The following is a 56823-nucleotide window of genomic DNA, read 5'->3' as shown; positions in this document are numbered from 1 at the left end:
CGGCATGACCAAGCGGGGCGGCCACTGGACCCTGCCGGACGGCAGCCCGTGGAAGGTCCGCATCCACGTGCCCGCGTCGTTCTCCGACTGGGTCGCCGCGGGCAAGTCGATCAGCAGCCAGCTCAGCGACCACGGCATCGACGCCAGCGTCGTCACCGCCGCCGACTACACGCTCTATCTGGGCGAGCTGGCCGACGGCAAGTACGACCTCGGGTTCTGGCTGATCGGCCTCGGCCCCTCGCCGTACAACATCTTCCAGCGGCTGTTCGGGCAGGCCAACGGCTGGCAGATGTTCGGCGGCCGGCTGCGGCACGTGGCGCCGGGCACCGAGGGCAACTGGATGGGCGGCCCGGAGAAGGTCGACGCCGGCGCCGCCGGCACGGTCGACCCGGGCGAGCTGACCAGCAGGCTGAACTACGCGTCCCACGACGAGCAGCAGCGCATCGTCGGCGTCCTGGCCAAGGTCGCCAACGAGCAGCTTCCGGTCGTCCAGCTCTGGGACTACGTGAACACGCAGTTCGTGAACACGTCCCGCTACACCGCGTTCCCACCCGACGACGACGAGTCCCTGCGGCTGTCGTCCGGGGTGTGGATGCAGCTCGGGATGATCAGGAAAGCGGAGAAGGGGCAGGCATGACGCACGCCGTTCCGGGGCGTCCCCGGCTGGGCGCCATCGCCAGGAAGATCGGCGGCCACCTGGTCCGCGGCCTGGCGATGGTCTGGGTCGTCGCCACGATCAGCTTCGTCATCATCAGGGAGATCCCCGGCAACCCCGTGCTCGGGCAGTACGAGAGCCTGATCCAGAAGGGCATGTCGCCCGAGCAGGCCGAACGGGCCACCGCCGTCCTGTACGGCTTCCTGCCCACCGGCAACCTGTGGCAGCAGTACGTCGGCTACATGGGCTCGCTGCTCCACCTCGACCTCGGGCGTTCACTCAGCACGCCCGGCGTGGAGGTGACCACGCTCATCGGGCACGCGGCCCGGTGGACCGTGCTGCCGGTCCTCGCCGGCACGCTGCTGAGCTTCCTGCTCGGCGTCACCATGGGCGTCTACGCCGCGATCAAGCGGTCGGGCAAGCTGGGCGACGCGCTCGCGCTGTCCGGCTCGCTGCTGCACGGCGTGCCGGTCTACGTCATCGGCCTGCTGCTCACCGCGATCTTCGCCACGCTGTGGCCGATCATGCCGTCGGGCGGGCCGGTGGACGTCGAGTTCGTCCCCGGCTTCAACGCCGGCTACATCGGCTCGCTGGTGCACCACGCCGTGCTGCCTGTCGTCACGTACACGCTGGCCAGCTACGGCGGGTGGATCCTGGCGATGAAGTCGAACGTCGTCGCCGTGCTCGGCGACGACTTCATCCTCGCGGCCGAGCTGCGCGGCCTGCGGCGCGGCTTCGTGTTCCGGTATCTCGCGCGCAACGCGATCCTGCCGCTGTTCACGATCCTCGCCCTGTCGATCGGCATGCTGTTCGGCGGCTCGATCTTCATCGAGCAGATCTTCAACTACCCGGGCCTCGGCCTGCTGCTCGTCAACAGCATCAGCAGCCGCGACTACGCGCTGATGGGCGGCACGTTCCTCGTGATCACGGTGGGCATCGTCGTCGCCAACATCGTCGCCGACCTGCTGTACACGGTGATCGACCCGCGGGTCAGGAGCGGAGGCGCGGCATGACCGTCATCGTCAACCCGGAGGGGGCGATCAGCCCCGAGGCCGCGCCGGCCGGGACCACCCGGGCGACGCTGCGGCGCAACTTCTGGCGCGGGGTGTGGCGGGTGCTGCGGCGCAAGCCCAGCCGCATGGCCGGGGTGGTCATCGTCGCCCTGTTCGCGGTCATGGGAGTGGCCGGGCCGCTGCTCTACCCCGCGCAGTTGCCGCGCGACGACAACGCGCTGTACGCGCCGCCGAGCCTGGCCCACCCCTTCGGCACCGACTTCGAGGGCACCGACGTGCTCGCGCTGGTCGTCACCGGCGCGCGCTACGTGCTGCTCACCGGCCTGGCCACGGCCGTCATCACGGTCGCGCTCGGCACGCTCATCGGGCTGGTCGCGGGCTTCCACCGCGGCCGGTGGGACACGCTGCTGATGCGGCTGACCGACATGAACCTCGCGATCCCCGGCCTGCCGCTGCTGCTCGTGCTGTCCACGGTGTGGAAGTTCGAGAGCCCGCTGGAGATGGGGCTGGTGCTCGGGGTGCTCGGCTGGGGCGGCATCGCCCGCGCCGTGCGGTCGCAGACGCTGTCGCTGCGCGAGCGCGGCTTCATCGAGGCCGCCCGCGGCCTCGGCCTGCCCACCCGGCACATCATCGGCCGCGAACTGCTGCCGGGCATGGCACCGTACATCGCGATGAACATGCTCATCGCCGTCACCGGCGCGGTGTACGCCCAGGTGGGCCTGTTCTTCCTCGGCGTGCTGCCGTTCGAGTCGAACAACTGGGGCGTGATGCTGAACCTCGCCGTGTTCAACGGCGGGGCGCTCACCACTCCCGCCGCGCTGCCGTACCTGCTGGCCCCGCTGATCGCGATCCTGTTGCTCACCCTGGGCATCGTGCTGATCGTCGACGCGATGGACGAGATCTTCAATCCCCGCCTGCGGGAGGAGTAGCCCCTTATGACGGCTCACACGGCCGCACGTGACATGGCAGCACCGGGGGTCCGGATCCGGGACCTCACGGTCGTCTACAAGACGCCCGCGGGCGAGCTGCCCGCCGTACGCGGCGTCGACCTCACCCTCGCCCCCGGCACGATCACCGGCGTCGTCGGCGAGTCGGGCTCGGGCAAGTCGACGCTCGCGTTCTCCCTGCTCAACGCCGTGCAGCCGCCCGGCAGGATCGCGGCGGGCAGCGTCGAGATCGACGGCCTCGGCGACGTGCTGACGCTGCGGGGCGAGGACCTGCGCCGCACCCGCGGCCGCCAGGTCGGGTACGTCTTCCAGGCCGCGCAGAACTCGCTGAACCCGCTGAAGACCATCGGCAAGCAGCTGCTCGACCTCGGCCGCTCCCACGACGTGGAGGACCTGCGGGGGCTGGTGCGCGACGCCAAGGACCTGCTGGCCCGCATGGGCATGGACGGCGCCCGGGTGCTCGACTCCTACCAGCACGAGCTGTCCGGCGGCATGCGCCAGCGGGTCGGCATCATGCTCGCGCTCGTCCTGAACGCCAAGGTCGTCGTTCTGGACGAGCCGACCACCGCCCTCGACATGATCACGCAGGCGACGATCCTGCGGATCATCCGCGAGGTCCACGAGGAGCGGGCGCTCACCACGCTCGTCATCACCCACGACGTCGGCGCGGTCGCCGAGGTCGCCGACAGCCTGGCCGTCATGTACGGCGGCCGGGTGGTCGAGCACGGCCCGGTGGCCGAGGTGCTCGGGGACGCCCGGCATCCGTACACCCAGGGCCTGATCAGAGCGATCCCGCGCCTGTCCGGCGACCTGTCGCTGGCCCGGGCGCTGCCCGGCCGCCCGCCGACGCTCGGGACGCTGCCCAAGCAGGGTTGCGTGTTCCGCGAGCGCTGCGAGCGGCGCATGGAGGTGTGCGAGACCGACGAGCCCATGTCCGTCAATCGCGACGGCCGTACGGTCGCCTGCCACGCCACCGACCGCCACCTCACCCTGGTCAAGCGGAAGGAGTTCGTGTGATCACGGGGACCGGCATCACCAAGATCTTCAAGCAGCGCGGCGGCGTGCTCGGCGCCCGCGAGGTGCCCGCGCTGCGGGGAGTGGACTTCGCCGTCGCCAAGGGCGGCGCCGTCTCGTTCATCGGCGAGTCGGGCAGCGGCAAGACCACCCTCGGCCGGATCATCGCCGGGCTGGAGACCCACGACGCCGGCGAGATCGTCATCGACGGCGTGCCGATGTCGTCGCTGAGCCACCGGAAGCGGCAGCCGTACTTCCGCCGCGTCCAGCTCATCCACCAGGACCCCTACTCGGCGCTCAACCCCACCCGGACGATCCACCAGACGCTGGAGGCGCCGCTGCGGCTGCGCGCCCGGCAGACGGGCCGCCCGAGGTCGTGGGTCGACGGGCGGGCCGCGGAGCTGCTGGCGATGGTCGGCATCGACCCCGGCTACGTGCTCCCGCGCTACCCCCACCAGCTGTCGGGCGGCATGCGCCAACGCGTGGTGATCGCCCGCGCGCTCACGATGGACCCCGAGGTGCTCGTCGCCGACGAGGCCGTCTCGATGATCGACGTGTCGCTGCGCCTGGGCATCCTCGCCCTGCTGAAGGACCTGCGTGAGCGGCTCGGCGTGGGCGTGCTGTTCATCACCCACGACATCGCCACCGCCCGCTACATCGGCGACGACGGCGAGCTGTACGTGCTCTACCGCGGCCAGGTCGTCGAGCGGGGCGCCACCGAGAAGATCATCGCCGACCCGGTCCACCCGTACACCCAGTCGCTGCTGTCGGCGATCCCGGTGCTGCACGGCCTGGAACGGCCGGGCGCCGAGCGGGTCGTGCCGAGGGAGATGCAGCGGGAGGGAGAGCCCGACGGCGGCTGCCTGTTCGCCCGGCGCTGCCCTTTCAGCACCGAGCGCTGCGAGAGCGAGATGCCCGTGCTGGGCCGCGACGGCGGTACGGAGCAGGAGCACGCCTGCTTCCACCCCAGGCGGCGCAGCGTGATCCCGGTGGGGGTGGGCGAGTGACGGACATCCTTCCCGCCGAGGTGGACGAGCGGCTGGAGCGCCTGGCCGCAGCCGCGTTGTGGGCCGACGCCGAGGACGCCCCCTTGGTCGTACGGCGCCTCGCCGACCCGCCGCCGGAGCGTACGTGGACGGTCCTGGCCACGCCGGGCCGCGAGGGCGTGGTGTTCACCTCGATCGGCGCGGACGGCTCGGGCCACGTCGACCTGATCGCCGTCGACCCCGCCGCGCGGGGCCGGGGGATCGGGCGGGCGCTGGTCGGCGCGGCCGAGGAGTGGATGCGGGCGCACGGCGCCACCGAGGCGAGGTTCGCCGGCAACCCGCCCTGCTACGCCTGGCCCGGCATCGACGTGCGCTACACCCCGGCCGCCTGCCTGGCCGAGAGCCTGGGGTACGAGCGCTACCGGGTCGCCTGGAACATGACGGCCGACCTGCCGGCCCGCTACGACGAGGCCGAGCACGAGGCCGACCTGGCGAAGCTCGCCGCGGCCGGCGTGACGGTCGCGGCGGCGCGGCCGGAGAGCGGGAAGCGGTCGCGGCCTTCGTCCGCGAGCAGTGGAACGACAAGTGGGCCTGGGAGGCCGAGCAGGCGGCCGGCCTGCACTATGCCTATCGCGACGGGGAGATCCTCGGCTTCGCCGCCTGGGGCGCCCGGCCGCTGTGGTTCGGGCCGATGGGCACGGCCGAGGCCGCCCGCGGCCTCGGCGTGGGCCGGGTGCTGCTGCGCCGCTGCCTCGCCGACCAGGCCGCCGCGGGGCAGACGTCCGCGCAGATCGGCTGGGTGGGCCCGCTCCGCTTCTACTCCCGGACGGTGGGCGCCCGCACCGAGCGGGTGTTCTGGCTCTACCGCCGCGCGCTGGACTGATGTCAGCCGTACAGCAGTTCGCCCTGGGGCGGGCCCGGCGGGGAGCACAGCCCGCGGGGGTCGCGGCCGGCCTCCAGGTGCTCGCGCAGCGACGCCGAGCCCCACAGCAGGTCGAGGAACGGCTCGCAGGCGAAGTCGTCCGGATAGAGGGTGCGCAGCACGTGCAGGACGGACACGCCCGTCAGCACCGGCCGGAAGGCCGCCGGGTCGGTCACGTGCAACTGCACGCCGCGCACCACGACGCCCGCGTGCCTGCCGAACGTCGGGGTGAACCACGTGTCGCGGAAGCGCGCGCCGGGCAGGCCGAGGTCGTTCAGCGCGGCGGCGAACCGGCCGTCCGCGTACGGCGCGCCGACCAGCTCGAACGGCCGGGTCGTGCCGCGGCCCTCGGCGGCGTTCACGCCCTCGAGCAGCCCGGTGCCGGGGTAGACCAGGGCGGTGTCGAGGGTCGGCATGTTGGCCGACGGCATCACCCAGGGCAGCCCGGTGCGGTCGAAGTGCCACTGTCTGTGCCAGCCCTCCATCGGCACGACCTCCAGCTCCGCGCCGATCGCGCGGTTGACGGACAGCGCGATCTCGCCCGGCGTGAGGCCGTGCCGTACGGGCAGGGCGGCGCGGCCGACGAAGCTCGCGTAGGCCGGGTCGAGCACCGGGCCCTCGGCCACCGCCCCGCCGATCGGGTTGGGCCGGTCGAGCACGACGAACCGCAGCCCGAGCCGGGCCGCCGAGCCCATCAGGTCGTACATCGTCCAGACGTAGGTGTAGAAGCGGGCGCCCACGTCGCACACGTCGAAGACGAGCGCGTCCACCCCGGACGACGCGACCAGCGCGTCCAGGTCGCCGCCGGTCCTCTGGTAGGTGTCGAGCACGGGCAGGCCGGTGACCGGGTCGACGGTGTCGCCCTCGCCGCCGCCCGCCTGGGCCGTGCCGCGCAGGCCGTGCTCGGGGCTGAACACCGTGGTCACGGGCACCCCGGCCGCCAGCAGGGCCGGTGCGGCGGCGGTCAGATCGGGCAGGACTCCGGTGGGGTTGGTGACGAGGCCCACCCGCCCCCACCTGGCTTCCGGCGCGCTCACCAGCAGCTCCAGCCCCGTACGCACGCGATCCATGAAGACTCCGAAGCCGAGGAACCATGACCATGACGCAATCACTCGCCGCTCTCGCCACCGAACAGAGCGATCCCCGCTACAGCGGGATCGACACGCTCCCGACGGAGGAGATCGCGCGGCTCATGAACGCGGGCGACGCCGCCGTCCCGGCCGCGGTGGGCCGGGCCGTCCCGGCGATCTCCACGGCCATCGACGCGATCGCGGCGCGGATGGCCGACGGAGGCAGGCTCCTCTACGTGGGCGCGGGCACCTCCGGGCGGCTCGCGGTGCTCGACGCCTCCGAGTGCCCGCCGACCTTCGGCACCCATCCCGACCTGGTCCAGGGCATCATCGCGGGCGGCGAGGCCGCGCTGGTGCGCTCCGTCGAGGGCGCCGAGGACGACGCCGAGGCGGGCGCCGCCGTGATCCGGGACAAGCACGCCGGCCCGCTCGACTCCGTCGTGGGCATCTCCGCCAGCGGGCGCGCGCCGTACGTCGTCGCGGCGGTCGAGCAGGCCCGGCGGCTCGGCGCGCTGACCGTGGGCCTGGCCTGCAACGCCGGCACCCCGCTCGCGCGGGCCGCCGACCACGCGATCGAGGTCATCGTGGGGCCGGAGGTGGTCACCGGCTCGACCCGCCTGAAGGCCGGCACGGCCCAGAAGCTGGTCCTCAACATGATCTCCACGATCACGATGATCAGGTCGGGCCGGACGTACGGGAACTTCATGGTCGACGTCGTGGCCAGCAACTCCAAGCTGGTCGACCGGGCGGCCCGCATCGTCTCCGACATCACCGGCACGCAGGTGCCGCAGGCCAGAGAGGTCCTGGAGAGCGCGGGACGGGACGTGAAGACGGCCGTCGTGATGATCGAGCGCGGCGTGGGCGCCGACGACGCGCGGGCGCTGCTCGCGGCGCACGGCAACCGGCTCGGCCCGGCGCTAAGGAGCGCTTGACCCATGCTGGAGGAGGTCCTGCGGGCCGCGGTGCCCGAGGTCGCCTCGGCGGCGGTCGCCGTGATCGCCGTGGACGGGCGCACGGTCGCCACGGCCGCCGTGGGGGAGGTCGTGCGGTACGCCGACCCGTCCGGGGACCTGCTGGCGGAACGGCCGCCCGTGGCGATGGACGCGCTCTTCGACATCGCCTCCCTGACCAAGATGTTCACGGCCGTGGTGCTGGTCTCGCTGGCCCAGGAGGGCGCGCTCGACCTCGACGAGCCGGTGGCCGTCCGGCTGCCCCGGTTCTACGGGCACCGGCCCGAGATCACCGTACGGCACCTGCTGACGCACGCCTCGGGCCTGCCCGCGAGCCGCCGGGTGGAGAACGAACCGGAGGAGGCCCGCTGGGACCTGGTGCTGTCCACTCCGGTGCAGGGGCCGGCGGGGACGCACGTGTACTCCGACGTCGGCATGATCACGGCCGGGCGGGTGGCGGAGGCCGCCGGCGGGGCGCCGCTGGACGTGCTCGTGCGTGAGCGGGTCACCGGGCCGCTCGGGCTCGGCGCCACGACGTACGGGCCGGTCGAGCCGGGCCGGGCCGTCGCCACCGAGTTCAAGCGCGGCACCTGCGTGCGGGGTGAGGTGCACGACGAGACGGCCCACGCGCTGGGCGGCGTGGCCGGCCACGCCGGGCTGTTCTCCACCGCCGCCGACCTCGTGCGTTTCGGTGAGGCGCTGCGCACCGGCGGCGGCCCGGTCCTGTCTCCCGCCTGGACCGCCGAGATGCTGCGCGACCAGGGCGTGCCGGGCGCCGCCTTCCGGCAGGGGCTCGGCGTGCGGATCGACGATCCGGCCATCGTGGGGCCGCTCGCGGGCGCGTTCGGCCACTCGGGCTTCACCGGCACGTCGCTGGTCGTCGATCCCGCTCGCCGGCTGACCGTCGTGCTGCTCACCAACAACGTCCATCCGTTGCGGGGCCGGCCCGGCATCCGCGACCTCCGGCACGCCGTCGCCGCCGAGGCCCTGCGCCTGGCCGGCTGAACCCGGCGGTTCCGGCTTCGTCCGTTCCGGCCGCGTGGAAAGCGCTACCTGGTCTCGCGTCAGGCCGCCGCCGAGCGGTTCATCATGGCGCCGATCATCATGGTGGCCTGGCGGCGGGTGAGGAGCCGGCCGAGAGCGGCGGCGGTGCGGTTGACCCGGCCGGCGATCACGCTGGGCGGCGGGTTGCGGCGGTCGAGGGCGGCGAGAGCGGTCTTCACGACGTCCGCGGCGGCCATGCGCCGGGTGCCGCCGTCCGCGCCGCTTCCGGCGACGTCGAAGAATTCCGTCTCGGTGGCGCCGGGGGACAGGGCGAGCACGCGCAGCCCGGTGCCGCGCGACTCGTACCACAGGGCCTCGGTGAAGCTGAGGACGAACGCCTTGGTCGCGCCGTAGACGGCCATCGTGGGGTTGGCCTGGTAGGCCGCCATGCTCGCGACGTTGACGAGGAACCCGTCACCGCGGCGGCGCAGCCGCTCGATGAACGTCCGGCTGATCTCCACGACGCTGGTGACGTCGAGGGCGATCTCGGCGGCCAGCCGTTCCGGGTCCTCCTCGTGGAACAGGCCATGGGTGGCGAAGCCGGCGTTGTTGACGATGCCGGTGATCTCGATGCCGCGGCGGGCGAGCTCGCGGTCGAGGACGGAGCCGATCTTCGGCGTGGTCAGGTCCGCGGCGATGGGGGTCGCCTCGACGCGGTGCCGCTGGGCGAGCTCGGCGGCGAGAGCCTCAAGCCGGTCCTGCCTGCGGGCGACGAGCACGACGTTCGCGCCCCGGGCACTGATCTGGCGGGCGAACTCGGCGCCGATGCCGGAGCTGGCGCCGGTGATGAGGACGTTCTGACCGCGGTATTCGACGGTGGACATGGCGACTCCTTCTCAACGGGCTGCTGCGTCACCGTACGACCGGCTGGCACTGAGTGTCAATTAGACATCGAGGGCAGGCCTGGATAGGCTCACGGCCGGAGGAGGCAGCATGAGCAGCGAGAGCCTGTGGAGTCGCACCCGCCGGGCCGCGTTCGCGGAGATCGCCGAAGTCGCGATGGAACTGTTCCTGGAGAAGGGCTTCGAGGCGACGACGATCGACGACATCGCGGCCGCCGCGGGCATCTCCCGGCGCTCGTTCTTCCGCTACTTCGGCACGAAGGAGGACGTCGTCCTCGGCAACCTGGCCGGCGAGGGCGCCCGCGCCGCGGCCGCGCTGGCCGAGCGTCCCGACGACGAGCCCCTCTGGACGGCGCTGCTGAACGTGGTCGCGCTCATCGAGGAGGCGCCCGGCGAGCGGGAGCGGCTGCTCAAGATCTCCGAGATGATGTACGGCACGCCTTCCCTGCGCGCCCGCAGCCTGGAGAAACACCTGCAGTGGCAGGCCGACCTGCTCCCCGAGGTCAAGCGGCGGCTCCCGGCCGATCCCGGCGACGGCCTGGCCGACCTGCGGGCAGCCGCCGTCGTCGCCGGCGCGATCGCCTGTCTCGACGCCGCTGGCGAGACCTGGACCCGGCAGAAGGGCGCCGTTCCCCTCCGTGAGCTACTGAAGGTCGCGTTCGACTCGATCGGCCACGCCGTGGGATGAAGAGGGGATCGCCGGGCGCGGCCTGTCGTCAGGCGTCCGCGCCGGGTGCTCTCCGGCGCAGGCCGTCCATCAGCAGGTCGAGCAGGCGCCCGGCCTGTTCGCGCTGCTCGGGCCCTCCCGTGGCGAGGCAGATGCCGTTCATGCCGGTGAGCACGTCCTCGGCCGCCACGTCCCGCCGCAGCGTCCCGGCGGCGCCGCCCGCGTCGAGCAGCGTGCCGATCGCGCCGAGCAGCCGGTCGCGGCTGTGCGCGTACGGGTTCGCCCCGGAGGCGATCACGGCGCGCAGCGCGTCGGCCATGCCCCGCTTGGTCGCCAGGTAGTCGACGAAACGGTCCATCCAGGTGCGCATCGCCACGTCGGGCGGCATCTCGCCGGCAAGCTCGGCCGCCGCGTCGCACAGCTTCGCCAGCTCGTTGCGGTAGACCGCCTCGATCAGCGCCTCTCTCGTGGGGAAATGGCGGTAGAGCGTGCCGATGCCGACGCCCGCCTCCTTCGCGATCGCGTCGAGTGTGACGTCCGGCCCGTCCTGGGAGAACGCCCGCAGGGCGACGTCCAGCAACCGCTCACGGTTGCGCCGGGCGTCGGCGCGCAACGGCTTGGCTCCGGACGGTCGAGCGGGGGTGGACACGGCTCCTCCATGTGGACGCGGCTTGCTAACCGGAGGATTCTCCGGTTAGAGTTCCAGACGTACCGGAGGTTCCTCCGGTTTCCTGATTGTAGCGGCCGGGCTCTCCAGGGGCCCTGCCGCCGTACGGGACGGGGACGAACATGACTCACACCAACCGCATCACGACGCCGTTCACCGGGCAGTCCACCGCGGCCGAGGTCCTGGAGGGGGTCGACCTGCGCGGGCGGCGGGCGGTCGTGACCGGCGGGGCGTCGGGGATCGGCGTCGAGACCGCCCGGGCGCTGGCCGCGGCGGGGGCGGAGGTGACGCTCGCGGTCCGCGACCTCGACGCGGGCAAGCGGACCGCGGAGGACATCGCCGCCACCACCGAAGGCGCGGCCGTCCTCGTCGCGCCGCTGGACCTCGCCGACCGGGCCTCCGTCGCCGCGTTCGCCGCCGCGTGGGAGGGCCCGCTGCACATCCTCGTCAACAACGCCGGGGTGATGGCGTGCCCGGAGACCCGGACGCCGGAGGGCTGGGAACTGCAGTTCGCCACCAACCACCTCGGTCACTTCGCTCTGGCCGTCGGCCTGCACCCGGCGCTCGCGGCGGCCGGTGGCGCCCGCGTCGTGTCGGTCAGCTCCAGCGCCCACCTGCGCTCGCCGGTCGTCTTCGACGACATCCACTTCCGGGAGCGCCCGTACGACCCGTGGCTGGCGTACGGGCAGTCGAAGACGGCCAACGTGCTGTTCGCGGTCGAGGCCGCCAGGCGGTGGGCCGGTGATGGCATCGCGGTCAACGCGCTCATGCCCGGCGGCATCCGCACCGCACTGCAGCGGCACGTCACCGAGGAGGAGCTCGAGCGCCTGCGCGCCCAGGCGGGCGGTGGCGGCATCACGTGGAAGACGGTCGAGCAGGGCGCGGCCACGTCCGTGCTGGTCGCGGCCTCGCCGCTGCTGGAGGACGTCAGCGGGCGGTACTTCGAGGACTGTCAGGAGGCGGAGCCGAATCGGGAGGGCACCCGCCGGGGGGTGGCGGCGTACGCGCTCGACCCGGAGGCGGCCACCCTGCTCTGGCAGGTGTCGGCGGACCTGCTCGACCTGTGATCCGCGCATCGTGATCCGTGCCTCATGATCTGCGCCTCATGATCTGCGGCACGGTCCGCCCGCGCCGAGGCCCGGCCTTCCCAGGCCGGGCCTTCGCATTTTCCCTCGGGGTCGTGCCGGCCTGATCGCCCGCGTCCTCGCTCACAGCACGGTCGCGTTTGGCGCGGCACATCGCGACGGCGCCCTCGACCGCTTCGGCCGTTCCCGATCGGCCACGAGTGCGTCGCCGAAGTCGTCGCCGTCGGGTCCGGCGTGCGGCGGATTTAAATGTGCCGCCGTCGGCGGCACCCTCGCAGCCTACGGCTGGATTCCGGGCTCGCCCTCTGCGTGTGAACCCGGTCACTCGAACCACTTTCACTGGCCGATCGGTCAAATTCTGGCCGATCGGTCAGCTAGGGTGTCCGCATGGCACGTTCCGCAACCACCATGCGCGCGGACATCCTGGACTCGGCCCTGCGGCTGTTCGCCGCCCACGGCTTCCGCGGCACCTCCCTGCAGGACATCGCCACGGACGCGGGCTGCTCCAAGGCGTCCTTGCTCTACCACTTCACGAACAAGGACGCGATCTTGACCGAGCTGCTGGCGCCCGTCGGGCCGGAGTTCGCCGAGCTGGAAGGGCGGCTCGCCGGGCTCGACGGCGAGGAGGCCGCTCGTGCCGCCGTCGCCGGGCTCGTCGACCTGTCCCTGCGCTTCCGACTGCAGGTGAAGATCCTCCTGCAGGACGTCGACGCGCTGATCTGCCGGCCGGAGCTGCCCGACGTGGACGGCATCACCGGGCGGCTGACGGACGCCCTGTCCGGCCGCTCGGCCGCCCCCCAGGCCCGGGTCTGGGCCTGGATGGCGATGCTGGGGATCATCCTGACCAGCGCCGGCGAGCTCGCGCTCCCCGAGGAGACGCTGCGCGCGGAGCTGACCCGCGGTGCGTTGCGCACGCTCGGTCTGCAGACCGACTGACCTCCCGAAGAAAGAGATCTGCTTTGGCAACCCTGCTGTACCGGCTGGGCCGGTTCTCCTTCCGCAGACGCGGGCGCGTGGTCGCCGTGTGGCTGCTGCTGCTCGTGGTCCTGGGCCTGGCCGCCGCGGCCTTCCACGGCCCGACCGGCGACAAGTTCGCCATGCCCGGCACCGAGTCGCAGCGGGCGCTGGACGCTCTGGCCAAGGAGTTCCCGCAGGCCAGCGGTGCCACCGGCACCATCGTCGTCGCCGCTCCGCAGGGCCGGAAGCTGGACGCCGCCGCGGTCGCGCCCGTGGTGAAGGAGGCCGCCGCCGTCCCCGGCGTCGTCGCCGCCATGGATCCGTTCCGGGTCGGCTCGGTCTCCGCCGACGGCCGCTACGCCCTGGTCCAGGTGCAGTTCGACCGCGGGCTCAAGGACGTGACCGAGGCCCAGCGCGAGGCGTACCTGAAGGCCGGCTCCTCGGTGGCGGGGCTGCGGGTCGAGCACGGCGGCGAGATCCTGAACGCCGCGCCGGAAGTGGGCGGGTCGGAAGGCATCGGCGTCGTGATCGCCGCGGTGGTGCTGATCGTCACCTTCGGCTCGCTGGTGGCCGCCGGCATGACCCTGCTGAACGCCCTGATCGGCGTGGGGGCCGGCATGGGCGGGCTGTTCGCGCTCAGCGGCCTCGTCGAACTGACCTCCGTCACGCCGGTGCTCGCGCTGATGCTGGGCCTGGCCGTGGGCATCGACTACTCGCTGTTCATCACCTCCCGCTACCGCCAGTTCCTGGCCGAGGGCGTGGCGCCGGAGGAGGCCGCGGGCCGGGCGGTCGGCACCGCCGGATCCGCGGTCGTGTTCGCCGGGGCCACCGTGGTCATCGCGCTCGCCGGTCTGTCGGTGGTCGGCATCCCGTTCCTGAGCGTGATGGGCCTGGCCGCCGCCGGCACCGTGGCCGTCGCCGTGCTGGTCGCCCTCACGCTGCTGCCCGCCTTCCTGTCGTACGCCGGGGCCCGGGTGCTGCCCCGCAAGCAGCGCACCGGTGAGAACGGGAGCGCGGGCGGCCGGGGGTTTCGGCTACACGTGGGGGCGGGTGGTCACCCGGCTGCGCGTGCCGATCCTGCTGGCCGGGGTCCTCGCCCTCGGCGCGCTCACGCTGCCGGCCCAGGACCTGCGGCTGGCTCTGCCCGACGCCGGCACCGCGGCCCCCGGCACTCCGGCCCGCGAGGCCTACGACCTGACCAGCGAGGGATTCGGCGAGGGCTTCAACGCCCGCCTGATCGCCGTGGTCACCGCCGCCGACCGCGCGGCGACGACCGCCGCCGCCGGTGAGGCCGCCCGCTTGATCCAGCAGACCCCCGGCGTGCTGGCCGTGGCACCGCCGCAGCCCAACGCAGCGGGCACCACCGCGCTGCTGACCATCATCCCCAAGGCCGGGCCCACCGCCGCGGCCACCGAGGACGCCGTCCACGCCATCCGCGCCAAGGTCGCCGCGATCGGCGGCGCCGAGATCGCCGTCACCGGCGCCACGGCCGTGGGCATCGACGTCTCCGACAAGCTCGCCGACGCCATGCCGGTGTACCTGCTGCTGGTGGTCGGTCTGTCGGTGCTGCTGCTCATGCTCGTCTTCCGCTCGATCCTGGTCCCGGTCAAGGCGGCGCTGGGCTTCCTGCTCACCGTCGGCTCGACCTTCGGCATCACCGTGGCGATCTTCCAGGAGGGTCACCTGGCCGGCCTGCTGGGCGTGGACGTGCCGGGCCCGCTGGTGAGCTTCCTGCCGATCCTGCTCATCGGCATCCTGTTCGGCCTGGCCATGGACTACGAGGTGTTCCTGGTCTCGCGGATGCGCGAGGACTACGTGCACGGCGACACTCCCCGCCAGGCGACGATCAACGGCATGGGGCACAACGCGCGGGTCGTCACCGCCGCCGCGCTGATCATGACGGCCGTGTTCGGCGGATTCGTGTTCATGAACGACCCGATCATCAAGTCGATGGGCTTCGCGCTGGCCGTCGGAGTGCTCGTCGACGCCTTCGTGGTCCGCATGACCCTCGTCCCCGCCGTGATGTCCATGCTCGGCCGCGCCGCCTGGTGGCTGCCCCGCGCCCTGGACCGGGCGCTGCCCGACCTCGACGTCGAGGGCGAGCGCCTGCGCCACCACCTCACGGCCCGCGCCGCCTCCCCGGAGCACGCCCTGTTGTAGGAGCGGGGGTGTCGTAGAGGGCGTGGGGGCCGGAGGTCCCGTCCCGGCGGGACCTTCGGCGGCGCTCGCACGCCCCGCCGGGGGAACGGTCTGATGGGAGGACCGGCCGAGGGGAGGGCGTCATGATCGTGGTGGGTGTCGACGGCTCGCACGCCGGCATGGAGGCCGCCTGCTGGGCGGCCCGGGAGGCCGACCTGCGCGGCGTCCCCCTGCGGATCGCCAACGCCATCCCGGCCTGGGCGTGCTCGACCGCGCCCCAGGGGCCGTACACCAGCGTCGCCGCGTGGATGCGCGACGGCGCCGCCGCCGTGCTCGGCGCCGCCACCGAGCGGGTTCGCGCGGAGGCGCCCCGGGTGCCGGTCGACACCGCGATCCTCGCAGGCGACCCGCGACCGGCGCTCATCGAGGCGGCAGTGGACGCCGATCTCCTGGTGCTCGGCAACCACGGGATCGGCGGCTTCCGCGGCCTGCTGCTCGGCTCGGTCGCGTACGGCGTGGCGGGTCACGCCCCGTGCGACGTGGTCGTCGTGCGTGAGGTGCCCTCGGCGCCGCGCCCGGAGATCGTGGTGGCCATCGACGGATCGTCCGCCTGCGCCAAGGTGCTCGACTTCGCCTTCGCCGAGGCGGCGCTGCGCGGGGAGGGCCTGCGGGCGGTGCACGCCTACAGCACGCTGGAGGCGGGCGGCGGCTTCGCCCCGCTCCCCGACGACTTCGACGACGAGAAGGTCGAGGTGCGCATGGTCAGGGAGGTTCTCGCCGGGCGCCGTGAGCTCTACCCCGACGTCAAGGTCGTCGAGGAGGTCGTCCGCGGCCACCCGGTGGACGTGGTGCGGCAGGCGTCGGCGGGCGCCGACCTGCTCGTCATCGGCTCCCAGGGCCACGGCGAGTTCGGCGGCCTGGTCCTCGGATCGGTCTGCCAGGCGATGCTCCACCACGCGACGTGCCCCATGGCCGTCGTCCGCACGCCCGCGCCGACCGGCTGAGCGGTCCGAATCGAACGACCCGCTCGCCGGGCCGGACACGCGAACCGCCCCGGCGGCCTGGAGGGATTCCAGCGCCGGGGGCGTGATCGGCGTCCTACGCGCTCTTGCGCCGCTGCTCGCGCAGAATGGCGAGACGCTCGTTCAGCACCTCTTCGAGGTCCTCGATCGAGCGACGCTCCAGCAGCATGTCCCAGTGGGTCCGCGGGGGCTTCGCCTTCTTCTGCTGGGGCTGCTCCGCGTCCACCCGCAGCGCCGGGCTGCCGCAGTGACGGCACTCCCAGGTCGTGGGAATCTCGGCCTCGACGGCGAGCGGGACGGTGGTGAGATGGCCCTTGGGGCACGTGTAGGTCACCTCCTGGCGCGGGGCCAGATCGGTGTTGCGGTCGTTCTCGTAGCTGGTCGCGCCGAGCCGGGTACCGCGAAGTGCACGCTCGCCCATGTCTTTAAGCCTCCTGAGGTCCCCGCCTTCGAGGGGTTCGTTCGCCACCGCGTACAACGCCTGATACCGTGTGTGGATTCCCAGCCGAGACCTGATCCAATCGCGCTTTTTCCGTCCCACTGGTCTCAGATGTGGCCGGCGGACATGCGGCGCTCAGATGTGTTCGGGCACCTCGTTCCCCGCCTCACGGATGGCCCGGGGCAGGTTGACGACGGTGAGCAGCACGAACCCGATCACGAAGAACACGATCAGCGAGACGATCGCGGTGCGATAGCTGTCGGTGAGCTGGAGCGCCAGTGTGAGCACCAACGACCCGAGGAACGCCGAGCCCTTGTCGCTGATCTGGTAAAGGCTGAAGTACTCCGCCTCCCGGCCGGGCGGGATCACCAGGGAGTACAGCGAACGCGACAGCGCCTGCGTGCCGCCCATGACGATCGCGATGGCGAAGGCGATCGCGTAGAACTGGACCGCCGCGCCCTTCTGCAGGAAGTAGGCCACGCCCACCACCGCGGTCCACACGACCAGGCTGGCCAGGACCGTGCGCTTGGTGCCGATCCTGGCCGCGATCCGCGCGAGGCCGAGTGCGCCGCCGACGGCGATGAACTGCACCATGAGGATCGCCCCGATCTGGTGCGTCTGGCTCAGCCCCAGCTCCTGGTCGGCGTACGTCGCGGAGAACCCGATCACCGTCTGCACGCCGTCGTTGTAGATCAGGTAGGCCGCGAGGAACAGCAGCGTACGGGGGTAACGCCGTAGGTCGGCGAGGGTGCGGCCGAGCTGGCGTACGCTGCCGGCCGCGGCCCGGACCGCGGTCGCCTCGTGGACCGGCACCCGCCGGTTGCGCAGGCGCAGCATCGGGATCAGGGCGAACGCGCCCCACCACAGGCCCGCCGAGGCGAGGCTCACCCGGACCGCCAGGCCCTCCTCGACCGCGCCGGACAGGTAGAGCACCAGGTTGAGCGCGAGCAGCAGGCCACCGCCGAGGTAACCGAAGCCCCAGCCCCTGCTGGAGATCGCGTCGCGTTCCTCGGCGCCGGAGATCTGCGGCAGGAAGGAGTCGTAGACCACGCGCGCCGCGCCGAAGGTCACGTTGGCGACCAGGAACAGCACGCCGCCGAGCAGGTAGCCGCCGCCGGAGACGAGGTAGAAGCCGAGTGTGGCCGCCGCGCCCAGGTAGGCGAAGACCCCCAGGATCTGCTTCTTGCGCCCGGTGTGGTCGGCCAGGGCGCCGACGATCGGCATGATCACGATCTGCAGCAGCACCGAGATCGTCACCAGGGCCGTGAAGTACGCCTTCGGCCGCAGGTCCAGGCCGAGGAACGACACGAAGCCGTCCTCGCCGCCCGCCGCCGTCGTGGCGATCGACGTCAGGTACGGCCCGAGGAAGACGGTCAGGACCGTCGTCTGGAACGCCGAGTCCGCCCAGTCGTACCAGTACCAGCCGCGTTGCTCGCGCCGCCGCGCGCCGGGGATCTCCTCGTGGACGACCTGGGGGAGCGGTCATGGTCTCTCCTCACGGGGGGTGGAGCGTCGCCGGGGGCTTCAACGGGGGGCGGGGTTCGGCAGAGGCTCAGTGGGTCCGGCGGGGCGGTCCGGGCCGGGCGGGATGGCGCGAGGTCACGGCTCGGCCGGGCGGGGGTGCCACTGCCCGCGTGACTTGAGCACGTCACGCAGGCCGCTGATGTTGTCCGTCATGATCCCGTCGACGCCGAGATCGAGCAGGTGGGCCATCGTCACCGGGTCGTTCACCGTCCACACGTGCACCTGCATGCCGATCGCGTGCGCGGTGCGTACGAGGGCGCGGGTGGTCACCCGCAGGCCGCGGAACCCGATGGGCGCCTGCGCGCACGGCACCCCCGCCCTGGCCAGCCCGGACAGCAGCCGGCCGTACCCGCCGCCCATCGCGGCCGTACGCAGGGCGGCCAGGCCGCGCGGGCCGAGCGAGAAGCAGACCTCCCGGTCGATGGCGCGCCGGGCGCGGGCCAGCCGCGCGTCGGAGAACGAGGTCAGGCACACCCGGTCGTAGGCGCGGGTGCGGCGGATCGCCCGCGCCAGCGGCACGATCGCGGCGCTCTCCTTGACGTCGATGTTGAACCGCACGTCCGGCCAGGCGCCGAGCAGATCCTCCATCAGCGGGATCTCGTGCCGCCCGCCGATCCTGGCGCTGCGCACCTCGCGGTAGGGCAGCCGCGAGATGCGGCCGGTGCGGTCGGTGACCCGGTCGAGGGTGTGGTCGTGGAACGCGAGCAGGACGCCGTCGGCGGTCGCGTGCGCGTCGGTCTCCAGGTAGGTGTAGCCGAGCTCGACCGCCCGGGAGAAAGCGGCCATGGTGTTCTCGCGGGCCTCCGCCGCCCCGCCTCGGTGCGCGAAGGCGAGTGGCCCGGGGTGGTCGAGGAACGCGAAACGGCGATGCACGAAAGGAGTATGCCGGGTTCCGGCCATACAGTCAGCGCAGCAAGGTGAACATTTGCGTCACAAGAGTCCCTTGTCATCTTCGGGATGGATGTTCCGCTTCGGCGTGTCGCGGTCCGCCCCGTGTCCGCCGGGCCGCCGGGCTGTTTCCAGGGGGCGGCTACCCGGCGGGCGACGCCCATTCCTGCCGCCTGGCCTCCGCCATGGCGATCGCCGCGGCGACCGCCACGTTGACCGATCCGACCCTGCCGACCTGGGGGATGTAGGCCACCGAGTCGGCCGCCTCCAGACAGGCGGGGGAGCAGCCGTGGTCCTCGCTGCCGAGCACCAGGCAGACGTCGCCGTCGAGCTTGGCCTCGTGCAGGGGAACGGCGTCGCCGGTCAGTTCGACGGCGACCACCCGGAAGCCCTCCTCCCTGGCGGCGCGTACGGCCTCGGCGACCGGGACCGGCTCGTGCCACTCGACCAGCCGGTCGTGCCGAGCGCGGTCTTCTGCGCCTTGAGGTTGGTGGGGGGGGGTGGCGTTGCCGGCCAGCCAGACCGTCTCCGCACCGAAGGCGGCGGCCGTACGGAAGATCGATCCGATGTTGAAGGGGCCGGTCACCGATTCGAGGATCAGCGCGAGACGGCCCTCGGTGTTGCGGCGCCAGGTGCGGTTGAGCCGCTTGACGTCGGTCGGCTTGAGCTGCCTGCGCGGGTTGGAGCCGCTCTTCGGCCGCTCGTCGGTCATCGCTCGCTCGCAGTTCCGGGCTCCTGGGGAGGCCCATCGGGTGGCATGGTGGGTTCTCGCCTCGGCGGCTCGTGGGAAGGTGCGTCCGGCGCGGGCGGCATGGTGAACCGCCGTCCGGGCGGGGGCTCGCCGGGAGGACCGTCCGCCGGTCCTCCCCGATTCCCGAGGAAGTCCGGGTGGCCGTTCCCGGGCCTGGCAGGCCGTGTCACCCGCCCGACGAGAATGCCGACGGTGAACACGACGATGATAACCAGGATCAGCACGGGGACCACCAGGGTGGTGCTGAGGCCCTTCCCGGGCTTCTCCGCGCGCACCGGGGCCTGAGAGATGTGCTCCGCGCTCTCCGTGTGTGTGGTCCGAGGGTGCTTCTATCAGATCTAGCGAGGGGACTGCCGGATTCATCCGGCAGGGGAATCGCTTCCCTGATATCGTTTTTGCTGCCCAGAAGGGCATCGGTCAGGGCTTGGCCGTCGCCTACTCCGGCTACCTCAGCCGGGGAAAGCGAGAAGCCGTCCTCTTCAGGGGACGGAGGAGTCACTGGTCGAACCGCTCATAAGGCGGATTCGGCGAGCCGGGCGGCACTGGGTAGGCGTCCGGGTGCATGGCCCGGTTGATCCGGACGATGCCGTACCCGGTCAGGTCGTCCTTGCCGGGTGTGTCCACGTCCAGGGCCGTGCCGATGAGACGGCGGACGACCTCCCGCGCTGACATGGCCGGATTCGCCGCCCGTACGAGCGCGGCCGCCCCGGACACGAGCGCCGTCGCGTCGCTCGTCCCGCTGGAGTGGGGGTAGGAGTACTTCTCGCTCTTGCTCGCCACCGGGATGTCGACGCCGGGTGCCGCCACCGACACGTACTCGTTCGACTCCGTGCTCTTCCACGGCCGTGAATGGTCGTCCGTGGCCCCCACGGCCAGGACGCCCGGACACGACGCCGGAAACATGATCGGATGCCGTGGTCGCCGTCGTTCGCCGTCCGTGCCGTGTCCCGTCGTGTCGCCCCCCGGTAACAGTGCGCGGGCGATCTCGGGCAGGGGCCTGACACCGGTGTCCACCACGGCGACGGTCACTCCCCGTCCCCGGGTGGTCGGCCACACCTTCGTCTGGATGGACCACGGCGGGAACCACCACTCGTCCGATCGAGGAGCCGGCGTCGCCGGACGAGGCAAGGGCATGAAGGGGAGACTGGAACACGGCCAGCGCTCCGACGGCCGCGAGTCCGGCCATCAGCCGCCTCACCGCTCGCGCCCGTCCACCCGCAGTACGCGATAGGCGGACCGGGAGGCCAGCCGTGAGGTGGGCCGGCCCTGCTCGCTCAGCCAGCGCTGCAGGGAGTCGGAGCCAAGGTGCTTCTGCACGACCAGGTACGCGCTGCCGTCGGGGGTGAGCCGGTCGAGCCACCGGGTGAGCATCTCGTGGAGCGCGGCCTTGCCGATCCGGATGGCCGGGTTCGACCAGATTGCCCGGAATCTGACGTCCTCGGGCATGTCGTCGACATGAACGGACCTTACTTTGTCAAGGCCGGCGCTCTTGGCGTTCCGCTCGCACAGCTCCACCGAGCGGCGGTTGACGTCGACGGCCCACACCGTGGCCCTCGGCGCCCGCGACGCCATCGTCAGCGCGATGGGGCCGTAACCGCATCCGAGATCGAGGAGGTCGCCCTCGGCCGGGGGCGGAGGCACGGTCTCCAGCAGCACCCGCGTCCCCGGATCGATCCGTTCTGGGGAGAACACCCCGCGGTCGGTCTCCAGCCGCAGGTGCAGATCCGGGAGGACCAGGGTGACCGAGCCGGGCCGGCTGGCCGCCTGCGGGCTCTCCTCGAAGTAATGGGCCACGTGCCCAAACGTACCAACGCCCCGGACCGCCGATCTCCACGGCTGAAGGAATCCGGGACGCCTGAAACACCTCGGTTCTTCCGGACACGTACGAGATGACGGGCGGCCCGCTTGGACCTGAGGCGCGCGGCGGTGGCAGGGGAGTGACAGCCGAGCATCCGTTGTCCGACGCCTGGTTCACGTGCCGGGGCGGAGCCGCTCACGGTCGGCCTCGATCGTCTCGTCGTGGACGGCGCCGGACAGGATCGCGTCGAGCAGCCCGGGGTAGCGGGCGTCCAGATCCTCCCGCCGCAGGGTGAGCAGGTTCTCCCGGCCCGAGGGTCGTTGCCAGATGACGCCGCTGTCCCGTAGCACCCGCCAGTGATGGGTCATGGTGGACTTCGCGGTGATCCCCAGCGTGTTCAGGACGCTGGTGCAGTTGTGCTCGCCGCCGGCGTCGAGCAGGCGTACCGCGGCCAGGCGCACGCCGTTTCCCAAAGCCGACAGCACGTCTTCGATCCGGATCTGGTCACGGTCGGGATGACGATAGGCCATGGTCCCACTGTACTGCGATTGTCGAACAGCAGTCCCTCGATGTGGCACACTACGACCGTACGTAGACATACGTACGGTTCGCGGCGGGCTTCGCATGCCCGTCATCCGGCTCCCTTCGAAGGGCGATCCATGTCCACAACATCCGCGCCACCCGGGCGATCCACAGGCGAGGTCAAGCCGCGGCTCGGCTGGACCCTGGCGCTGCTGGCCCTGGCTCAGCTCATCTACGCGCTCGACCTCAACATCGTGTTCGTCGCGCTCCCCCAGATCGGCACCGGCCTGGGCTTCCCCGGCCAGACTCAGCAGCTCGTGGTCAGCGCCTACGTCGTCTTCGCCGGCGGCTTCCTGCTGTTCGGCGGCCGGGCGGCCGACCTGCTCGGCCGCCGCCGCGTCTTCGTGCTCGCCCTGGCCCTGTACGCCGTCTCCTCGCTGGCGGGCGGGCTGGCCACCACTCCCGCCGTCATCATCGTCGCCCGCGCCGTCCAGGGCATCGGTGGTGCGCTTCTGCTGCCCTCCACGCTGGCGCTGCTCAACAACCTGTTCGCCGAAGGCCCGCAACGCAACCGCGCGCTGGCGGTCTGGGGCGGCGCCGGCGCGAGCGGGCTCACCATCGGCGCACTGCTCGGCGGCCTGCTCACCCAGAACTTCGGCTGGCCCGCCGTCTTCTTCGTCAACGTCCCCCTGGCCGGGCTCGTCGCACTGGCCGCCCTGGCCTTCATCCCGCGCGACCCGGCCAGAGGGGAACGACGTAGGTTCGACGTACCCGGGGCGCTGAGCGTCACGGGCGGATCGACCCTGCTGGTCTTCGCCCTGGTCGAGGGACCCGAACTGGGCTGGGGCAGCCTCCCGGTGATCGCCGCCTTCCTGCTGGCCGTCGCGTTTCTGGTGATCTTCACGCTGGTCGAGGCGCGCAGCGCGGACCCGCTCATGCCCTTCCGGCTCTTCCGCAACCGCAGCCTGACCGTCGGCATGCTGGTGACCTTCATCTACATGGCCACCTTCGGCGTCCTGCCGTACTTCCTCACCGTGCTGCTGCAGAGCGTCCACGGCTACAGCGCCCTGCAGACCGGGCTGGCCTTCCTCATCCCCTCACTGGCCATCGCCTTCGGCACCCAGGGCGGCGAACGCCTCGCCACACGGATCGGCACCCGCACCACGCTGCTGATCGGCTTCGCCATCGGTGTGGTGGGCACCGCCGTCCTCGCCCTCGGCTTCGACGCCGGGGCCGGCTACGGCCTGCTGGTGCCCGGCCTGATCGTCTCCGGCCTCGGCCAGGGCATCGTCTGGACGGCCATGTGGATCGCCGCCGCCACCGGCACCGCCAGTCACGAACAGGGCGTGGCGAACGGTATCGCCTCCACCGCGCTCAACATCGGCAACGCCATCGGCCTGGCCGTCTTCACCGTCATCGCCGACATCGGCGTCGAGGGCAAGGCCGGCGAGGCCCTGCGTGCCGCCACGGCCGACGGCGAGTTCCTCGTCGTCCTGCTCACCGCGGCCGTGATGATCGCCGGCATCCTGACCACGCTCACCCTGCCACGCCTCATCCGTCAGATCCCGGCCACCCCGCAACGGGACGAGTCCCACGTGACCGGCTGACCGCACAAGCGCGGCGAACGACCGCAACTCTCAGGATGACGCTGCGTAGCGGGCGGCGATCGCGGCGGCGCGGTTGCGCAGCGAGTCGCGCAACCACTGCGGAGACAGGGCTTCCGCGTCGGTGGTGAGCTGCCACAGCGCCCATTCGGCGTGTCTCGGGTCTTGGAAGGTCACCTCCAGTCGCAGCCGGCCGTCCGAGTCGGATTCCTCGGCGCGGACGGCCAGCGCGGTGCTCACCAGGTCCTCCCGCCGCGCCGGGTCCACCCGTACCAGCACGGTGACTTGATCGCCTCCGGTCCGGAACCGCCTGCTCCGTTCCTGCCAGGCCCGGTCCAGATCCACCCGGTCCGGTCGCTGTGCGGGCTCGGCGAGTTCCTCGGCGGCCAAGATCCGGGACAGCCGGTAGGTGCGGTCCGCGCCAGACCTCGTGGCCAGCAGATAACCCCGGTCGCGTACGGTGACCAGGCCGATCGGGTCCACCGTGCGCCACTTCGGGGCCTGGTCCACGGCCGCGTAGTGGATCCGCAGCTTGTGTCCGGCGAACACGGCGCGCAGGACCTCGGCCACTATGGCGTCGGGGACCTCCTCGGTGACCTGCCGGCGCGAGAGGAGGTCGATCTCCGGGTCGATGAGCAATCGCTCGGCCGCGCCGGCCGCGGTGTCCCGATAGCTTTCGGGCAGCGCGTCGACCACCTTGAGCATCGCCGATGCGAGCGCCGAGCCGAGGCCGAGTGCCTGCGCGCCGCGCCGAGATCCGGCGACCAGCAGGGCAAGGGCCTCGTCGTGGTTCAGTCCGGTGAGCTCGGTCCGGAAACCGGGCAACAACGCGAAACCGCCGTGCCGCCCGCGTTCGGCGTAGACCGGGACGCCGGCTGCGGACAGCGCCTCGATGTCGCGCAGCACGGTGCGGGTGGACACCTCCAGCTCGCGGGCCAGCGCGGCCGCGGACAGCCGGCCGTGCTGCCGCAGCAGCAGCACCAGCGAGACCAACCGGTCGGCGCGCATACGGGGAACTTTAACGAAATATACGACACAGGATGTCGTGATTAGTTGGGAGGCTCGTCAGCGCGACCGAAAGAGGCGGCTACCGAGCCGGTCGACGTACCTGATGTCGACGAATCGAATGGAGCTGATGTGGCAGTGGAACGAACGGCGGTCAACCCGTGGGCGTGGTCGGTGGAGCTGGGGTACAACCAGGGTGAGCTCGTCTCCGGGCACACCCGGACCCTCTACTGCGCCGGGCAGACCGCGATGGACGGCGACGGCAGGCCCCGGCATGCCGGTGACATGGCGGCGCAGCTGGCGCTGAGTCTCGACAACCTGGAGGCCGTGCTCGGCGAGGCCGGCATGTCCCTCGCGAACCTCGTCCGGCTCAACGTCTACACCACCGACGTCGATCGGCTCTTCGAGCACTACGGCGTGCTGGCGTCGCGGTTGGGCGCCGCCGGGGTGGCGCCGTCCACCACGATGCTCGGGGTGAGACGGCTGGCGATCCCCGACCTGATGGTCGAGCTCGAGGGGACCGCCCTCGCGTGATGCCACCTCGCCGCCTCCGGCGGGGCTGCCGGAGTTTCGACAGCGCCGGGTGACGGGTCAGGGGAGGCGGGCACCCAGCAGCATCGCCGCGGCGGCGGCCAGCAGGGCCGCGACGATCGCCGCCACGAGGAACCGCTGGGTGATCTCCTGGTGCACGACCTTGTAGCCGAGCGAGGTGCCGATCTGCGCGTACACGTCGCGCAGTTCGCTGCCCGACTCCGCGGTGTACGCCCGGCCTCCGGTGCCGTCCGACAGCGACTTCAGCGTGGTCTTGTTGACCGGCACCTGCACCGCCCGGTTGTCGATCGTCACCGTGCCCTCGGGCGTGCCGTACGCGATCGTGGACACCGGCACCTTGGCGCTGACCGACGCCTCGATGGCCTCGTTGACCGACCGTCCGGAGGTGTTGTCGCCGTCCGACAGCAGCACGATGGCGGACGGAGGCGGATCGGTGACCGCCCGCTGATCGAACGACCTGATCGAGTCGAGCGAGTTGAACACGGCCTCACCGATCGCCGTGCCGGGCCGGGTGGTCAGGCTGGAGATCGCGGTGTTCACCGCGGCGTGGTCGGTGGTGGGGGAGATCACGACGGCGGCCGATCTGGCGAAGGCCACCACTCCGACGTTGAACCGCTCGGGCAGGTCCCTCACGAACTGCTGGGCGGCCTGCTTGGCCGCGACGAGCCGGGTGGGCGGGACGTCGGCCGACTCCATCGACAGCGACACGTCCACGGCGACCATGATGGTGGCGCGGTCGCGGGGCACCCGCACCTCGCCCGCCGGCCGCGCCGCGCCGAGGACCAGCAGGCTCATCATGACGAGGAACAGCACGGCCGGCACGTGCCGCCGCCAGGTGGGCCGCTCGGGCGCCACCAGCGACAGCAGCGCGAGGTTCGTGAAGCGCACCGTGTAGCGGCGGCGCGCGAACTGCGCCGCGACGTACGCCGCGACCAGCGCGGCGACCAGGACGAACAGCCAGAGCCAGCCGGGGGCGAGGAAGGTCATGCGCCCGCCCTTCTGCTCGCGGCCCGGCGCAGCAGGTGGGAGGCCCGCCGCTGGCGCAGCACGAATTCGGCGATGTCGAACACCCAGTCGCGGTCGGTGCGCAGCACCAGGTGGGCCGCCCCGGCCCGGCGCAGCGCCGCCCGGGTCGCCCACCGCTGCTCGGCCGCCGCCTCGGCGTACCGCTCCCTGAGCGTGCGCGACAGGTGGACGCCGCGCGAGCGCCCGGTCTCGGGGTCGGCGAGGGTGACGAACCCGACGTCGGGCAGCTCCAGCTCGCGGGGATCGATGATCTCCACGGCGAGCACCTGGTGCCGCGCGGCCAGGCGGCGCAGCGGCGGCTCCCAGGAGTCGGGCGAGTCGAGGAAGTCGGAGACGACCACCCGCAGCCCGCGCTTGCGGTGCGCCGTCGCCATCATCTCCAGAGCCTCCCCGAGGTCCACCGCGCCTTGCGCGGGCGGCGCGCTGAGCAGCGAGTGCAGCAGAGCGTACAGCCGGGGCCGGCCGGGCTTGGCCGGATAGCGGTGCACGTCGTCGCCGTACAGGATGTAGGCGCCGAACCGGTCGCCCACCCGGCTGGCCAGGATCCCGATCGCCCCGACGGCGCTGACGACCAGATCGCGTTTCGACATGTCGGCCGTGCCGAACTCCATGCTGGCCGACAGGTCGGCCACCGCCCAGGTCTCCAGCTCCCGGTCGGCGATCAGGTCGCGCACGTGCGGGACCGTCGTGCGCGCCGTCACCGCCCAGTCCATGCGGCGCACGTCGTCCTCGCCGGGCACGTACACGCGGGTGTCGCCGTGGTTGCTGCCGGGCCCGGGGATCAGCCCCTGATGGCGGCCCTGCAGCAGCCCGTCCAGCCGCCGCACCACCGTCAGCTCCAGCCGCCGCAGCGCCTGGTCGGGGTTCGCCCCGCTCACCGCATGCCCTGGTTCCACACGACGAGCGGCGGAGGCACCGCCTGCACGACCCGGCGTACGACGTCGTCGGGGTCCACCTCGTCGGCCAGCGCGTCGAAGGTGAGCATCAGCCGGTGCGACATGACGTCGACCGCCACGTCGCGGACGTCGTCGGGCAGCAGGTAGTCGCGCCCGCGCAGCAGGGCCAGGGCCCGCCCGGCGGCGATCAGGCCCAGCGTGGCCCGGGGGCTCACCCCGATCTCGATCGTGTCCTGCAGGTCGGCCAGGCCGTAGTCGGCCGGGGCGCGCGTGGCCATGACCAGCCGTACGACGTAGTCGGCCACGAGCTGGTGGACCGAGACCTCCTCGGCCATGTCCTGCAGCCGCACCAGCGTGGCCGGGTCGAGCACCGGCCGGGGCACGGGCGGGCGCACGCTCATCCGCTGCAGGATCTCCAGCTCCTCGTGGGCGCTCGGGTGGGACACGCGCACCTTGAACAGGAACCGGTCGCGCTGCACCTCGGGCAGCGGGTAGACGCCCTCCGACTCGATCGGGTTCTGCGTGGCCAGCACGACGAACGGCCGGGGCAGCGGGTGGGTGCGCCCCGCGAGCGTCACCTGCCGCTCGGCCATCACCTCCAGCAGGGCCGACTGCACCTTCGCCGGTGCGCGGTTGATCTCGTCGGCGAGCAGGAAGTTGACGAACACCGGCCCGAGCTCGACGTCGAACCGCTCGGAGCTCGGGTGGTAGACGCGGGTGCCGACGATGTCGCTGGGCACCAGGTCGGGGGTGAACTGGATGCGGGCGAACGTGCCGCCCACGACGGTGGCTAGCGTCGAGGCGGCCAGCGTCTTGGCGACCCCCGGGACGCCTTCGAGCAGGCAGTGCCCCCGGGCGAGCAGCGCCACCAGCAGCCGCTCGACCATGTGCTCCTGTCCGACGATCACGCGCCGGACCTCGGCCAGCGCCTCCCGCAGGGCGTCCAGCCGGGCCTCGTCCTCCTCCTGCTCCGTCACGCCCTCGCCGGGCTCCGGGTCACTGCGTTCATCGGCAACGGTCATGCTCGTTATTCAATCGTGACTCGGCTGGAGAATCCATTTCTCTCCCATTTGCCCGTCCCGGCGCGTGCCACACCCCCTGACGCGCCCGTGTGTTTTGATGTGGAGGATGGTCACTCCGCTGCAGTACGGCGACCCGCCCCACGTGGGGCGTTCGCGCTGCAGGCGCGTCTGCAGACGGCCCCGGCCGGGCTCGTCTATCTGGGCCAGGCACCCGACGGCCGGGTGGTGTCGGTGGCCGTCCTGTCCAGCGGCGCCGCCCTCGACGCCGCCGCCAGGGACCGGTTCGTCACCGCGATCAAGGATGCGCAAAGCAGCGCGATCAGGGAAACACAGGGCCGGACGGGCGTACGCGGGTGGGGCGCCTCGCTGGTGGACCGGGTGCGCGGCAGGGTCTCTCCCGACACGCCTCCCGTCCTGGCGATGCAGGACGGCCCGCGCCCTGGGTGGCCGTGCCGTACCTGCCGAACGGCCCGGGGGCCGAGCGGTTCCTCGACCCGGTCACGGTGTCCGGCACGTTGATCGGGCGGCGGCACGGGCCCGACTTCGCGCATTACTGGCTGGGCGACCGCACCCCCGCGCTGCCCGCTCCGCCCGGGCCGCCCCCGCCGCCGGTGGCCACCCGGCGCTCGGTCGTGCTCGCCTCGACGCTGCTGGCCACGCTCGTGCTCGCGCTGCTGCTGGTCACCTGGATGCTGCTGTTCCGCGGCGAGGACGAGCCGGAACCGCCCCGGCCGCTGCCGAACACGCAGTTCGTGCCCACCCCGCCGCCCGAGCCCGCCTCGCCCGAGCCGCAGCAGCCCACCCCGGGGCCGTCCGGCAGCGGCGACGGCAGCCAGAGCCCCTGGCCGGACGACCTCTTCGACGGGCGCGGCCCGATCTGACGCGCGGCTCAGGCGGTGGTGAACACCAGGGACGCGTTGTGGCCGCCGAAGCCGAAGGAGTTCACCAGCCCGGCCGCCCAGCGGCCGCTGCGCGGGGCTCCGGCCACCAGGTCGAGCTTCACCTCCGGGTCCGGGTCGTCGAGGTTGCGGATCGCCGGGATCACCCCGTCGCGCAGGGCGAGGACGGTGGCGATCGCGCCCAGCGACCCGGCCGCCCCGCACAGGTGGCCGGTCATCGACTTGATCGCGGTGACCGCGGGATGCGTCCCGATCGCCTCGGCGATCGACGCGTTCTCGGTCAGGTCGCCCGTGGGGGTCGAGGTGGCGTGGGCGTTCACGTGCCCCACGTCGAGAGCGTCCAAGCCGGCGTCGGCCAGGGCGAGCCGCATCGCCCGCGCCTGTCCGGCCGCGTCGGCGGCGGTGATGTGGAAGGCGTCGGAGGTGACCCCGGCGCGGCGAGGGTGGCGTGCACCCGGGCGCCGCGGGCGGCGGCGAACTCCTCGCGTTCCAGCACGACCAGCGCGGACCCCTCGCCCAGCACGAAGCCGTCGCGCCCCACGTCGAACGGCCGTGACGCCTCCCGCGGCGCGTCGTTGCGCGTGGAGACGGACTTGGCCTGGGCGAACCCGGCCAGGGTCAGCGCGTGCACGCACGCCTCCGCCCCGCCGGCGACGACCACGTCGGCGCGCCCGAGCCTGATGAGGTCCAGGCCCATCGCGATCGCCTCGGCGCCGGTGGCGCACGCGCTCACCGGCGTGTGGGCGCCTCCGCGCGCGCCGAGTTCGATGCTGACCACTGCCGCCGGTCCGTTGGGCATCAGCATGGGCACCGTGTAGGGCGAGACCCTGCGCGGGCCGGACCTTTCGAGGATCTCGTTCTGGCTGAGCGTGGTCAGGACTCCGCCGACGCCCGTGCCGATCACCACGGCGAGGCGCTCGGGCTCGACGCCGGGCGCCCCCGCGTCCGCCCACGCCTCCCGCGCGGCGACCAGCGCCGCCTGCTGGCAGCGGTCGAGCCGCCGCGCCGTCACCCGGCCCAGCACCTCGGCGGGGTCCACCGGCAGCCGGCCGGCGATCCGTACGGGCAGGCTCTCGGCCCAGTCCTCCTCGATCAGGCGGATGCCGGACCGTCCTTCCAGCAGGCCCGCCCAGGTGGTGGCCACGTCCGCGCCCAGCGGCGTGATGGCGCCCAGCCCGGTGACCGACACCCGCGCCCTGATCCCGTCCCCCATCGAGGACCCCCTTTTCCGTGATGGCCGCACCGATTCGTCCCCTACGGCGGTGTGCGAATCGCGCCGGCCGCTTCCGGTCCTCACGCTGCCAAAGCGCCCCCACCTCGGGCAGGCGTGACGATCAACCAAAAAGCCGCGGAAGATTTGTCGGCGCCGCGCAGCCCGCCGCTCCGCACCCGGTCCGTGTTTGCCTGTCCCAGCGCGTTGTGCCAACCTCGTGTGCGTCTTTCTGAAAGGGCCGATCGTGACGCTCGGAATGGTTCTCGGCGACGCCTCCTCTCGCGCTTCGACGCGGGAGCGGTAACCCTACCTGCCCTGTCACCCACGCCCGTGCCGTAGCACGGGCGAGCCCGCCGTGCTCCTCGTCGAAGTGCTCTTCGTGCCCATGCACACGTCGATCACGAGGAGTACGTCGTGTCCACCATCCACTGGACCGAAGCCCGCATCACCCGATCCGCCCGCTGGCATTCCGAGAGCGCCGCCCCGCCGCCCGGGCGGATCGTCGTCGCGGACGACCGCATGAAGGCCGGCACCGCCTACCGGCTCGCCTGCGAAGACACGGCGTTGCTGTGGAGAGGCGACTACCACAACGCACGTCAGCTCCTGCGGGCGATGAGCCGCCGCATCGACCGCAAGCCCCTCGCTTCCGGGAACGACCTCTGTGAGGCCTTCCGCGTTCACCGCCGGGCCCGCGGCGAGCGAGCCCGCATCCTGGGCAGGCTCGTCGTGGTGCTGGACGACACCTACGCCCTGGACCTGCGCAGGGCTCCGGACGTACGGGACGCGTGCACCGAGGCGTACGGCACGCCCCACGAGCCGATGGCGGTCGCCCTCACCGAGCTGCTGGGGGTGATCAGGGCGCACCAGTGGCGTCTCAAGGGCGTGGAGATACCTTTCCTCGGCGCTCGCGTCCATCCCCACTACGGTGTCTTCTCCCCGGTCAGGAGGGAGTACGTCGACCTGGTCGCCCGGGCGCCGCTCGGCCGCGCCCGCCACACCGCGTTCGACCTCGGCACGGGGACCGGGGTGCTGGCCGCCGTGCTGGCTCGCCAGGGGTTCGATCACGTCGTCGCCACCGACATCAACCCACGTGCGCCGCCCGAGCAGCGGAGATCACCTCGCTGTGGCGCCTGACCGGCAGGTGACCGGGGTTCGCCCCGGAAAGGTTCAGCGGGGGGAGACGAAGCCCGACTCGTAGGCGGCGACGACCGCCTGCGTGCGGTCGCGGGCGCCCAGTTTGGCCAGGACGTTCCCCACGTGGGTCTTGACGGTCTCCGTGCCGACGACGAGCTCGGCGGCGATCTCCGCGTTCGACAGGCCGCGTGCCATCAACCGCAGCACATCCCCCTCACGCGTGGTCAGCCGGCCGATGCCGGGGACAGCGCGGGCGGCGCCGCGGGCCGCGACCAGCGACCGGATGGCGGCGGGGAACAGCAGCGACTCGCCCGCCGCCACCACCCGGATCGCCTGGACGAGCTCGTCCGCCCTCGCCCGCTTGAGCAGGAAGCCGCTCGCGCCGGCCCGCAGCGCCTCGTAGACGTAGTCGTCGTTCTCGAACGTCGTCACCACCAGCACTTTGGGCGCGCCCTCGGCAGCGGTGAGGGCCCGCGTCGCCTGGATGCCGTCCACCGCAGAGCGGACAAAAGCACCATCAGGAGCTGAAGGTGATGGATTGTGACCGGGGATAGCGAGCCGGGGCCTCGCGGGCGACATCCGCACATCCATGAGCACAACGTCGGGCCTCGTCGCGCGGACGACGGACACCGCCTCGGCGCCGTCCGACGCCTCGCCCACGACGCTGAGGTCCGGCTCGGACTCAATGATGATCCGCAGTCCGGTGCGGATCAGGTCCTCATCGTCGACGATCACCACACGCAGCGTCATGGCTCAACCCTAGAAGGCTGCTCACGGTTAGTTTGCGCGTCGTCCGGGCTAGATGCGTCGGCGACCAGGCCAAACGCCTGAACGGCTCCAGCGGTGTTGCAACACCTGCTCATGGCCTTGATCCCCACCCCGCGACTCACGGATCGGAGCTACGCGATGGCCGACGGCAGCACTCACGACAGCAGGTTCACCACGGGCCTGATCTACGACGTCACCAAGGTCCTGGAGAAGCACGGATACCGGCTCCCCGACGGCGAGGAGCAGACGGGAGCGCTCGGCCGGTCCGTCGGCCTGCTCCTGCACCTCGTCGAGACCTACGAGGGACGTCGCGACGTCCTCGGCGACAAGGTCGCCTGATCCCAAATCGGCCCCAAGCAACGTTCCCGCGCTGCTCGGGGCCTTGACCCCCACCTGCTCAACCAGGAGAGGACCCATGCACGACGTTACAGGAACCCCCGAGCCGGAAGATGTCTCCGCGCTGATCAGCGAGACCGAGGCATTTCTGGCGAGCCAGCAGCCCGCGACCGCCCCCGCCGCGTCGGCGGCCGTCGACGGCGAGACCAAGCGGGTGCGCCAGCTCCGGGCCGAGGTCGGCGAGGCCGCCCTGCTCGCCGAGCTGCAGAACGACGAAACCCCGCTCCGGCTCGACACGGACCGCGTACGCAAGCGGCGCAAGAAGGCACACGAGGCCGCGCGGCTTCACCAGCTCGCCCAGGACCCGGTCATGCGGGCCTGGCAGGCCGCGCGCATGCGGCGCCTGCTCGTGGGCGCGTCCATGGTGTCGCTTGCCCTGGCGCTGACCTGGTCGACGGCCGGAGTGCAGGTGTTCGCGGCCGAGGGCGCCGCGATGTGGTCCCCCGCCTGGATCTTCGCGTGGTTCGTTGAGCCGTTCATGTCCCTGGCCCTGCTCGTGGTCGTCGGCGCGAAGGCCTACCTCGGCACCCGTGGCCAGCCGATTCAGTCCAAGACCCTGACCCGGATCGAGTGGCTGTTCCTCACGCTGACGCTCGGCATGAACGCCTGGCGCCACCTGCCCGGCGTGGCCGACGAGTTCAGCCTGTCGGCCCTGGTGCTGCACATCCTCGGCCCCGTGGTCGCCGTCGCCGTGGTGACCGCCCTGCCGATCATCCTGGCCGCCTTCACCGACCTGGACCACGGCACCCGGGCGACCCGTCCCGAGCCGGTGCGGGCCCCCGTCCCCTCCCCTCGTCGGCGTCCTCGTCCAAGCCCTCTGAGCAGCAGCGGATGGGGGCGGGCGGGCCCTCGTCCACCACCCCGCCGCGCGGCCGTTCTCTGGACCAGCACCGGGTCGAACTGCGGCGCCTGATCGCTTCGGGCGACCTGGACACGGCCCCGTCCGCCGCCGCCATCCAGCGGGCGCTCAAGTGCCGTCAGGAGTGGGCGCGGCTGCTGCGGGACGAGCTCAAGACCCCCTGACACAACGCCCGGCCCGCGAGGGCCAGCCCCCGAAACAGAGCGACCCCGGTCGGTGCAGCAACACCGGCCCGGGGTCTGGGTCCCCACCTGCGCGAACAGGAGCGAACCTTGTCCCACCGTACCGGTATGGGCCGGGCAGAACTGCCTACCTGCAAGAGCCTGTCCCCGTTGTCGGGGGTGACGGCATGAGCGTCGAGGCCATCTCATGGGCGCTCAACCACGCCCCCGTGGACGAGCCGTCCGCCGCGTTCGTTCTCGTCGGCCTGGCCAACCACGCCAGCCCTGACGGCCGTGGAGCGTTCCCCTCGGTGGCGCGTCTCGTGACCTACACGAGGCTCAGTGAGCGGACCGTACGCGAGCAGCTCGACATCCTGGAGGCTGCGGGAATCATCACCCCCTGCGACCCGGCGATCGTGGCGGCATACGTAAAGCGTGCCGATCACAGGCCCCAGGGCTGGGATTTGAACCTGAACCTTGACCGCGATAACCCGGCCCATCTCGGGCGGTTCCAGGCCGCCGTGAAGGCCGTCAAGGACAGGCGCAGGCAGCGCCGGGAACGCAAGGCGGCCGAGAGTAAGACCGTGGTCACCGAGCCCATCAATGACCCCAACGGGGTGCAGCCGTCGCACCTCGTTGAGCGGGGTGCAACGGTCGCACCTCGTAGCCCACGGGGTGCAACCGTCGCCGACAACGGGGTGCGACCGTCGCAGGAACGGGGTGCGACCGTTGCACCCGAACCGTACGTAGAACCATCCAATGAACCGTCCGAAGATCAAAAGCAGTCTTCTCTTCTCGCCGTAGGCGAGCGTACGGTCCGTACCGCGCGAGGCGCCGCGCAGACGCCTTCGGCGAACCAGGGAGATCATTCCCGGATGGCTGGGGACGTGCTCGGCCAGATGCCGGACCACTACCGGAAGGCCCCGGCCTGGCTGCGCTCCCGGATGCTCAAGCGCATCGAGGCCGTCCTGGCTGATCACGAGCCCCTGGCTCTTGTCGAGTACGCCCACAAGTTCGCCGCCGACCCGAACTTCGGCGACTACGAGCACCTGCGCCGGTTCGATGACGTGGTCCGGAAGCTGGACGCCGACGTAGCCGACGGCACCGCCTGTCCGCGCTGTGGCCGCGACCAGATGCACACCTTCTGCTCCGCTGACGTCGAGGGAGGCACCGATGAGCGCTGACGCCGTCGAGATCGGCCTGAGCGGCCCTGAGCGCGCTCCTGCGGCCGTTTCCGTGACTCGCGCGATCACGGATGCCCCCTTGGCCACAGGAGCCACTCCGGCCCCTCTGGATGCCGTTCGTGCCCCTGCTGGTCGGCCCCTGTCGCCGAGCGATAGCGGGGCCCTGCGGTACGCCGTGAGCGTGGCCGGGCGCGGGGCCCTGCGGACGCCCCTCAACCTCTGGGAGCGGGGCTGGAATTGGGCCCTGCTTGGGCATCTCCGGGACGGAGGGACCCACCGCGGACCCGTCGCCGAGAAGCACGCCGCGACGTACGCGAAGCTTCAGGAGAACAGGGCCCGCCGTGCCTGTGCCGTGTTGAAGGTGGCCGCCTGGCCGTGGCTCACCGGGGCGAAGGTCGGCAAGTTCCCCGTGGCTGCTGGCGCGTGGACGGTGACCGTGGGCGAGGTGGTCCACATGGCGAGGCCGGCGGATCCCCTGCTCTCCCCGATCTTCAGTGCGCTTAACGGCCTGCTCGGCGACGCGGTCGCGGCCGTCGTCCACCTGGCCAGCCCTGCCGCCCTCCCTGCCGCTGGCCTGCTCGGCCTGGCGGCCGTGGGCGGGAGCATCCGGCGGGAACATGACCGGCGCCGCGCGCTGCTGGTCGTCCGCGACGGGGCCGACGTGCGGGAGGACGGCGAGCTGTCGGCCATCCCGATCGCGGACTGCTCGACCCCGCAGGCGGCGATGGAGGCCGTACGCCGTGCGCTGGCCCTGGAGAAGATCAGCGTGCGCCCGCTGTCGCCGAGGCGACGAGTTGGGGTTGGTCCGTGCTCGTGCAGCTGCGCCAGGGGAAGCCCTCTGACATCGTCCGTGCCTCGGCCGACCTCGAAACCCTGCTCGACGTCCGGGAAGCTGGCGTTTTGGTAACGCCGCACCGGGACCGTCGCGCTCGCGCCACGCTGCGGATCGTTGAGAGCGACCCGTGGGCGGTCATGCCGTCGGTGCCGGACTACGCGCGACAGGCCTGGACGGTGCGGGACCGGATCTGGCTCGGCCAGCGGCTCGACGGTGCCCAGGTCGCGAGCGCCTTCGCAAGCAAGCACAGCTTGATCCTGGCCGCGTCGGGCGGCGGTAAGTCGATCCTGCTGCGGCTGATCGCGGACGGGCTCGGCGCGGCGGCCGACACGCACGTCTGGGACTTGGACCCGAGCGGGGTCGGGCAGGCACCCCAGGCGGCCGTGATGGGCAGGGTGGCGCTGTCCCCCGAGGACTGCGAAGCCGCGCTCACGGACGCCGTGGCGCTCGCTGTCGGTCGTACCAAGCTGTTGCGGCGGCTCGGCATGGGCGACGCGTGGCAGGCCTCTCCGGAGCGGCCGGCGCTCGTGGTCATCGTGGACGAGTACCCGCGCCTCACTCCGGCCGGGAAGGCGGCGGCCGTGAACCTGCTGCGGATCGCCGCAAGGCGGCCGTGAGCTTGGTGTTCGCTTCACAAGATGCCAAGCGGGATGTGCTGGGCGAGTCCATCGCGGGCCAGGTGGCGTTCCGCGCGGCCGGGCCGGGTTTGCAGGACTGGCAGGCCGATCTCCTGTTCGGCAGCGGCGCGAAGGCCAGGGGATGGGACCCCGGGCGCTATGCCCCTGCGACCAGCCAGGACAATCCGCAGGACGCCGGCACCTTCTACGTGGCCGGTGCGGGCGGCGAGGAGGTGGCCCTGCCGATGCGCGTCGGCTACATGGCGGGCGCCGTGGCGCAGGCTCGCGCTGATCGGTATCGGGAGCTGGGCCGCGTGCCCCTGCTCGACGTCGAGACGCTGACGGCCGCCGGGCTCTCCCCCGCCGAGGTCTACGTGCGAACGGACGAGGACGAGGCCGAGCATGCGCAGGTGGCCGCCACGCTGGCCCTGGAGGCCGAACCGCAGCCGATTCCGGCCGAGGCCCTGGCCCTCCTGGAAGCCCTGGCCGACGATGTGGTCGCCTACGGCGCCGAGTTCGTGCCCGCTGCGCAGCTCGCCGAGCTGGCCGCCCGGAGGATGGGCTGGGAGGCCGGCAAGCGCACGGAGATGAGGACGGCCGCGCTGCTCGACGCGGCGGGCATCCCCTCGCGGCGCCGGTCCACGGGCGTCGTACGGCCGCGAGCGGCGCTGCTGACGGCCGCCGGGCGGGGCCTGCTGGCCACGGCGTAGTTGCACGCAGCGTGACGCGAGAGGGCCTACATCCCGCGTCTGCATGTGGTCTGCACTCTGCGGGCCCGTGTAGACGTGAGCTGTAGGCCCTCTGACGTGCCGAAATGACCGGCCGCGGAGTGTCGTGCAGACCAGGACGCGGGGAGGGGGAGAGGCGGCCGACCTGCGGAGACGAGGCGCGACCCCCTCCCCCTCGTCGGCAGTCGCCGGCACCCGTGATGATCACCCTTCGCAGTCGCTGGCTATTTGTCGTTGTCGGATTCCTTGGGCGCGTCCCTGTACCGTACGAACTCGTCGTACGCCGCTTCCTCTTCGGCGTCGAGAGCGCCGGACTCGCGGAGCCGTTGCATGGACGCGCGCAGGCGCTCCTTGCGCGCCTCGCGGCGCTCCTCCTCCAGCGCCTGCTCGACGGCCAGCTCGCTCTCGGCGATCTCCTCATGAGACAGGCCGGCGTATCCGTCCTCATGGAGCTGCTGCATCGTGTCCCGAAGGAGCCGCTCCCGGATGGCCAGGCAGGCGTAGACCTCCAGGGACTTCCCCTTGCTCTCGGCCATGGCCTTGAGGTGAGGCATCTCCAGCGCGTCGACCTGCACGGTGATCTGCTCAGTAGCCATGCCCGGCACGTTACGACACATCTACGGCGGTTCAAGGACCTTCTGTCTGACCCCAACCGTCGGGCCATCATGTGACAGGGCCGTTCTAGGCGAGTGGTGGTCGACACAGTAAGTACGTGCTCGGCCGGGTCGGGGATGAGTCGACAACGGTCGCGCAGGTCAGAGCGGGTAATGAGCGGCGCAGCGAAGGATCGGCGGCGGCCGCCAGTTGGGAGGCCGTTCCGCGTTCTACCCGGGCCAATCCCAACTCCGTCCGGGGTGGTTTCCGCGAAACGGCCAGGAGTCGCTCGGGCGAGATAGTAAGTACATGCCCCGAGTGGCAACGGCTTCAACGCCTTGACGCCTCAGGCGTGGCTTTGGGGATGCGGGCAACGTAGTTCGATCAGCGCGTTCCTTAGCTCGCGCACAAACGAGTCGGGGTCTGCCAACCGGAGCGAGGCCTCATGCGTCTCAAACCCGCCGACTGATCATCTGGGGGTCCACTTTGTCCGCCCGCCTGATAGCCCTCACCGTGTCGCTCGTCGCCGCCGCCATCATCGCCATCTGCCTCGTCGCGCTCGTCGTCGTGTTGAAGCCGCCGACGGCCGAAGCGCCCGGGTCGTCTGGCAGCGGTGACCTAAACCCTGTCGTCGAGCAAGCCGACCAAGGCCAGGAGCCGCAGCAGGAGCGCACCGAGGTCGCCGCCCGGCAGGCCGCGCAGGCCTTGATGGACACCTACTCAGCGGGCGGCTATGGCGAGTTCTGGGACGCCTGGGTGCCAGAGGCCCAGGCGCTCATCAGCCGTGACGACTACGTCCGCCTGTTCCAGCTGTGCAAGCCGATCGCCGAGGGTCTGCGGTTCGAGATCACCGGCGTCACCCTGCGGGGCGACATAGCGGACGTGCGGGTCAACCGGCTGATCGTGTCGTTCACCTACCAGTTCCGCTACGAGGGCGGTCGCTGGCGGTACATCCCGGACCAGCAGGCCCAGGCGGACTACAAGACCAAGAACGTCGATCAGATGGTCGCCGAGAAACGGGCCGCCCGCACCTGCGCTGCCTGACGCTCTACAGCAGGTGTGGCATCTGGCTGACCTGCTCGATGAGACCGTCGAAATGTCGGTCGGTGCCGCTACAGTGCCCAGCCTCGACGAGCTTCAGGTTTGAGACGTTAACGCGTCGCGAGGGAGCCCCATATGAATGATGGCCCGCACGTGGGTGAGTTCAGCGAGTTCGTGGCCCGTGCAGTAGGTGAGGCGAGGCCTCCTTACCCCTATCAGGTGCGACTTGCCGAGGAAGGGCTGCCGGATCTGTTGAGGGTTCCGACGGGAGCGGGGAAGACGCTGGCGGCCGTGTTGCCCTGGCTGTGGCGCACGACGGCGTTCCCCGAGGACACTCCCCGTCGGCTGGTCTATGTGCTGCCGCTGCGGACGCTGGTGGAGCAGACGGCCGGGGAAGTGGCCCGGTGGCTGTTCAACCTCGGTGAACGATCCTCACCCGATCCCCAGCAGGTGTCCGGTGACGACTCCGTGATCCTCCAGATGCTCATGGGCGGGACGGATCGGGAGGACGACGCCTGGCAGCTCGTGCCCGACAAGCGGGCCGTCCTCATCGGCACGCAGGACATGGTGCTGAGTCGGGCGCTCATGCGTGGGTATGCGGAGTCCCGGCCGAGATGGCCGATCTCCTATGCTCTGCTGCACTCCGACACTCAGTGGGTCTTCGACGAGACGCAGTTGCTCGGTCCCGCGGTGCCGACGAGCGCCCAGCTCCAGGGACTGCGCGACAGCCTGGGTACGGCGGCGCCGACCGCGACGATGTGGATGTCGGCGACCCTCGCGGAGGAGGGGTTGTCGACTGTCGACCACGACGTGACCGCGCTGCGCACCGTCGAGCTGACGGCGGAGGACCGTGGCGGCGCACTGGCGAAGCGTCTCGACGCAGCCAGGACGGTCGAACGGCTCGATTTGCCGACGGATCCCAAGACTTTTGCCGTGGCCCTGGCCCGGGCTCTGCTGGCTCGCCACCGCCCGGGCACGCGCACTATCGCGGTGCTCAACACCGTGGAGCGTGCCACTGCGGTGCGCGAGGCGTTCCGTAAGGAGGCGCCCGAGGCCGATGTGGTGCTGATCCACTCCCGTTTCCGACCGGTCGAACGCAGGGAGCTGATGGACCTCGTCACGGACGACCCCCCGCCCGGCGGCCGGATTGTGATCTCCACTCAGGTTCTCGAGGCTGGGGTCGACATAACGTCGATGACGTTGTTCACCGAGGCGGCGCCGTGGAGTTCGATCGTGCAGCGCGCGGGGCGGTGCAACCGCGGAGGGGAATACGCTGCGGCCTCGCTGCTGTGGGGCCTTCCACCGGGCGGGCGGGCATCCGCCGTTCCATATGTGCAGGAGGACATGGACGCTGCGGTGGCCGCGCTCGGCGAGTTGGAGGGGATCGCGGTGACCTCCACCGGGCTCCAGCGGCGTCCGGTCAAGCAGATGCCAGAACTACACGCCGTCCTGCGCCGCCGTGATCTGCTTCAGTTGTTCGACACCATGCCCGATCTCACGGGCGCGGACATCGACGTCAGCCCGTGGATCCGCGACGGTGATGACACCGGGGTCTTCGTGGCCTGGCGCGACTGGACCGCGAGCGACGGCAAGCCTGCGGAGGACGAGCCGCTGGCCAGACGCGATGAGCTGTGCCCGGCCCCGATCGCGGACGTCCGGAAACTGGCTGCGCTCGATGGCGGGCGGCGGCTGTGGGTGCGTGACCGGGTGGGAGGGCACTGGCGGTGGGCTTCGCGGGCCGACGTCGTGCCCGGCGCCGTGCTGCTGGCCGACGTGCGGGCCGGGTGGTACGACCCCGAGCTCGGATGGGCTCCGGCCGTGGGAACGCCGGTCGAGCCCGTCGCGCCGGTCGAGTCGGCCGCTCCGCCCGCAGAGGACGAAGAGTCGGTCGGTCCCTTGGCGGATGGGGACGCCATCGGAGATGACCTGCTGTCTCAGGGCCGAAAGTGGGTGGGGCTCGCCCGGCACCTCTCCGACGTGGAGGAGGAGGTCGCCGCGGTAGCCGAGGGCCTCCGCCTTCCGGGCCTGGCCGTCGGACTGGTCGAGGCGGCGGTACTGGCCGGGCGTTACCACGACCTGGGCAAGTGCCATGAGGTGTTCCAGGCGACGCTTAGAAGAGCCAGCCCGAACCCGCCCGACGGGCTGCTCGCGAAGTCGCCGGGCGGCGGTGGGCGGCACTCCCGGAGGTATCTGCGGCACGAGCTGGTCAGCGCGCTGTTGCTGACCAGCCCCGAGTGTTGCCTGCTGGAGAATCGGCGGGAGCGCGGCCTGATCGTCTACCTGGTCGCCGCACACCACGGACGGGTGCGGATCAGCGTGCGCTCGGTCGCGGATGAGGCGCTGCAGCAACCGCCGCTACTGCTCGGCGTCGCGGACGGCGACCGCACCCCGGCGTTCGAGCTGACGACCGGGGAGCACATGGCCGCAGTCACGCTCTCGACGTCATCGCTGCGGATCGGCGCTGCCGACGCGTCCGGCTCCACGTCGGCCGGTTCGTGGACGCCTGGTTCATGGACGGAACGCGCGGTGACGTTACGGGACCGTCCGGACCTGGGACCGTTCCGGCTGGCCTATCTGGAGGCGCTCGTGCGCATCGCCGACATGCGGGTCAGCAAGCGCTATCGAGAGGAGGGATAACGCCGGTGAACAGGATCGCGCTGCTCGGCTGCCGCGCCGACGTCCTGGCCGGCTACCTTCAGGCACTCGGCCTGCTCCGGGTCGTCGCGACTCAGGTCGACCCTCGCGCCCGGCTGCACTGGCGCGGCGACGTTGCCGTGCTCGACACGGTCCTCACCGAGGACGACCTCTTCACCTGGCTGGTGCGCCGCTACGTCCCCGCGCCGATCGTCTCGCCGTGGAACTCCGGCTCGGGATTCGCCGGGAACGGCAAGAGTCGTACCGCCGAGGAGTCGCTGGCCGCCGTACGTGACCTCGACGACGACCGTTTCCGTCCCCTGCGCGAGGCGATCCTGGGGAGTGAGCGCGTTGTCGCGGAGGGACGGCGGCGCGGGTGGGGCGGTGCCAAGGACGAGTTGTGGGCCAAGGATCGCAAAATCGATGTGATCCGGCTCTGCCGGTCCGTCCTGTCCGACGACGCGTTGCCCTGGCTGGACGTCGCGGTCACGCTGACCCTCGACGACCTCGCCTTCAACGCTCTGGCCGGGACCGGCGGCAACTTCGGTCGGCAGGACCTGTCGGCGACCTACTACGACCGGCTGCTGCGGCTCATGGGTCCGAAGGCCAAGGTGTCCGAGAGCCGCGCGTGGGCCGAGGCCGCGTTGCTGGGCCGGGAGGATGTCGCCTACCTGCGTGACACGGTCGGACAGTACGACCCCGGACGCGCGGGCGGTATCCATTCGGCGGCCGACGAGCGGGGTGAGGGGTTTGCCAACCCCTGGTCGTTCGTTCTCGTCATGGAGGGCACGCTCCTGTTCGCGAGCGCGGCGGTGCGGCGCAACGGCGCGGCCAGAGCCGGGGAGGCCAAGCCGTTCTTCACCCGGTCGACGCCGCTTGGGCACGGCAGTGCGGCGGAGGCCGAGTCGGTCAAGGGCGAGCAGTGGGTGCCGTTGTGGGACCAGCCCGCCGGTGCCGGGGAGGTGGCTCACCTCATCGGAGAGGGCCGGGCCCAGTGGCGGCGCCGCCAGGCTACCTCCGGGCTGGAGTTCGCCCTGGCTCTGGCCTCGCTCGGGGTGGACCGCGGGCTGACGGGCTTCCACCGCTTCGTGATCGCCGAACGTCTGGGCCAGAACCCGCTCGCGATCCATGCCGGCCGGATCGCCGTCGCCGTCCGCCCCGAAGAGGGGCTGCTGCGCCGACCGTACACCTGGCTGGAGCAGGTGCGCAGGGCAGGACCGACCAGCGCCGTTGCCGCAGCGCTGCGCCGGGTCGAGCGCGAGGCGTTCGCTGTCGCGGCCGGTGATGGGCCGAACGCGCTGGCCCGCTTTGTGATCGAGTTCGGTCGGTTACACGAGCTGGTCGGTCGCTCCGGACAGACGCGCTCGCGCGTTTCACCGTATGAGCCGAAGGAGCGACCCGACTGGCTCGCGGCGTTGGAGTGTCTCGACGACGGACGGGAGGAGTTGCGGCTGGCCGCCGGCTTCGCTGGGCTGTGCGACGACCCCGCCACCACCGGGCCCGGGATTCGCGGGCTGCTCACCCGCGCCGGCGGCGGAGCCTGGCAGGCTGCCCCCGGCAGCGGCGTGGACCTGTTCGGCTCGACACTGGCGAGGGCGCTCGCCGAGGCGCACCGGATCCGGGTTATCAAGGCGCAGGACGATCGGCCGCGACTGAACGGCGAGGATGGCACAGCTCGTGGTGTGCAGACAGCTTTCGATTTCGGGCAGCGGTTGCCGATCGGGCTGATCGACCGGTTCGTGACAGATCCCTCACGTGATGGCCTGGTGGCCGACTTCCTGCGCGGGCTGCTGACGCTCGGCTGCGCGACCCGTACGAAGTCGGCCTGGCCGCGGTCTGAGCACGCCGTGCCCGGCTGGGCCGTGTCGCTACTCATCCCGTTCTTCGGCACCGGTGATCTCACAGTGCGGGTGCGCGACCGGCGCAGCGGTGACCGTCGGCTCCACCAGGTGCGGCTCGCGCCGCGGCCCGACTGGGTCTCCCGGCTCATCGCCGGCGGTGTGGATGCCGTCGCCGCCGACACGCTGCTTCGCCTGCGGCTTGCTGGGCTGGAGCTGAGGGTCCCCGCCCTGCCCGCCTCTCGCGTTGACGGCACGCGGCTGGCTGCGGCACTCCTGCTCCTGACCGGACAGAAGGACCGGGAAGGCTCCCTGACACGGATCTGCGTCGCAGAGGTCCCCCAGCTCGAAACTCTTCAGGATCGTGACTCACAAGGAGCTTTAGCATGATTCCCCTCGACCGCCCTCGCCTGCGCTTCACCGCGGACCTGCAGCCCCTGCTCGGCTCGACCTTCCAGGCCACCAACTTCCCCGACATCGGCTCGGCCAAGTTCCAGCGCGCGCAGGGGGGCGACAGCCTGCTGGTGGAGTCGGTCCAGTCGATGGCCAATCGCCTGGAGGGCATGGCCTGGGACCGCGCGTCCCATCGGCCCGTCCCCCTGATCGAGGCGCTGCCGTATGTGCGTGTGCACCGCAGGGACGACCCCGAGGTGTACCTGACCTCCAGCCGTGAGGAGGCGCACCGACTGGCCTCCGCGTTCGTCCGCGAGGCCACCCTGGACGGCACGCCGATGATGGACGTGATTCGCGACCGGCTCGGGCTGGTCAAGGACACCCCGCTCGATTACCCTCTCATGGCCCGCGCGGTCCTCGGGCTCGACCCGTTCTGCCTCCTTCACGGGGTCTTCTTCAGCCGTAAGGAATGGCTCGGCCAGCCCAGGTTCACCCGTGCGGTCTCCGCCGTTATCGAGGCGTACGACGTCCGCGAGGTGGTAAGCGGGGGACGCAAGGCCGACCATGTGCGTCACCAGCTCGGCGAGGGCGGTGGCACCAGCGAGGGCTACGGTTCGGTCCCGTTCCACCGGGTGGAGTGGAACGCCGGCGAGATCAAGGCCATGTTCGTCGTGGACGTCGACCTGCTCGCCTCCTACGGCCTCGGCCCCGAGATCACCGAGCTGCTTGTGCTCACCGCACTGTGGGAGATCCGCACGCTGCTGTCCCGTGGGCTCCGGCTGCGCACCGCCTGCGACCTGGAGGTCGTCGAGGAGCCCAAGGACCTGCCACAGCAGGCGGAACTGGAAACCCGCATCAGCGAGCTCATCGCCGCCACAGGGGTGAGCGCCGACCCGATCACCGTGCTATGGAAGGGCTGACATGGCGGTCGTCCTGGCCATGCGCTTCCCGTGGGGGCGCTACCACGCCACCCCCTGGGGGCGCTACGTCAACGAGGGAGCAGTGGAGCTGCCGCCGTCGCCCTGGCGGCTGCTGCGCGCCCTGTATTCGGTCTGGCAGCTCAGAGCGCCGGACCTGGACGCTGAGGTGGTCGGTGGCCTGCTGGCACGGCTCGCCGTGCCGCCCTCCTACCTGATCCCGCCGTACCGCATCGCGCACTCGCGGCACTACTACCCCGACACCAAACACCGTGCCGGGAAGGCCAGCACCGACAAGGCCATGGACGCCTTCGCCGTGCTCGACGGCGATCAGGCCATTTACGCGATCTGGCCTGGAGAGTTGGATCCAGAGCAGTCCGACGCACTGGCCCGGCTGGCCAGATCGATCCCCTACATCGGGAGAGCCGACTCCACCTGCGAGGTCGAACTGCTGCCCGCCGTGCCGCCCGACGCATATAGTCACGGCCGTGCCGAGCCCGTCGGCCTGGACGGAGAGGAACTGGGCGACGGACACGAACCTGCCGAGGTGCTCTGCCCTGTGCTGCCGCTCGACCTGACAGCGCTGGTCCTGCGACCTGTCGATGTGCGCGCAGGGAAGCTGCTCTATCCGCCGAGCACAAGGAAGATCACGTACGCCGTGCCGGTGCCCTCGCGGGTGTCCCGGCCCGCCCGCCGTACGGCGGAGCGAACCAGCGTGGTGCGACTGGCGGTGAGCGGCGTGGTGCAGCCGCCGATGGCGCACGCGGTCCCACTCATGGACGCGCTGCGCGGCGCCTGCATCAAGGTGCTAACCCGGCGCGCAGAAGCCTTCGACAGCCTGCTCGCAGGGAAGTCGGCGGACGGCAGGCCGCTGGCAGACGGGCATCGTCACGCGCACTTCCTGCCCTACGACGGCGACGGCGACGGGCGAATCGACGAGGTCATCGTCTGGGCCCCCGGCGGCCTCACCCCTCGCGAGGTTGATGCGCTGAACACCGTGGCCCGCCGCGAAATCGGCGTCCCGAACGGTGTCACCGGGCCCCGCGACCTCACCATGCTCCTGACGGCCTGCGGCCAGGAGGATCTTCTTCCTAACGAGTGGCACCGCCCTGCCGAACGGCACTGGACGTCCGTCACACCGTTCGTGCCCTCCCGCCACCGCAAGCCCAGACAGGAGCCCGCCGAATATCTGCAGCAGGAGGTGATCAGGGAGCTGGGCTACCGTGGGGAACAATTCCCCCAGCTCGTGGTCACCGCGAGGAACCCCGGTTCGGAGTTCGTCGGCTTCGTACGGCGCCGCTGGCGCGACAGGAAAGCCGCCGGTTCCCCGTCCGGCTACCGTATCGACCTGGAGTTCACTGAGCCTGTCGAAGGTCCCATCGTGCTCGGCCACCTGTCGCACTTCGGTCTAGGCCTCTTCGCCGCGGCCGTTTGATCGCTGTTCTGCTTCTTGACAACAGAACAGAGGATTAGCCACGTCGCAGTACGGTCGAGACCGCAGACACCGGGCCCGTCGAGCCCGGCTCTATTGCGGCTAGGTGGGGTACTCGCCAGCGAGTACCTCGGGTCCGGGGAGTCTCCGGTGCCATCGAGCCCCGGCTTCAACGCGGCGTGTAGCTCGCCAGATCGGCCGCGGACCGTTCGCCGAGTCTCCGGGGCGGTCGCGCCCCGGCTCCATTGCGGCACCTGCGTGGTCTCGATGAACACCACGTCGTCGATTCGGTCTCCGGGGCCGTCGCGCCCCGGCTCCATTGCGGCCCGATTACGTGAGCGATACCGCCGGCTTCCTCGACGAGTCTCCGGGGCCGTCGCGCCCCAGCTCCATTGCGGCATGTGCTTGTCGGCCAGGATGTCCAGCTCGTCGGGGGTGTCTCCGGGGCCGCGCCCCGGCTCCGTTGCGGGACGATCTCCTGACACCGGCCAGCGAAGACGTACGCGGTCTCCGGGGCCGCCGCGCCTCGGCTCCATTGGGAGATCCACCGGAGAGGGGGATTGCTTGGGGTACCGTCCCGTCTCCGGGGCGGTCGAGCCCCGGCTCCATTGTGGGCAGCCAGTGGGATCGCCATCGATGTTGACCTCAAGTTTCACCCCGGCCTCGGGGCTGGGCTCCATTGCGGGATGACGCCTCCGGCAGGGCGGTATGGGACACCCGGTTTCACCCCGGCCTCGGGGCTGGGCTCCATTGCGGCGTCTTGAGCATTTTCTGCAAGCGGTCGATCTCCTGGCGGTCTCCGGGGCCCGCCGCGCCCCGGCTCCATTGTGGCTGGACGTCCATTGCGTGGGCGATGGTGGCCAGCGGGCCTCCGGGGCTGCGTGCCCCGGCTCCATTGCGGGCTTGAGATCGGCCGTGATCGGGTCCACCTGCCCGAGTTTCACCCCGGCCTCGGGGCTGGGCCTCATTGCGGCGCATGCCCCCCGCACACCTCGGTGCAATCGTGGGCGTTTCACCCCAGCCTTGGCGTTGGGCTCCATTGCGGCCCCATCTGCTTAGATACCTTGTCGATCTGCTTCTGGGTCTCACCCAGCACCGAGGTGGGCTCCATTGCGGCGGCGAGTGCCAGTCCTGCCCCGGCGGGGGCCATAGGTTTCACCCCAGCCTCGGCGCTGGGCTCCATTGGGGTGTGATCACCAAGCTCTTGCACTACGAGGGCCCCGGTTTCACCCCGGCTTCCGGGCTCGGCTCCATTGCGGATTGTGCACCTCGATGTAGTGGCCGACCTCCACGATCGGTGTCTCCGGGGCCGTCGCGCCCCGGCTCCATTGCGGCGTGATGACGGTCTGCAGATCAACCCCGGCGTTGCACCCTCCGAGGCCATCGCGCCTTGGCTCCATTGCGGCTAGGCGAACTTCACGCCCTCGACGTGCAGGACCTTCCTCGCCTCCTGGGCCGTCGCGCCCCAGCTCCATTGCGGCGTGGTGACGATCGTCGGGCGGGCGTGCTCCTAGCGGGCGTGTCCGGGGCCGACTGACCCCGGCTCCGTTGCTGGCCCGTGCCGGTAGGGCCAACAGCCGGAACATGCTCCTTCCACCCTGGCCTCCAGGCTGGGGTCCGTTGCGGCAGCTCCGGCGGCTGCATGTTCGGCCGGCTGCACCGGTACCTCCCCGATCTCCCGCTCGGGCCCCATTGCCGCCGCTTCACCTCGTAGGTGCACACCTGGCAGAACACCCAGTTTCCGGGCCGTTGTGCCCCGTCGCCCGAAAGTTGTCCGTGGCGCTGCCACTCCTTCAAGGAGGCCACTGTCCCTACGGATAACCGCTCACGCACGCGGAAGACCAGGGGGTTGCTCCCGAGGATGCCGACTTAACGGTGGGGAGGGGTGGAGGTGCCCGACGACGACGCCGAGGCCGGCGGCCGTGCGAGTCAGACAGCTATCAGGCTGTGCTCACGCCTTCTGTTGGCTAGCCCCAGCCTCCGGAGGCTGCCGCTCTGACGCGCTTTTAATCAGACTGGACCCGTCTGGTCTAATCACAACGTGCCACCCTGGCGGCCACTGGTAACCCTCACCGGGATCGGTCACACGGGCCCACTCCAGGCTGATCGAGCCGATCATGCCGTTGAAGTTGGCTCCTCCGGAGAAGGTGGCTCTGCTGAAGTCGGCAAGCTGGCCGAAGGTGGCCTCGTCGAACCAGGTTTTCCTGGCGAAGGTGCCCTGGCTGAAGTTGGCATGCTGGCCGAAGGTGGCCTCGCGGAAGTAGGATCGTTCGGCGAAGGTGGCCTCCCAGAAGTAGGCAAACTTGGCGAAGGTGGCCTCGCCGAACCAGGCTGCCCCGGCGAAGGTGGCCTCGCTGAAGTAGGCTTCCCCGGCGAAGGTGGCATCGAAGAACCGGACTTCCCCGGCGAAGGTGGCCTTCCTGAAGTTGGCTTCGGCGAAGGTGGTTCCATGGAACCGGGCCATCCTGGAGAAGGTCGCCTCGCGGAAGACGCCTACAGCAACGCGACAATGGGAGAAGTCGAAGTCGATCAGCGTAGCGCCGGTCAGATCGATACGTATGCCGTCCCAGAAATGCAGACCGGGCGGGGGCGTTTCGCGTTCGTCCACTGGGCGGTCATCCCGAAGATGATCGGCGAGAATGCGCTGGGCCGTGAGCCGTACCTGACGCTCTCCTTCTGGGTCCCCTCCCTGAACCCTGTGATCGGCCGGCTGAGTGACGCCAGAATGACCATTGCGAGTTGCGTGGTACCGACGCCGCGCGGCTCGTAGCGCTTCCCGCCGCTCCTGCTCCGGATCGGAGGGCGTGGGGGGTCTGTAGGGCATCCGCAGGTAGGCGCAGATGACGTTGACAATCGTCTGACGGTGGCCCTCGTTGTCCTGAGCTAGGCGCTCCAGCGCGTACATGCCAGCCAGCCGGACGGCGGCCTTGTCGTGGCCGAGCTGCTCAGCGGCCTTGGTGTACAGCTCGGTGATACGCCGTTCGAGCGCGTCGCGCTGGTTGTCCTCGGCAACTCGCTCGGCGTGTGCGGCGTCTCGCTCCGCGTCGCGTTCGGCGAAGGCTGCGTCGCGCTCAGCCTGCAGTGCGGTCAACACCATCGTGAGTTCTTGGTGGCGCTGTCGGCGAAACGCTAGGGCGAGGGTGAACGCGGCCCCGACCGCCGCGCCAGCTGTCAGCGCGGTACGTATGGCCTCGCTGGTAGCCGTGGAGACTTCGACGCTCGTGGGCCCTGTCGGTGTGGGGGCAGAGCTGGCGCTCCCCGTGGCGACTGGTCTGGCACTGGGCGCGGCGACGCCACGCAGGAGCAGCCAACCGGTCAGCGCGACTGTCGATACCGTCAGCACCACCGCCAGGGCGATCCACCAGCCCGCTGACCGTGGCTCACGTAGCCGGGAGAGCCGCTGCTCCAACAGTTCGATCCGCGACTGCTCCGCCACCGGTACAGGCGCATCCGGCCGGGCACGCCGACGAAGCCACCCCACACCACGCATGATCGCTATCCCATCCGATACCGGCCGATCTCGCCGTGCGTGTCTTCCGATCGTTATCCCTGGCAGGGAGGGTCCGGCCTTCCCGCCAGCCGGACGGGCTCAGCGCCGCCAGTGACCGCCCCGGCAGACGTAGGTCCGGCCGCGGTTGCTCATCCCGACGGCTCCCTCGTTGCCGCAGAACCCGCCCGGGTTGACGCCGGAGATGAACGAGGGGGTGTCGTCCTCAGTCTCCCGGGGCGCCGGTTTCGGCGAGGGCTTCGGCTTCGGCTTGCGGCCCTTGCTCGGGTCCAGGTCGTCCCGGTCGACCGACTTATTCACTCCGTCGTTGTCGGCGTCGCGGTCCCTGCGATCCGGGATCCCATCCCCGTCGAAATCGTCAATGGGCGAAGGGCTGGGCGTTGGCGTCTCGGCAGGAGCGGGATTGGGCTCGGCCGGTGTGAACAGGTCGGTCGCCTCATACGACGGGAACGGGGACGGAGAGGGCAGCGGAGGAGCCGTGTCCCCGAATATCGCGCCACACGCGGCGAACAACGCGAATATCACCGCGAGAAGCAGCAGACAGCCGCACCCTTTCTGAGCCTTGGTCGCTGGCTTGGGCTGCTTGGGCGCACGGGGGGTCGACAACGCAGCTACCTTCCTGATCGGGGGGAGGGGGAGTTTAACTTGGAGCAATCCACTCGCGGGGCTCAAGTGACAGAAATGATCTCGGCGCCATTCCCAGAAGCAGCCACTGTCGGGCATGTCCGGCCTTTTCGCACACGGGAACCCAGGCGGGGTCTTCACGGGCGGGGCCGGTTAAGGGTGGGTGGGGTCACCCTTTGTCAAGGGGGCCGAAGCCGGCGGCTGACGATGCCGAGCAGCAGGGGCCAGGCATAACGAGAGCGCCCACCACGAGGGGCAGGCGCTCCCAGGGGCCGACGAGGCCAGGCGACTACAGGCCGGTCACAGGGTTGTCTTCCCAACGATCGGCCTCCTCGATGTAGCCGAGCAGGGCCGTCGACCCGTCCTTCCAGCCACCGTGGCGGCCGATCCTCTCCAGGGCGGCGCCAGCGCGGCGGGCGGCCGTGGCGAACCCGCGCCGGAGGCTGTGACCGGTCCAGCGGCCCTCCAGCCCGGCGGCCGAGGCGATGCGGGTGACGATGTCGGCGACGGCATCGGCGGTCATTCGGCCGCTCGGGTCGCCGATCTCCTTGCCGTTCCTCGTGATCGGCGGGGCGATGCGGCCGTGGCGGTCGATGCGGACCAGCAGCGGGCCCGACGTGCGGCCAGCCTCGGCCATAGCGGCCACCAGGGCGCGCACCGCGCGAACGGGACAGGTCGCGGGGACGCGGCCGTACGGCACGGCAACCTCGGTGAACTTCTTGATCTTGCGCCGGTAGATGGTCACCAGGAGGCCCTCGGGCGTCTCGTGGACGTCGGCGATGTCCAGGGCTACCAGCTCGGAGACGCGGGCGGCACAGGAGTAGCCGAGCAGCAGGGCGGCGGCGTCGCGCTTGCCTGCCAGGGTCGAGCGGTCGAGCGTGTCCAGCATCGCGCGCAGGGCGTCCGGAACGGCAGGGTCGGCCTTGCGAGTGATGGCGGCCGGGTCCTTGGCCAGGGCCAGGCGCTCCCGATAGCCGTCGAGCACCTTCCGGACGGCCTTGGTCTCCGGCGGCGTGGCGTTGGCGGTGCGGTGCGCCGTGCGAATGGCGGCCAGGGCCCGCTCGATGCTGGACGGGGCCAGCGGACGGCCGGTCTTGGCCGAGGGCGTGTTGGTCAGGTGTGTGACGTACCCGGCAACGGTCTCCGGCGTCGCGGGGAGCGGGACGCGGCCGTGCTCGACGCACCAGCGCTCGAAAGCGGTCCAGTCGGCGGCGTAAGCGCGCCGGGTCGACGCGGGCATGCCCGCCAGGATGGCCTCCCTCGTGGCCTCGCTCACGACGAAATCGGCGGCCGAGTAGACCGGCCGGGCATCGGCGGTCACGACGGGGGTGGCGGCCGAGACGATGGGGGCGGGGAGAAGGTCGGTCAAGGGGGGCTCCTCGGGCAGTTGCTAACTCCTGATAAGAAAGTTTATCAGGAGCCAGCATTGTTAGCTAGGAAATGGCCGCTCGCCTGGGCTGAGCGCCTTGAAGTGACAGGTGACTGATGTGTGGACTCCCTTTTCGGGTCGCGGGGAACTTGCGAGCCGTCCGCTTCGGGTGGGCGTACCTGCCATGTGGTGCCCGACTTCTACCAGCGGCGCAGGTCCCACTCCGACAGATCATCAGCCGTGGCGATCCGTTCGTCGACGTAGTCGGCGGCTTGGTCCCACCAGCTGCGGTGCGAGTCAGCGCCGAGCGCCAGGCGGAGCAGTCCTTCCGGCGGGTCCTCCGGGGTCCGGGGCAGCTCGATCACCTGGTAGGCGGTCACGCTGTTCGCGTTCAGGGAGCGCAGGCGGCGCAGCGCCTCTGCCTGCCATCCCGGGGGCTCGTCGTCGGGAGGCTGGGGCGCCAGTAGGTGCGGCTCAATGTGCGGTCTGAGCACCTCGTGCGCGATCGGCAGGGCTGTCAGGGCGATGTTGTCCAGGTCCTTTCCCTGCTCGGGTGGAACCACGAGGAAAGTCATCTTCACGGGAACGGTCAGGAGACTGAACATCGGGCGCCGGACCTTGAACTCCTCCATACGCTGACGGAGCGCCGATTTGAACTCCTCACCCTCGCGGCCGTTGCGGGGCAGGCCGGGGAGCGCGAGCGTCAACGGGTGTGCCAGGAGCTGCCGCCGACTCATGGTGCGCCCGTCGTGGAGAAGCTCGTCGAAGTCACTGCGGTACGGTTCGGGACAGCCGGGCGGCGTTGTCTGGGACAGGCCGTCGAAATACATGCATAACCCGGTGAGGAGTGCGGCGTCCATCTGGGCCAGGACCGCCCCCTGAAACCGGGTCAGCCACCAGAAGCGGCTTGACCGTTCGATGTACTCCCACAGGCCCGCGTCCTCAGCCGTGGATGCCGTTCGGCCGTTCGGGTCGTCCTCGAAGTCGTCAGGGAGGTCGGGAGCGGCGAAGGGACCGGAATCCTCGTCCTCCTCATAATCGTCCAACTGACGGAGCCGGTTGGCCAGGGTGAGGTCCGCCACCACGTCCCGGCCCGGGCGGGCTATGAGCATCGTCCTGCCGAGCTGTTCGCTCGACCGGCCGCCGTGGGTCGGCGGACCAGCATGAGGTTGATCCGGGGTCGCCCTGGAGGGACGCGGCTCCTCGCTCGGCAGAGGGGCGACGATATCCCAGGGGTCGAATGAGGTTTCTGCCATCGTGCGTTCGGTCCGTAATTCGTCGCGGTTCCACGCTTGGTCCAAGTCCACATACAGGAACTTGACCTGCCGGTCGTCTCGGTACAGCACACTGCGTCGGCGCGGCCGTATCGCCGGATCCGCTGGGCCGAGGAGGTCGAGCACGTGCTTGGCGACGCGATGGATCGCCGGCGGGTTCTTACGGGTGGTCTGGAAGAATAGGTCGAGCGCGACAGGTCCAGTGAAGGCGCGCCGCCTGGCCGCCGTCATTTGGTGGATGACCTGCTGTTGGAAAGCGACGGCTGATCTCCGGCCCCTGGCGCCTTTCTGCTCGGGCTCGCCCTCAATCGTCAGCCGCAGCGTTCGCAGCCAACGTGATCGCTGTTGCATCACCCAGAAGTCATCTGGAACATTCCAGGACTGCTTCACCGCCCCTCCCTAGCAGTCTTCTGGAGACGCACGAGTGACATCGAACTCGGGCTCCGCGCTCGGGTGAATTACTGCCGCTGGACCGGCAACCTCTTCGGGGGATTTCCCTGCGGAGGACGACGCTAGCCGCAGCGGCTGCTGCAACCTGTTCGCCTGGTCAGGCAGGCCGGTAGGAGGGTAAGACCAGTCGGCGACTCGGGTGAAGTCCACCTTGCCGCCCGTGAACTTGGCTTCATCGAACTCGACCTTGCCGCCCGAGAACTTCGCCTCATCGAACGAGACCAGGCCGTCCGAGAACTTCGCCTTCTCGAACGAAACCAGGCCGTCCGAGAACTCTGAGGACGCGAAAACTAGCATCCCGCCAGAGAAGTGCGAGAGGAAGAACCGAACTTGGCCGCCCGTGAACTTGGCCCTGGGGAACCGGACCACGCTGTTCGAAAATTCTGAGGCATCGAAGCTTGTCCAGCCGCCCGAGAACTCTGCGGCATCGAACCCGACGGCACCACCCGAGAACTCCGCCCGGTCGAACCAGATGATGCCACCGGAGAACTTCGCCCGGTTGAACAGGATCATGCCCTCGGTGATCTTAGTCCCGCTGAACGAGACTGTACCGCCGGAGAACCAGGCGTTGTCGAAGAACAGCTTGCCGCCAGTGAACTTCGCCTCCTTGAACGAGACTCCTCCACCAGAGAACTTCGCGTCACTGAACTGGACGCTGCCACCAGCAAACTTCACGTCCTCGAAACGGACAGTGCCGTCAGAGAACACGGTGCCGCTGAAGTCAACGTCGGTCGTGATGGTAATGCCAGTGAAATCTAGGTCGGCGCCGTGCCACGGGATCGCGGCGTCAGCCCGCATGTGGGCGGCGATCAGGCGCCAGATCGTGGCGCGTACTTCGCCCATGGCTCGCCAGGCGGTGTGCGCGCCAGGATCGGTCTCACGGTCGAGGTTTGGGGTCGGGGGGCATCCGCAGGTAGGCGCACAGGACGTCGATGCACATCTGCCGGCCACCCGCCCAGTCGTCAGCGAGGGCGGCGAGGGCGTGAACAGCGGCTAGGCGTACAGCGGCAGAGGCGTCTCCGAGCTTGCCGGATGCCTTATCGAAGCGGTCGACGTACAGCTTGATGTCCTCCCGCCGAGCTGTCTCCCGGGCCCGGTGGTTCTCCTCCTCGGTGATGCGCTGCTTGCGGTAGGCGACGACCAAGGCGACCACACCGCCGATTCCGCCGACGACTGCAAGCACGATCTTCAAAGTGTCGAGGAACTCGGCGACGCTCGGCTTCTGGCCGGTGGGAGCGGGGAGCCCGAGCCAGGTCAGCGCACCGAACAACAGCAACCCTGTCGCGGTGATGGCGACCGCCAGAGTAATTGCCAAGGCCCGGCCGATCGGTAGCAGGCGGACTGCCTGCGGATCGGGACTGCGCTGGCGGCGGAGGACTCGCCGAACGAACTGGGGGAGACGTGGCATGTCGCCTACTTTGCCCGACGGTCTGGGGGGAGACATCGGAATTCGGATGGGGGCGCAATGCTGACGCATCAGAAGGCGTCCCAATGAGGCCTGCGTCACGTAGCGCCGACCGCATGAAGTACATCTGCGAGGCCTGCAAGGAGCGCATCGAACCCGACCCCCGGGGCAAGATCCGCGTGGAGGGCGTCACGCACTCCAGCGCGCCCGAGGGCATGGGTCTGGGGGCCAGTGCCGTGTCACCAGGACTGCCGCCCGTACCTGAAGACGCCGTATGACGACCAGGTCGGCCTCGGCGAGTACCAGCTCACATGGCAGGACATGACGGCCTGAAGGCAGACCACGGGCAGACAGGCACCTGGCGAATTCTCCTGTGCACGGCCTGACTAAGCGGTGCAATAGGGGCGTGCCCCGATTCCCCCGACTGCCGCACGTGGTCATCGCCGCGACCGCGACCGCGCTCATCGGCGCGGCTGTGGCTGTCCGTGCACGCCGTCAAGCCCATACAGCACCCGCGGCGGCCCTTACCCAACCGCCATCGACGCCAGAACCGGAGAACACGCCGAGCCCCGCGGAGGACGCCCCGGCACCTTATCCGCCCCACGGGCGCCGATTACATTGGCTGCTCGGGGTACTGCTGGCCTTGGTGGTGATCGGTGCCTGTACGGCGGCGGCCCTGATGCTGGAGGTCCCGGACTGGGCGCGCTGGACCCTACTCGGCCTAGCCATAGCGGTCGGGGCGAGCATGGGGATCATCATCCTGGTTGGTCCGATGGCCCGCCGCCTGGCCGGCGAGACCGCCCCGCTGACGGCCGCCGAACGCCGGCAGATGACCGCCCCCGAGCGGGTGGAGGCCGTCAACGCCGCCCGCAACACCCTGATCCAGGCCGCCACTGGCCTGGTCGTTGTCGGCGGCGTGGTGTTCACCATCCTGGGCCTGCGGTATACCGCCGATTCCCTGGAGACCTCCCGCCAAGCCCAGTTGACTGCGGACCAAGGGCAGATCACCGACCGCTACACCAAGGCCGTCGAGCAGCTCGGCTCAGCCAAACAGGACGTGCGCCTGGGCGGCATCTACGCCCTGCAGCGCCTGGCCGCCGACTCCCCCCGTGACCGCGACACCATCCGCAGCGTCCTGGCCGCCTACGTCCGAGGCCACGACCTCTGCACTCCGCCGGACCGCAAGAGCAAACTCCCCAAGCAGTGCACAGCCAGATTTGATCAGGCCCTCGCTAAGATTCCGCTCACGAGGCCAGGCGCCGACGTGCTCGCGGCCCTGACCATCGCCCCCACCCTCGCCACCGCACGCGGCCACCACAGCATCGTTCTCCGGAGCGCCGGCCGTGCCGACTTTTCCGAGATCCGTTTCCCGCGTACGGACCTGAGCCACGCGAACCTGCAGGACGCATACCTGCCCGACGCGGACCTGCGGGGCGGCGACCTGAGCGACGCGCATCTGGAGGGCGTCGACCTGACCAAGGCGCATCTGGAGGGCGTCGACCTGACCGGCTCGCTTCTAGGCGGCGCCGACCTGGGTGGTGCGGACCTGCGCGGTGCCGACCTGGGTGGTGCGGACCTGGGCGACGTAAACCTGGGCGGCGCGGACCTAGGCGGCGTAAACCTGATCGACGCGTACTTGACCGGCGCGGATCTGACCGACGCGTACTTGACCGACGCGCACCTGACCGGCGCGGACTTGGCTGGCGCGGACTTGGCTGGCGCGTACCTGACCGACGCGCACCTGACTGGCGCAAATCTGACCGGCGCGAACCTGACCGCCGTCGAGTTGGGCTTCGTGGACCTGACAGGCGCAAACCTGCGGCATGTGCGGGGGAAGACCGAGAAGGAGATTCGGGCCATGGCGATTGTCGATGCCAAGACACGGTTCTGACGGTGGCCCCCGGGACCTGCCCAAGCAGAAGGTCGGTGCAGGCGTGCCGGGCGCCCGGTACGTCACGGATTTCATGTACGCGATGCCGTCGACTTCCCGGCCGGGCCCGACGGCCGAGAGTTGCCGACGAGGGGACCGCGCGCCGTGGCGGCCGATTTGTCGCCTTCAAACGGTAGCTTGCTGATCATGACGCAGACGGATGACTCCGAGGAGTTCGACTCCGAGATAGACGGCCCCGAATGGGACAGCCCTGGCACCTCCCTGGAGCCCGGGGACATGACCCGGGAGGAGTTCCTGGAGCGGGGCGGGAGCGAAGAGGACGCGGAGTTCTACTACGGCGAGCGGGACTACGAGGAGTAGTCCTTCGACCTGCCGAATTCGGCCGGACGCGGCCACTGTGCGCCGGCCCCTGGCGCTCGTCTGCGCCCAACCCCTGATCTACGGGGAGCGGGGGCCCTGGCCTAGTTGGTCGGACGGCGGCACACAAGGGTCAGGACACGGCGACGTGGCCATGGGGTCAGCCCCAGTATCAGGGAACCGTGGGCTCGGACAGCGGGCCTATCCGCTCCCGCGACGGTCACGTCCAGGGAAGTGGTGTACGAGCTGCCACCGCGTGATCCGTTTCTGCAGGTTATGCGGTGAGGCTGTCCGG

At 70.8% G+C, this 56823-nt stretch carries 53 protein-coding genes and 3 pseudogenes (1 of these 56 only partly in view); 33 read left to right on the top strand and 23 right to left on the bottom strand.

Translation table 11 applies throughout. The annotated features are described in order from the left end of the window. The 7 genes and pseudogenes from B1L11_RS26045 to B1L11_RS55165 form a co-directional block, all read left to right on the top strand. On the top strand, positions 1-637 hold the 3' portion of the coding sequence (locus B1L11_RS26045) for an ABC transporter substrate-binding protein (RefSeq protein ID WP_143737557.1). It extends 1184 nt beyond the left edge of the window; only the last 637 of its 1821 coding nucleotides appear in the window; the start codon falls outside the window, past its left edge; it ends in the stop codon at positions 635-637. Next, complete coding sequence (locus B1L11_RS26040) at positions 634-1668, top strand: ABC transporter permease (protein WP_079316994.1); 1035 nt, start codon at positions 634-636, stop codon at positions 1666-1668. The genes B1L11_RS26045 and B1L11_RS26040 overlap by 4 nt, the downstream gene beginning before the upstream one ends. Then, a complete protein-coding gene (locus B1L11_RS26035) occupies positions 1665-2597 on the top strand; it encodes an ABC transporter permease (protein WP_079316992.1) in 933 nt (310 codons plus the stop codon). Before B1L11_RS26040 ends, B1L11_RS26035 begins: the two co-directional genes overlap by 4 nt. A 6-nt stretch (positions 2598-2603) precedes the next feature. Further along, positions 2604-3632, top strand: a complete 1029-nt coding sequence (locus B1L11_RS26030) for an ABC transporter ATP-binding protein (protein ID WP_079316990.1) — start codon at positions 2604-2606, stop codon at positions 3630-3632. Further along, positions 3629-4636 carry an ABC transporter ATP-binding protein gene (locus B1L11_RS26025; RefSeq protein ID WP_079316988.1) on the top strand — a complete coding sequence of 336 codons (1008 nt, stop codon included), beginning with the start codon at positions 3629-3631 and terminating at the stop codon, positions 4634-4636. Before B1L11_RS26030 ends, B1L11_RS26025 begins: the two co-directional genes overlap by 4 nt. Then, positions 4633-4971, top strand: a pseudogene (locus B1L11_RS54170) (GNAT family N-acetyltransferase); the annotation flags it as partial. The gene B1L11_RS26025 and the pseudogene B1L11_RS54170, both read left to right, overlap by 4 nt. Next, positions 4908-5498 (top strand): GNAT family N-acetyltransferase, encoded by a 591-nt coding sequence (locus tag B1L11_RS55165; protein ID WP_372974725.1) that lies wholly within the window; start codon positions 4908-4910, stop codon positions 5496-5498. The pseudogene B1L11_RS54170 and the gene B1L11_RS55165, both read left to right, overlap by 64 nt. Positions 5499-5500: 2 nt before the next feature. Here B1L11_RS55165 and B1L11_RS26015 read toward each other — a convergent pair whose 3' ends face one another. Then, the gene (locus B1L11_RS26015) at positions 5501-6607 is read right to left on the bottom strand and encodes an exo-beta-N-acetylmuramidase NamZ domain-containing protein (RefSeq protein WP_079316986.1); all 1107 of its coding nucleotides are present in this window, start codon (positions 6605-6607) and stop codon (positions 5501-5503) included. Between the two features lie 29 nt (positions 6608-6636). On the opposite strand from B1L11_RS26015, the gene murQ reads away from it, so the two are divergent. Together murQ and B1L11_RS26005 are read left to right on the top strand one after the other, a co-directional pair. Then, the gene (murQ, locus tag B1L11_RS26010; RefSeq protein ID WP_079317004.1) at positions 6637-7539 is read left to right on the top strand and encodes an N-acetylmuramic acid 6-phosphate etherase; all 903 of its coding nucleotides are present in this window, start codon (positions 6637-6639) and stop codon (positions 7537-7539) included. A 3-nt stretch (positions 7540-7542) separates the two neighbouring features. Beyond that, positions 7543-8562, top strand: a complete 1020-nt coding sequence (locus tag B1L11_RS26005) for a serine hydrolase (protein ID WP_079316984.1) — start codon at positions 7543-7545, stop codon at positions 8560-8562. Positions 8563-8621: 59 nt separating this feature from the next. Here B1L11_RS26005 and B1L11_RS26000 read toward each other — a convergent pair whose 3' ends face one another. Beyond that, the gene (locus tag B1L11_RS26000) at positions 8622-9425 is read right to left on the bottom strand and encodes an SDR family oxidoreductase (RefSeq protein ID WP_079316982.1); all 804 of its coding nucleotides are present in this window, start codon (positions 9423-9425) and stop codon (positions 8622-8624) included. Between the two features lie 109 nt (positions 9426-9534). On the opposite strand from B1L11_RS26000, the gene B1L11_RS25995 reads away from it, so the two are divergent. Then, positions 9535-10131 carry a TetR/AcrR family transcriptional regulator gene (locus B1L11_RS25995; protein WP_079316980.1) on the top strand — a complete coding sequence of 199 codons (597 nt, stop codon included), beginning with the start codon at positions 9535-9537 and terminating at the stop codon, positions 10129-10131. Positions 10132-10159: 28 nt separating this feature from the next. On the opposite strand, the gene B1L11_RS25990 is transcribed toward B1L11_RS25995, so the two are convergent. After that, positions 10160-10759 (bottom strand): TetR/AcrR family transcriptional regulator, encoded by a 600-nt coding sequence (locus tag B1L11_RS25990; protein WP_079316978.1) that lies wholly within the window; start codon positions 10757-10759, stop codon positions 10160-10162. A 140-nt stretch (positions 10760-10899) separates the two neighbouring features. On the opposite strand from B1L11_RS25990, the gene B1L11_RS25985 reads away from it, so the two are divergent. From B1L11_RS25985 to B1L11_RS25970, 5 genes are all read left to right on the top strand, one after another. Then, entirely contained in the window at positions 10900-11844 is a 945-nt protein-coding gene (locus B1L11_RS25985) for an SDR family NAD(P)-dependent oxidoreductase (protein ID WP_079316976.1), read from the top strand. A gap of 405 nt (positions 11845-12249) precedes the next feature. Continuing rightward, positions 12250-12798 carry a TetR/AcrR family transcriptional regulator gene (locus B1L11_RS25980; RefSeq protein ID WP_079316974.1) on the top strand — a complete coding sequence of 183 codons (549 nt, stop codon included), beginning with the start codon at positions 12250-12252 and terminating at the stop codon, positions 12796-12798. Positions 12799-12821: 23 nt separating this feature from the next. Next, the gene (locus B1L11_RS51980) at positions 12822-14108 is read left to right on the top strand and encodes an MMPL family transporter (RefSeq protein WP_256862895.1); all 1287 of its coding nucleotides are present in this window, start codon (positions 12822-12824) and stop codon (positions 14106-14108) included. After that, positions 14062-14979, top strand: coding sequence for an MMPL family transporter (locus tag B1L11_RS51975; RefSeq protein WP_372974726.1), 918 nt, complete (start codon positions 14062-14064; stop codon positions 14977-14979). The genes B1L11_RS51980 and B1L11_RS51975 overlap by 47 nt, the downstream gene beginning before the upstream one ends. Before the next feature lie 122 nt (positions 14980-15101). Beyond that, positions 15102-15962, top strand: coding sequence for a universal stress protein (locus tag B1L11_RS25970; protein ID WP_079316972.1), 861 nt, complete (start codon positions 15102-15104; stop codon positions 15960-15962). Between the two features lie 94 nt (positions 15963-16056). Here B1L11_RS25970 and B1L11_RS25965 read toward each other — a convergent pair whose 3' ends face one another. From B1L11_RS25965 to B1L11_RS25930, 7 genes are all read right to left on the bottom strand, one after another. Further along, positions 16057-16401, bottom strand: a complete 345-nt coding sequence (locus B1L11_RS25965) for an RNA polymerase-binding protein RbpA (RefSeq protein WP_079316970.1) — start codon at positions 16399-16401, stop codon at positions 16057-16059. A 153-nt stretch (positions 16402-16554) separates the two neighbouring features. Beyond that, positions 16555-17874 (bottom strand): MFS transporter, encoded by a 1320-nt coding sequence (locus B1L11_RS25960; RefSeq protein ID WP_079316968.1) that lies wholly within the window; start codon positions 17872-17874, stop codon positions 16555-16557. Between the two features lie 144 nt (positions 17875-18018). Then, positions 18019-18816 carry a glycerophosphodiester phosphodiesterase gene (locus B1L11_RS25955; protein ID WP_256862894.1) on the bottom strand — a complete coding sequence of 266 codons (798 nt, stop codon included), beginning with the start codon at positions 18814-18816 and terminating at the stop codon, positions 18019-18021. A 157-nt stretch (positions 18817-18973) separates the two neighbouring features. Next, positions 18974-19543, bottom strand: coding sequence for a TrmH family RNA methyltransferase (locus B1L11_RS25950; protein WP_079316964.1), 570 nt, complete (start codon positions 19541-19543; stop codon positions 18974-18976). 534 nt (positions 19544-20077) lie between these two features. Further along, complete coding sequence (locus B1L11_RS54165) at positions 20078-20716, bottom strand: S8 family serine peptidase (RefSeq protein WP_079316960.1); 639 nt, start codon at positions 20714-20716, stop codon at positions 20078-20080. 60 nt (positions 20717-20776) lie between these two features. Then, on the bottom strand, positions 20777-21376 hold the full coding sequence (locus B1L11_RS25935; RefSeq protein WP_079316958.1) for a class I SAM-dependent methyltransferase: 600 nt from the start codon (positions 21374-21376) through the stop codon (positions 20777-20779). A gap of 177 nt (positions 21377-21553) precedes the next feature. After that, positions 21554-21910 (bottom strand): helix-turn-helix transcriptional regulator, encoded by a 357-nt coding sequence (locus B1L11_RS25930; RefSeq protein ID WP_079316956.1) that lies wholly within the window; start codon positions 21908-21910, stop codon positions 21554-21556. 129 nt (positions 21911-22039) lie between these two features. Here B1L11_RS25930 and B1L11_RS25925 point away from each other — a divergent pair, with 129 nt between their 5' ends. After that, positions 22040-23509, top strand: coding sequence for an MFS transporter (locus B1L11_RS25925; RefSeq protein WP_179155327.1), 1470 nt, complete (start codon positions 22040-22042; stop codon positions 23507-23509). Between the two features lie 30 nt (positions 23510-23539). Here B1L11_RS25925 and B1L11_RS25920 read toward each other — a convergent pair whose 3' ends face one another. Continuing rightward, complete coding sequence (locus B1L11_RS25920; RefSeq protein WP_079316954.1) at positions 23540-24514, bottom strand: YafY family protein; 975 nt, start codon at positions 24512-24514, stop codon at positions 23540-23542. A gap of 135 nt (positions 24515-24649) precedes the next feature. Here B1L11_RS25920 and B1L11_RS25915 point away from each other — a divergent pair, with 135 nt between their 5' ends. Next, a complete protein-coding gene (locus B1L11_RS25915) occupies positions 24650-25045 on the top strand; it encodes a RidA family protein (RefSeq protein WP_079316952.1) in 396 nt (131 codons plus the stop codon). Positions 25046-25102: 57 nt separating this feature from the next. Here B1L11_RS25915 and B1L11_RS25910 read toward each other — a convergent pair whose 3' ends face one another. The 3 genes from B1L11_RS25910 to B1L11_RS25900 are packed head-to-tail and all read right to left on the bottom strand — an operon-like array spanning position 25103 to position 28007. Then, positions 25103-26050, bottom strand: a complete 948-nt coding sequence (locus B1L11_RS25910) for a VWA domain-containing protein (RefSeq protein WP_079316950.1) — start codon at positions 26048-26050, stop codon at positions 25103-25105. After that, a complete protein-coding gene (locus B1L11_RS25905; RefSeq protein WP_079316948.1) occupies positions 26047-26967 on the bottom strand; it encodes a DUF58 domain-containing protein in 921 nt (306 codons plus the stop codon). The genes B1L11_RS25910 and B1L11_RS25905 overlap by 4 nt, the downstream gene beginning before the upstream one ends. Next, positions 26964-28007: a MoxR family ATPase gene (locus tag B1L11_RS25900; RefSeq protein WP_079316946.1), complete on the bottom strand. Its 1044-nt coding sequence runs from the start codon at positions 28005-28007 to the stop codon at positions 26964-26966. The genes B1L11_RS25905 and B1L11_RS25900 overlap by 4 nt, the downstream gene beginning before the upstream one ends. Before the next feature lie 449 nt (positions 28008-28456). On the opposite strand from B1L11_RS25900, the gene B1L11_RS51965 reads away from it, so the two are divergent. Next, the gene (locus B1L11_RS51965; RefSeq protein WP_256862893.1) at positions 28457-28888 is read left to right on the top strand and encodes a hypothetical protein; all 432 of its coding nucleotides are present in this window, start codon (positions 28457-28459) and stop codon (positions 28886-28888) included. A gap of 8 nt (positions 28889-28896) precedes the next feature. Here the strand turns inward: B1L11_RS51965 and B1L11_RS25890 are convergent. Next, positions 28897-30119, bottom strand: a pseudogene (locus B1L11_RS25890) (beta-ketoacyl synthase). Positions 30120-30533: 414 nt separating this feature from the next. On the opposite strand from B1L11_RS25890, the gene B1L11_RS25885 reads away from it, so the two are divergent. Further along, entirely contained in the window at positions 30534-31253 is a 720-nt protein-coding gene (locus B1L11_RS25885; RefSeq protein ID WP_143737556.1) for a 50S ribosomal protein L11 methyltransferase, read from the top strand. Positions 31254-31286: 33 nt separating this feature from the next. On the opposite strand, the gene B1L11_RS25880 is transcribed toward B1L11_RS25885, so the two are convergent. Continuing rightward, on the bottom strand, positions 31287-32003 hold the full coding sequence (locus tag B1L11_RS25880) for a response regulator transcription factor (protein ID WP_079316944.1): 717 nt from the start codon (positions 32001-32003) through the stop codon (positions 31287-31289). Between the two features lie 111 nt (positions 32004-32114). Here B1L11_RS25880 and B1L11_RS25875 point away from each other — a divergent pair, with 111 nt between their 5' ends. The 6 genes from B1L11_RS25875 (at position 32115) to B1L11_RS25850 (ending at position 36783) form a co-directional block, all read left to right on the top strand. Beyond that, entirely contained in the window at positions 32115-32360 is a 246-nt protein-coding gene (locus B1L11_RS25875) for a hypothetical protein (RefSeq protein ID WP_143737555.1), read from the top strand. A 76-nt stretch (positions 32361-32436) separates the two neighbouring features. After that, the gene (locus tag B1L11_RS25870) at positions 32437-33330 is read left to right on the top strand and encodes a hypothetical protein (RefSeq protein ID WP_079316940.1); all 894 of its coding nucleotides are present in this window, start codon (positions 32437-32439) and stop codon (positions 33328-33330) included. Positions 33331-33625: 295 nt separating this feature from the next. Next, on the top strand, positions 33626-34621 hold the full coding sequence (locus B1L11_RS45620) for a helix-turn-helix domain-containing protein (RefSeq protein ID WP_143737553.1): 996 nt from the start codon (positions 33626-33628) through the stop codon (positions 34619-34621). 361 nt (positions 34622-34982) lie between these two features. Beyond that, a complete protein-coding gene (locus tag B1L11_RS25860) occupies positions 34983-35528 on the top strand; it encodes a hypothetical protein (protein ID WP_179155326.1) in 546 nt (181 codons plus the stop codon). Further along, the gene (locus B1L11_RS25855) at positions 35429-36073 is read left to right on the top strand and encodes a hypothetical protein (RefSeq protein WP_143737551.1); all 645 of its coding nucleotides are present in this window, start codon (positions 35429-35431) and stop codon (positions 36071-36073) included. The genes B1L11_RS25860 and B1L11_RS25855 overlap by 100 nt, the downstream gene beginning before the upstream one ends. Beyond that, positions 36070-36783 (top strand): hypothetical protein, encoded by a 714-nt coding sequence (locus tag B1L11_RS25850; protein ID WP_143737550.1) that lies wholly within the window; start codon positions 36070-36072, stop codon positions 36781-36783. Before B1L11_RS25855 ends, B1L11_RS25850 begins: the two co-directional genes overlap by 4 nt. Before the next feature lie 242 nt (positions 36784-37025). Here B1L11_RS25850 and B1L11_RS25845 read toward each other — a convergent pair whose 3' ends face one another. Next, the gene (locus B1L11_RS25845; RefSeq protein WP_079316930.1) at positions 37026-37397 is read right to left on the bottom strand and encodes a hypothetical protein; all 372 of its coding nucleotides are present in this window, start codon (positions 37395-37397) and stop codon (positions 37026-37028) included. Positions 37398-37908: 511 nt separating this feature from the next. Here B1L11_RS25845 and B1L11_RS25840 point away from each other — a divergent pair. The 5 genes and pseudogenes from B1L11_RS25840 to csb2 all read left to right on the top strand — a co-directional run bounded on the left by B1L11_RS25840 (position 37909) and on the right by csb2 (position 45653). Next, the gene (locus B1L11_RS25840) at positions 37909-38439 is read left to right on the top strand and encodes a hypothetical protein (protein WP_079316928.1); all 531 of its coding nucleotides are present in this window, start codon (positions 37909-37911) and stop codon (positions 38437-38439) included. A gap of 132 nt (positions 38440-38571) precedes the next feature. Further along, positions 38572-40737, top strand: a pseudogene (locus B1L11_RS25835) (DEAD/DEAH box helicase); the annotation flags it as partial. 194 nt (positions 40738-40931) lie between these two features. Further along, entirely contained in the window at positions 40932-43298 is a 2367-nt protein-coding gene (gene csx17 / locus B1L11_RS25830; RefSeq protein ID WP_143737549.1) for a type I-U CRISPR-associated protein Csx17, read from the top strand. After that, a complete protein-coding gene (gene cas7u, locus B1L11_RS25825) occupies positions 43295-44221 on the top strand; it encodes a type I-U CRISPR-associated RAMP protein Csb1/Cas7u (RefSeq protein ID WP_079316923.1) in 927 nt (308 codons plus the stop codon). Before csx17 ends, cas7u begins: the two co-directional genes overlap by 4 nt. Before the next feature lies 1 nt (position 44222). Next, positions 44223-45653, top strand: a complete 1431-nt coding sequence (csb2, locus tag B1L11_RS25820; protein ID WP_079316921.1) for a type I-U CRISPR-associated protein Csb2 — start codon at positions 44223-44225, stop codon at positions 45651-45653. A gap of 1948 nt (positions 45654-47601) precedes the next feature. On the opposite strand, the gene B1L11_RS47140 is transcribed toward csb2, so the two are convergent. The 6 genes from B1L11_RS47140 to B1L11_RS25790 all read right to left on the bottom strand — a co-directional run bounded on the left by B1L11_RS47140 (position 47602) and on the right by B1L11_RS25790 (position 54190). Then, positions 47602-49086 carry a pentapeptide repeat-containing protein gene (locus B1L11_RS47140; protein WP_179155324.1) on the bottom strand — a complete coding sequence of 495 codons (1485 nt, stop codon included), beginning with the start codon at positions 49084-49086 and terminating at the stop codon, positions 47602-47604. 153 nt (positions 49087-49239) lie between these two features. Then, on the bottom strand, positions 49240-49458 hold the full coding sequence (locus B1L11_RS25810; protein ID WP_079316919.1) for a hypothetical protein: 219 nt from the start codon (positions 49456-49458) through the stop codon (positions 49240-49242). 613 nt (positions 49459-50071) lie between these two features. Continuing rightward, positions 50072-51151 carry a site-specific integrase gene (locus B1L11_RS25805; protein WP_218671302.1) on the bottom strand — a complete coding sequence of 360 codons (1080 nt, stop codon included), beginning with the start codon at positions 51149-51151 and terminating at the stop codon, positions 50072-50074. Between the two features lie 200 nt (positions 51152-51351). Then, entirely contained in the window at positions 51352-52815 is a 1464-nt protein-coding gene (locus B1L11_RS25800) for a hypothetical protein (RefSeq protein WP_143737548.1), read from the bottom strand. Positions 52816-52824: 9 nt separating this feature from the next. Next, positions 52825-53718 carry a pentapeptide repeat-containing protein gene (locus B1L11_RS25795; protein ID WP_079316915.1) on the bottom strand — a complete coding sequence of 298 codons (894 nt, stop codon included), beginning with the start codon at positions 53716-53718 and terminating at the stop codon, positions 52825-52827. Between the two features lie 34 nt (positions 53719-53752). Then, a complete protein-coding gene (locus B1L11_RS25790; protein WP_143737547.1) occupies positions 53753-54190 on the bottom strand; it encodes a hypothetical protein in 438 nt (145 codons plus the stop codon). Between the two features lie 206 nt (positions 54191-54396). Between B1L11_RS25790 and B1L11_RS47135 the strand changes: the two genes are divergently transcribed. From B1L11_RS47135 to B1L11_RS47130, 3 genes are all read left to right on the top strand, one after another. After that, the gene (locus tag B1L11_RS47135) at positions 54397-54558 is read left to right on the top strand and encodes a hypothetical protein (protein WP_179155323.1); all 162 of its coding nucleotides are present in this window, start codon (positions 54397-54399) and stop codon (positions 54556-54558) included. Positions 54559-54713: 155 nt separating this feature from the next. Beyond that, entirely contained in the window at positions 54714-56171 is a 1458-nt protein-coding gene (locus B1L11_RS25785) for a pentapeptide repeat-containing protein (protein WP_143737546.1), read from the top strand. 186 nt (positions 56172-56357) lie between these two features. Continuing rightward, complete coding sequence (locus B1L11_RS47130; RefSeq protein ID WP_179155322.1) at positions 56358-56531, top strand: hypothetical protein; 174 nt, start codon at positions 56358-56360, stop codon at positions 56529-56531. Positions 56532-56823: the final 292 nt, after the last annotated feature.

Source organism: Microbispora sp. GKU 823 (genome assembly GCF_002027145.1).
Classification (GTDB): Bacteria; Actinomycetota; Actinomycetes; order Streptosporangiales; family Streptosporangiaceae; genus Microbispora; species Microbispora siamensis.
Note: the sequence above shows the minus strand (reverse complement) of the source record. Positions and strands in the feature narration are given on the sequence as shown.

What these genes read in the sequence shown, in the direction of transcription:
- B1L11_RS26040 (WP_079316994.1), top strand. Translation starts at nt 634, where the DNA reads ATGACGCACGCCGTTCCGGGGCGTCCCCGGCTGGGCGCCATCGCCAGG.
- B1L11_RS26035 (WP_079316992.1), top strand. Translation starts at nt 1,665, where the DNA reads ATGACCGTCATCGTCAACCCGGAGGGGGCGATCAGCCCCGAGGCCGCG.
- B1L11_RS26030 (WP_079316990.1), top strand. Translation starts at nt 2,604, where the DNA reads ATGACGGCTCACACGGCCGCACGTGACATGGCAGCACCGGGGGTCCGG.
- B1L11_RS26015 (WP_079316986.1), bottom strand. Translation starts at nt 6,607, where the DNA reads ATGGATCGCGTGCGTACGGGGCTGGAGCTGCTGGTGAGCGCGCCGGAA.
- murQ (WP_079317004.1), top strand. Translation starts at nt 6,637, where the DNA reads ATGACGCAATCACTCGCCGCTCTCGCCACCGAACAGAGCGATCCCCGC.
- B1L11_RS26005 (WP_079316984.1), top strand. Translation starts at nt 7,543, where the DNA reads ATGCTGGAGGAGGTCCTGCGGGCCGCGGTGCCCGAGGTCGCCTCGGCG.
- B1L11_RS26000 (WP_079316982.1), bottom strand. Translation starts at nt 9,425, where the DNA reads ATGTCCACCGTCGAATACCGCGGTCAGAACGTCCTCATCACCGGCGCC.
- B1L11_RS25995 (WP_079316980.1), top strand. Translation starts at nt 9,535, where the DNA reads ATGAGCAGCGAGAGCCTGTGGAGTCGCACCCGCCGGGCCGCGTTCGCG.
- B1L11_RS25985 (WP_079316976.1), top strand. Translation starts at nt 10,900, where the DNA reads ATGACTCACACCAACCGCATCACGACGCCGTTCACCGGGCAGTCCACC.
- B1L11_RS25980 (WP_079316974.1), top strand. Translation starts at nt 12,250, where the DNA reads ATGGCACGTTCCGCAACCACCATGCGCGCGGACATCCTGGACTCGGCC.
- B1L11_RS25970 (WP_079316972.1), top strand. Translation starts at nt 15,102, where the DNA reads ATGATCGTGGTGGGTGTCGACGGCTCGCACGCCGGCATGGAGGCCGCC.
- B1L11_RS25965 (WP_079316970.1), bottom strand. Translation starts at nt 16,401, where the DNA reads ATGGGCGAGCGTGCACTTCGCGGTACCCGGCTCGGCGCGACCAGCTAC.
- B1L11_RS25950 (WP_079316964.1), bottom strand. Translation starts at nt 19,543, where the DNA reads ATGACCGACGAGCGGCCGAAGAGCGGCTCCAACCCGCGCAGGCAGCTC.
- B1L11_RS54165 (WP_079316960.1), bottom strand. Translation starts at nt 20,716, where the DNA reads ATGCCCTTGCCTCGTCCGGCGACGCCGGCTCCTCGATCGGACGAGTGG.
- B1L11_RS25930 (WP_079316956.1), bottom strand. Translation starts at nt 21,910, where the DNA reads ATGGCCTATCGTCATCCCGACCGTGACCAGATCCGGATCGAAGACGTG.
- B1L11_RS25925 (WP_179155327.1), top strand. Translation starts at nt 22,040, where the DNA reads ATGTCCACAACATCCGCGCCACCCGGGCGATCCACAGGCGAGGTCAAG.
- B1L11_RS25920 (WP_079316954.1), bottom strand. Translation starts at nt 24,514, where the DNA reads ATGCGCGCCGACCGGTTGGTCTCGCTGGTGCTGCTGCTGCGGCAGCAC.
- B1L11_RS25910 (WP_079316950.1), bottom strand. Translation starts at nt 26,050, where the DNA reads ATGACCTTCCTCGCCCCCGGCTGGCTCTGGCTGTTCGTCCTGGTCGCC.
- B1L11_RS25900 (WP_079316946.1), bottom strand. Translation starts at nt 28,007, where the DNA reads ATGACCGTTGCCGATGAACGCAGTGACCCGGAGCCCGGCGAGGGCGTG.
- B1L11_RS25880 (WP_079316944.1), bottom strand. Translation starts at nt 32,003, where the DNA reads ATGACGCTGCGTGTGGTGATCGTCGACGATGAGGACCTGATCCGCACC.
- B1L11_RS25875 (WP_143737555.1), top strand. Translation starts at nt 32,115, where the DNA reads ATGGCCTTGATCCCCACCCCGCGACTCACGGATCGGAGCTACGCGATG.
- B1L11_RS25870 (WP_079316940.1), top strand. Translation starts at nt 32,437, where the DNA reads ATGCACGACGTTACAGGAACCCCCGAGCCGGAAGATGTCTCCGCGCTG.
- B1L11_RS45620 (WP_143737553.1), top strand. Translation starts at nt 33,626, where the DNA reads ATGAGCGTCGAGGCCATCTCATGGGCGCTCAACCACGCCCCCGTGGAC.
- B1L11_RS25845 (WP_079316930.1), bottom strand. Translation starts at nt 37,397, where the DNA reads ATGGCTACTGAGCAGATCACCGTGCAGGTCGACGCGCTGGAGATGCCT.
- cas7u (WP_079316923.1), top strand. Translation starts at nt 43,295, where the DNA reads ATGATTCCCCTCGACCGCCCTCGCCTGCGCTTCACCGCGGACCTGCAG.
- csb2 (WP_079316921.1), top strand. Translation starts at nt 44,223, where the DNA reads ATGGCGGTCGTCCTGGCCATGCGCTTCCCGTGGGGGCGCTACCACGCC.
- B1L11_RS25795 (WP_079316915.1), bottom strand. Translation starts at nt 53,718, where the DNA reads ATGGGCGAAGTACGCGCCACGATCTGGCGCCTGATCGCCGCCCACATG.
- B1L11_RS47135 (WP_179155323.1), top strand. Translation starts at nt 54,397, where the DNA reads ATGAAGTACATCTGCGAGGCCTGCAAGGAGCGCATCGAACCCGACCCC.
- B1L11_RS47130 (WP_179155322.1), top strand. Translation starts at nt 56,358, where the DNA reads ATGACGCAGACGGATGACTCCGAGGAGTTCGACTCCGAGATAGACGGC.